Origin of the sequence: Chryseobacterium sp. S90, from assembly GCF_047444895.1 — a bacterium.
In the GTDB taxonomy this organism is placed as follows: Bacteria; Bacteroidota; Bacteroidia; order Flavobacteriales; family Weeksellaceae; genus Chryseobacterium.
In genome coordinates this window covers 173,014-222,379 of sequence record NZ_JBLGCX010000008.1, presented here as the reverse complement: position 1 = coordinate 222,379, position 49,366 = coordinate 173,014, and the positions used below count along the sequence as shown (strand labels likewise).

General features: G+C 32.5%; 42 protein-coding genes, 1 tRNA gene and 1 other RNA gene (1 of these 44 cut by a window edge). 20 read left to right on the top strand and 24 right to left on the bottom strand.

The annotated features are described in order from the left end of the window. Positions 1–95: 95 nt before the first annotated feature. The 4 genes from ACLMCG_RS19845 to rpsU all read right to left on the bottom strand — a co-directional run bounded on the left by ACLMCG_RS19845 (position 96) and on the right by rpsU (position 1,729). Positions 96–169 (bottom strand) — tRNA-Thr (locus tag ACLMCG_RS19845). A 109-nt stretch (positions 170–278) separates the two neighbouring features. Next, positions 279–569 (bottom strand): HPF/RaiA family ribosome-associated protein, encoded by a 291-nt coding sequence (locus tag ACLMCG_RS19840; protein ID WP_047386085.1) that lies wholly within the window; start codon positions 567–569, stop codon positions 279–281. Continuing rightward, positions 566–1,453, bottom strand: coding sequence for a tyrosine-type recombinase/integrase (locus ACLMCG_RS19835; protein WP_413960897.1), 888 nt, complete (start codon positions 1,451–1,453; stop codon positions 566–568). The genes ACLMCG_RS19840 and ACLMCG_RS19835 overlap by 4 nt, the downstream gene beginning before the upstream one ends. Before the next feature lie 78 nt (positions 1,454–1,531). Beyond that, positions 1,532–1,729, bottom strand: a complete 198-nt coding sequence (gene rpsU / locus ACLMCG_RS19830; RefSeq protein ID WP_047379266.1) for a 30S ribosomal protein S21 — start codon at positions 1,727–1,729, stop codon at positions 1,532–1,534. A gap of 270 nt (positions 1,730–1,999) precedes the next feature. On the opposite strand from rpsU, the gene ssrA reads away from it, so the two are divergent. The 3 genes from ssrA (at position 2,000) to ACLMCG_RS19815 (ending at position 4,101) form a co-directional block, all read left to right on the top strand. Then, positions 2,000–2,398: a transfer-messenger RNA gene (ssrA, locus tag ACLMCG_RS19825) on the top strand. Between the two features lie 231 nt (positions 2,399–2,629). Beyond that, on the top strand, positions 2,630–3,181 hold the full coding sequence (locus tag ACLMCG_RS19820) for a DUF6932 family protein (RefSeq protein ID WP_413960780.1): 552 nt from the start codon (positions 2,630–2,632) through the stop codon (positions 3,179–3,181). Then, the gene (locus tag ACLMCG_RS19815) at positions 3,181–4,101 is read left to right on the top strand and encodes a hypothetical protein (RefSeq protein ID WP_413960781.1); all 921 of its coding nucleotides are present in this window, start codon (positions 3,181–3,183) and stop codon (positions 4,099–4,101) included. The genes ACLMCG_RS19820 and ACLMCG_RS19815 overlap by 1 nt, the downstream gene beginning before the upstream one ends. Before the next feature lie 21 nt (positions 4,102–4,122). On the opposite strand, the gene ACLMCG_RS19810 is transcribed toward ACLMCG_RS19815, so the two are convergent. The 7 genes from ACLMCG_RS19810 to ACLMCG_RS19780 all read right to left on the bottom strand — a co-directional run bounded on the left by ACLMCG_RS19810 (position 4,123) and on the right by ACLMCG_RS19780 (position 16,580). Then, complete coding sequence (locus ACLMCG_RS19810; RefSeq protein WP_413960782.1) at positions 4,123–4,578, bottom strand: hypothetical protein; 456 nt, start codon at positions 4,576–4,578, stop codon at positions 4,123–4,125. 607 nt (positions 4,579–5,185) lie between these two features. Continuing rightward, positions 5,186–7,111, bottom strand: coding sequence for a DUF262 domain-containing protein (locus ACLMCG_RS19805; RefSeq protein ID WP_413960783.1), 1,926 nt, complete (start codon positions 7,109–7,111; stop codon positions 5,186–5,188). Positions 7,112–7,126: 15 nt separating this feature from the next. Beyond that, a complete protein-coding gene (locus ACLMCG_RS19800; RefSeq protein ID WP_413960784.1) occupies positions 7,127–7,675 on the bottom strand; it encodes a helix-turn-helix domain-containing protein in 549 nt (182 codons plus the stop codon). Positions 7,676–7,692: 17 nt separating this feature from the next. Continuing rightward, entirely contained in the window at positions 7,693–10,689 is a 2,997-nt protein-coding gene (locus tag ACLMCG_RS19795; RefSeq protein WP_413960785.1) for a DEAD/DEAH box helicase family protein, read from the bottom strand. Between the two features lie 8 nt (positions 10,690–10,697). Continuing rightward, positions 10,698–12,671, bottom strand: coding sequence for a site-specific DNA-methyltransferase (locus ACLMCG_RS19790; protein WP_394674041.1), 1,974 nt, complete (start codon positions 12,669–12,671; stop codon positions 10,698–10,700). Further along, positions 12,658–13,422, bottom strand: a complete 765-nt coding sequence (locus ACLMCG_RS19785; protein ID WP_394674040.1) for a DUF4391 domain-containing protein — start codon at positions 13,420–13,422, stop codon at positions 12,658–12,660. Before ACLMCG_RS19785 ends, ACLMCG_RS19790 begins: the two co-directional genes overlap by 14 nt. A 29-nt stretch (positions 13,423–13,451) precedes the next feature. Then, positions 13,452–16,580: a helicase-related protein gene (locus tag ACLMCG_RS19780; protein ID WP_413960786.1), complete on the bottom strand. Its 3,129-nt coding sequence runs from the start codon at positions 16,578–16,580 to the stop codon at positions 13,452–13,454. 199 nt (positions 16,581–16,779) lie between these two features. Between ACLMCG_RS19780 and ACLMCG_RS19775 the strand changes: the two genes are divergently transcribed. Continuing rightward, positions 16,780–18,069, top strand: a complete 1,290-nt coding sequence (locus tag ACLMCG_RS19775; protein WP_413960787.1) for a tyrosine-type recombinase/integrase — start codon at positions 16,780–16,782, stop codon at positions 18,067–18,069. Between the two features lie 11 nt (positions 18,070–18,080). Here the strand turns inward: ACLMCG_RS19775 and ACLMCG_RS19770 are convergent, their stop codons facing one another. The 3 genes from ACLMCG_RS19770 to ACLMCG_RS19760 form a co-directional block, all read right to left on the bottom strand. After that, positions 18,081–18,356, bottom strand: coding sequence for a helix-turn-helix transcriptional regulator (locus ACLMCG_RS19770; protein WP_394674037.1), 276 nt, complete (start codon positions 18,354–18,356; stop codon positions 18,081–18,083). A gap of 127 nt (positions 18,357–18,483) precedes the next feature. After that, on the bottom strand, positions 18,484–20,220 hold the full coding sequence (locus tag ACLMCG_RS19765; RefSeq protein WP_413960788.1) for a DNA methyltransferase: 1,737 nt from the start codon (positions 20,218–20,220) through the stop codon (positions 18,484–18,486). A gap of 75 nt (positions 20,221–20,295) precedes the next feature. Next, a complete protein-coding gene (locus tag ACLMCG_RS19760; RefSeq protein WP_413960789.1) occupies positions 20,296–21,381 on the bottom strand; it encodes a hypothetical protein in 1,086 nt (361 codons plus the stop codon). Positions 21,382–21,546: 165 nt separating this feature from the next. Here ACLMCG_RS19760 and ACLMCG_RS19755 point away from each other — a divergent pair, with 165 nt between their 5' ends. The 4 genes from ACLMCG_RS19755 (at position 21,547) to ACLMCG_RS19740 (ending at position 26,860) form a co-directional block, all read left to right on the top strand. Next, complete coding sequence (locus tag ACLMCG_RS19755) at positions 21,547–23,904, top strand: hypothetical protein (protein WP_413960790.1); 2,358 nt, start codon at positions 21,547–21,549, stop codon at positions 23,902–23,904. A 482-nt stretch (positions 23,905–24,386) separates the two neighbouring features. After that, positions 24,387–25,001, top strand: a complete 615-nt coding sequence (locus ACLMCG_RS19750) for a recombinase family protein (protein WP_413960791.1) — start codon at positions 24,387–24,389, stop codon at positions 24,999–25,001. Positions 25,002–25,627: 626 nt separating this feature from the next. Then, positions 25,628–26,089 carry a hypothetical protein gene (locus tag ACLMCG_RS19745; RefSeq protein ID WP_413960792.1) on the top strand — a complete coding sequence of 154 codons (462 nt, stop codon included), beginning with the start codon at positions 25,628–25,630 and terminating at the stop codon, positions 26,087–26,089. 18 nt (positions 26,090–26,107) lie between these two features. Next, positions 26,108–26,860 carry a hypothetical protein gene (locus tag ACLMCG_RS19740; RefSeq protein WP_413960793.1) on the top strand — a complete coding sequence of 251 codons (753 nt, stop codon included), beginning with the start codon at positions 26,108–26,110 and terminating at the stop codon, positions 26,858–26,860. 410 nt (positions 26,861–27,270) lie between these two features. Here the strand turns inward: ACLMCG_RS19740 and ACLMCG_RS19735 are convergent, their stop codons facing one another. The 4 genes from ACLMCG_RS19735 to ACLMCG_RS19720 are packed head-to-tail and all read right to left on the bottom strand — an operon-like array spanning position 27,271 to position 30,213. Further along, the gene (locus ACLMCG_RS19735) at positions 27,271–28,452 is read right to left on the bottom strand and encodes an adenylosuccinate synthetase (protein ID WP_413960794.1); all 1,182 of its coding nucleotides are present in this window, start codon (positions 28,450–28,452) and stop codon (positions 27,271–27,273) included. Continuing rightward, the gene (locus ACLMCG_RS19730; protein ID WP_413960795.1) at positions 28,446–29,621 is read right to left on the bottom strand and encodes a PfkB family carbohydrate kinase; all 1,176 of its coding nucleotides are present in this window, start codon (positions 29,619–29,621) and stop codon (positions 28,446–28,448) included. Before ACLMCG_RS19730 ends, ACLMCG_RS19735 begins: the two co-directional genes overlap by 7 nt. Beyond that, the gene (locus ACLMCG_RS19725; RefSeq protein WP_413960796.1) at positions 29,618–29,983 is read right to left on the bottom strand and encodes a hypothetical protein; all 366 of its coding nucleotides are present in this window, start codon (positions 29,981–29,983) and stop codon (positions 29,618–29,620) included. The genes ACLMCG_RS19730 and ACLMCG_RS19725 overlap by 4 nt, the downstream gene beginning before the upstream one ends. A gap of 23 nt (positions 29,984–30,006) precedes the next feature. Next, a complete protein-coding gene (locus tag ACLMCG_RS19720) occupies positions 30,007–30,213 on the bottom strand; it encodes a hypothetical protein (RefSeq protein ID WP_332385701.1) in 207 nt (68 codons plus the stop codon). A gap of 354 nt (positions 30,214–30,567) precedes the next feature. Between ACLMCG_RS19720 and ACLMCG_RS19715 the strand changes: the two genes are divergently transcribed. From ACLMCG_RS19715 to pyk, 8 genes are all read left to right on the top strand, one after another. Continuing rightward, entirely contained in the window at positions 30,568–31,467 is a 900-nt protein-coding gene (locus ACLMCG_RS19715) for a ParB/RepB/Spo0J family partition protein (protein WP_413960797.1), read from the top strand. Next, the gene (locus ACLMCG_RS19710) at positions 31,464–32,483 is read left to right on the top strand and encodes a recombinase family protein (protein ID WP_413960798.1); all 1,020 of its coding nucleotides are present in this window, start codon (positions 31,464–31,466) and stop codon (positions 32,481–32,483) included. Before ACLMCG_RS19715 ends, ACLMCG_RS19710 begins: the two co-directional genes overlap by 4 nt. 14 nt (positions 32,484–32,497) lie before the next feature. Beyond that, positions 32,498–32,869, top strand: a complete 372-nt coding sequence (locus ACLMCG_RS19705; protein WP_413960799.1) for a hypothetical protein — start codon at positions 32,498–32,500, stop codon at positions 32,867–32,869. Positions 32,870–33,467: 598 nt separating this feature from the next. Continuing rightward, the gene (locus tag ACLMCG_RS19700) at positions 33,468–33,707 is read left to right on the top strand and encodes an acyl carrier protein (protein ID WP_002976354.1); all 240 of its coding nucleotides are present in this window, start codon (positions 33,468–33,470) and stop codon (positions 33,705–33,707) included. 34 nt (positions 33,708–33,741) lie between these two features. Continuing rightward, the gene (fabF, locus tag ACLMCG_RS19695; protein ID WP_047425151.1) at positions 33,742–34,986 is read left to right on the top strand and encodes a beta-ketoacyl-ACP synthase II; all 1,245 of its coding nucleotides are present in this window, start codon (positions 33,742–33,744) and stop codon (positions 34,984–34,986) included. A 9-nt stretch (positions 34,987–34,995) separates the two neighbouring features. Then, positions 34,996–35,760: a ribonuclease III gene (gene rnc, locus ACLMCG_RS19690; RefSeq protein WP_223599707.1), complete on the top strand. Its 765-nt coding sequence runs from the start codon at positions 34,996–34,998 to the stop codon at positions 35,758–35,760. Continuing rightward, positions 35,738–36,211 carry an IPExxxVDY family protein gene (locus tag ACLMCG_RS19685; protein ID WP_413960800.1) on the top strand — a complete coding sequence of 158 codons (474 nt, stop codon included), beginning with the start codon at positions 35,738–35,740 and terminating at the stop codon, positions 36,209–36,211. The genes rnc and ACLMCG_RS19685 overlap by 23 nt, the downstream gene beginning before the upstream one ends. Further along, positions 36,204–37,649, top strand: a complete 1,446-nt coding sequence (gene pyk, locus ACLMCG_RS19680) for a pyruvate kinase (protein WP_223599705.1) — start codon at positions 36,204–36,206, stop codon at positions 37,647–37,649. Before ACLMCG_RS19685 ends, pyk begins: the two co-directional genes overlap by 8 nt. 205 nt (positions 37,650–37,854) lie before the next feature. On the opposite strand, the gene ACLMCG_RS19675 is transcribed toward pyk, so the two are convergent. The 3 genes from ACLMCG_RS19675 to hutI form a co-directional block, all read right to left on the bottom strand. Continuing rightward, entirely contained in the window at positions 37,855–39,147 is a 1,293-nt protein-coding gene (locus ACLMCG_RS19675; protein ID WP_413960801.1) for an aldehyde dehydrogenase family protein, read from the bottom strand. 138 nt (positions 39,148–39,285) lie between these two features. Further along, a complete protein-coding gene (gene hutG / locus ACLMCG_RS19670) occupies positions 39,286–40,206 on the bottom strand; it encodes a formimidoylglutamase (protein WP_413960898.1) in 921 nt (306 codons plus the stop codon). A 356-nt stretch (positions 40,207–40,562) separates the two neighbouring features. Then, positions 40,563–41,786: an imidazolonepropionase gene (gene hutI, locus ACLMCG_RS19665; protein WP_413960802.1), complete on the bottom strand. Its 1,224-nt coding sequence runs from the start codon at positions 41,784–41,786 to the stop codon at positions 40,563–40,565. 259 nt (positions 41,787–42,045) lie between these two features. Here hutI and ruvB point away from each other — a divergent pair, with 259 nt between their 5' ends. From ruvB to coaE, 4 genes are read left to right on the top strand one after another with little or no spacing between them, the layout of a single operon-like run. Beyond that, a complete protein-coding gene (gene ruvB / locus ACLMCG_RS19660) occupies positions 42,046–43,068 on the top strand; it encodes a Holliday junction branch migration DNA helicase RuvB (protein ID WP_110008252.1) in 1,023 nt (340 codons plus the stop codon). 57 nt (positions 43,069–43,125) lie between these two features. Continuing rightward, positions 43,126–43,737: an FMN-binding negative transcriptional regulator gene (locus ACLMCG_RS19655; RefSeq protein WP_413960803.1), complete on the top strand. Its 612-nt coding sequence runs from the start codon at positions 43,126–43,128 to the stop codon at positions 43,735–43,737. A 13-nt stretch (positions 43,738–43,750) separates the two neighbouring features. Beyond that, positions 43,751–44,617: an MBL fold metallo-hydrolase gene (locus ACLMCG_RS19650; protein ID WP_413960804.1), complete on the top strand. Its 867-nt coding sequence runs from the start codon at positions 43,751–43,753 to the stop codon at positions 44,615–44,617. A gap of 9 nt (positions 44,618–44,626) precedes the next feature. Beyond that, on the top strand, positions 44,627–45,256 hold the full coding sequence (gene coaE, locus ACLMCG_RS19645; RefSeq protein ID WP_413960805.1) for a dephospho-CoA kinase: 630 nt from the start codon (positions 44,627–44,629) through the stop codon (positions 45,254–45,256). A gap of 65 nt (positions 45,257–45,321) precedes the next feature. Here coaE and ACLMCG_RS19640 read toward each other — a convergent pair whose 3' ends face one another. The 3 genes from ACLMCG_RS19640 to ACLMCG_RS19630 all read right to left on the bottom strand — a co-directional run. Continuing rightward, positions 45,322–47,751, bottom strand: coding sequence for a fibronectin type III domain-containing protein (locus tag ACLMCG_RS19640; protein ID WP_413960806.1), 2,430 nt, complete (start codon positions 47,749–47,751; stop codon positions 45,322–45,324). Between the two features lie 10 nt (positions 47,752–47,761). Further along, positions 47,762–48,055, bottom strand: a complete 294-nt coding sequence (locus ACLMCG_RS19635) for a hypothetical protein (RefSeq protein WP_413960807.1) — start codon at positions 48,053–48,055, stop codon at positions 47,762–47,764. A gap of 241 nt (positions 48,056–48,296) precedes the next feature. Then, on the bottom strand, positions 48,297–49,366 hold the end of the coding sequence (locus ACLMCG_RS19630; RefSeq protein WP_413960808.1) for a GEVED domain-containing protein. 3,361 nt of this gene lie beyond the right edge of the window; 1,070 of the gene's 4,431 nt are visible here — the last part of the coding sequence; its start codon lies off the right edge, out of view; the stop codon is at positions 48,297–48,299.

Genomic DNA, 49,366 nt, shown 5'->3' with positions numbered 1-49,366 from the left:
AGAGCAGGATTCGAACCTACGAAGCCGAAGCAACTGAGTTACAGTCAGTCCCATTTAGCCACTCTGGAATCTCCCCAAAAAGTTTATATTTTATGAGCCTCCAGAGGGATTCGAACCCACGACCCCGAGATTACAAATCACGTGCTCTGGCCAACTGAGCTATGGAGGCAAATATAAAAAAGAATTCAAAAGATCGCTGTTCCTTTTTTGCGAGTGCAAATATAGAACGGATTTTTTGAATTCTCAAATTTTTTATGAACTTTTTTTAACTTTTTTTCCTACGCCATTTCTTTTTTCTTGATTAATAGCTTTTTAGCAGTATCAACGCAAAGGTCCAGACTTTCTTCAAAACTTGCAGATGTCTTTTTTACTACAATATCATCTCCCGGAACCGCTAGAATAAGTTCAGTTGTTTTGTTCACTTTATCAGCGTTATTTTCTACTTTCAAAAATACCTTACACTCCTGAATCTTGTCATAAAAGGTATCTAATTTACTTACTTTTTTGTCAATGTGTGACTCTAGTGGTTCGTGTGGAGTTAAACCAATTGATTGTACTGAAATCTTCATAATTCTTCTTTTTTTGAAGCTCGAGGGTGAGCCTGATTAAACACTTTTTTCAATTGTTCAATATTAGCATTCGTATAGACTTGAGTACTGGCAAGACTGGAATGCCCTAATATTTTTTTCACTTTGGAGATCTCCGCCCCATTATCCAAAACGTGAGTAGCAAAGCTATGCCGAAGGATGTGAGGACTTTTTTTTTCTTTCGTTGTTATAAGACTAAGGTACTTATTAACTACCACATAAACAAATTTTTCGTTGAGTTTTTTCCCCTTCTTATTTACAAAAAAATATGATTTAAATTCTGTCTGTGGATTTCTTATTTCCAGATAACTTTTAAGGAGTCCAGACAGTTCATTGGAAACAGGAATTACCCTTTCTTTATTTCCTTTTCCTATTACTTTTAATTCATTTTCATATAAGTTAACATTCTCAAATATCAGGCCACAAAGTTCCGCTTTACGCATGCCTGTCTGATAAAGAACTTCCATGATGCACCTTTCAAGCACATCATGCAGCTGTTCGAAAATTCTATCATTAAGATCTACCATCTCTTCTTTAGACATAGGAATCTGTTTTTCAGCATAAAACTTCAGGGAAGAAATCCCTTCAGTGGGAGAAACATTGATTTCGCCTATTTTTAAAAGAAAAAGATAAAAACTACGGAGAGAAGATAATTTTCTGTTGATACTTCTTTTGGAAATATTGTTTTCGCTGAGTTCAACAATAAAATTTCTGATGATTTTTTTGTCTGCTTTAGCCAGATTGTCGGAAGACTCCGTTCGGAGAAAGAAATGGGAGAAGTCTTCAAGGTCTTTTTTGTAGCTTGTAACAGTATGAGGAGAGTACCTTTTTTCGAATTGTAAGTATTCTAAAAACTTTTCCAGCATCATGGGTATAAAAATAAAAATTCACTTCTCAAATATAAGAATTTAAGAAGTGAATTAATATATGGTTAAGAAAAAATCTTAAGCCTGCTCTTCTTTGCTAAGCGCTCTTTGTTTGTAAGCAGCTTTCAACCTTGATTGTCTCAAAGTTACAGAAGGCTTGATAAACGCTTGTCTAGATCTCAATTGACGAACTGTACCTGTTTTATCAAATTTTCTCTTGTATTTTTTTAAAGCTCTGTCGATGGATTCACCATCTTTTACTGGAATTATTAACATATTTTACATCTCATTTTGGATTGCAAAACTAGACAATTTTTCTTACATCACAAAATATATTACCATAAAGAATTACTCTTTTATCTGAATATTGCTAATAAACCTAGTGTTATAGGCACTTAACACATACTAATATTTTTATCCACAATGACTAAAAAATCAATCCATAACAACTTCAAATTATTCATTTTACTAACTACTTTCATTAAAAGACACCCATATTAATGAAATGTAAACAAAAAGCATTACCTTTGCGTTCACTTTATTCATGGGGTTGACTGGTTTCGACAGCAAGACCAATGGGTAAGTAAGCATGCAGAGAACCGTGGCGCGATCTCTATAATCCCTTGCTACAAAATTTTAACTGGCAACGAAGAGTTCGCTCTTGCAGCTTAATATCGAAGTATAGTAGATCAAGCGTTTTCCTGAAGATAGTAAGGAAGCAAGATATCTCACAAATGCTCTGTTCTGCGGCGTTTGATCCTGAGATATAGGAATGCGGGAATAAGATTTTAGAAGCTTCGGCTAAAATTCGAAAACTTTAGAAGATAAACTGGAAGTTGGGTGTCTATCCTCTGCTTTCAGTCGAAAACCAATGGTAGAATAAGCATGTAGAAAGCTTATGTATTGCTTGTTTGGACGAGGGTTCGAATCCCTCCAACTCCACCGGAATGAAAGGTTATGAAACCTTTTGACAATTAAAAACCCTTTATATCAATGATATAAAGGGTTTTTTAATGATCCTTTTTGTTACATAATATCTCATTAGATATTATGTTGGTGGTAACAATGGTGGTAACAAGAATAAATCTTATATAATGTCATAAATATTTTCCTCATCATTATCCAGTTTATGTATTATATGTATATTTGATAAAACAAATAACCTTTAAATTAGTTATGCCGATTCCTGATTTTGATCACAATCACGTCATACCACCACACTTAGGAGATCCGTCAAATAGAAGTGATGTTTCTCCTTTTGAGTGTACAACATTTGAATTATGTCAAAAATTTAGTACATCAAAAGAAAGAATTGAGATTTTACAAAAATTTTTGGATTTTCGAAAAAGGACTGTTAATAGTGGTATAAAAGTGGGTTTCCAATGGTTAGATGGAAGTTTTTTAGAGAATATTGAAGAATCTGAGGGCAGGAATCCGAATGACTTAGATGTTGTCACCTTTTATGGTGGACTAACAATGAATGATCAATTTATGGCAAAGACGTTTTTTCCAGAATTCTTCAGCCCTAAAATGGCAAGAGAGAAATTCTCAGTAGATCATTATGCTATTGACTTTAATTTTGATCCTGACGTTACTATAGATCAAACAAGATATTGGTTACAGCTATTCACTCACAAGAGGAATGGAATTTGGAAGGGAATGTTGAAAATCCCTTTAAATACCGTGAAAGATGATGAAAATGCGTTAAACTACCTAAAGTCACTCTGATGAGTTTACACAATAGAATTCAATATTTAAATACGCAACTAATAGATTTAAATCGACTGTTAGAAAAAGTTGGTGATCATCCATTAATGGCAGAAGGACTTAAAGAAAGAATTGAAATGATAGAGAATGAACTTAAATCGATTCCATTAGAATCATTTGAACCATCTCTTCAATTTCTGTTCAGTGGTGATGCGGTCTTAGGTTCACAAGGTATAAAATCAACTTTTTTAAGTAAGATCATGCCTCCACTCGAAGGTTTAGTAAAAACCCAATTAGCATTTAACAAATATGGAAAAGTTGGAAGGCGTGGAAGAGCAAGAAAAAGTTCCAATGCCGAATTATTCTTAACTGCCTTACCAAAAGGATCTTTCGGGATTGAACTATCACGATTAGATTTTGATGAGGAAGACTTGTATGATATAGTTGACACTTCTGATGCAATGAAAGATGTTATTACCCTGATTGCAAATACTACCGGGAGTGACCAATTATTTGAGAGTACAATCGAAACAACTCCAAAAAGAAACCTAAATAATCTGAAAAGGTTTTTACAGGAGGTTTCAAATGAAAGATCTATTTTAAAAATGGATAGTGGTAATTTACATATTGAATTATCAAAGGAAAAAATAGATAAGGCAGCTAGTAGAGTATCATTTGCACTAAAAGAAGATAATGAAATTTTTATTACTGGTATTTTTCGTGGAGTGTTATTAGATTCAAATAGATTCGATATTCTTGATGATGAGGGGCAACAAATTTCAGGATCAATAAGTCATGATCTTGATGAAGAACAATTGATCGAATATGACAAAAAATTTTTGAATCAATATTGTAAAATTCATTTGATAGTTTATAAGACAAAATTTAAAACATTGAGTGAACGTACAGACTATGAACTATTAGAAATCACAGAGATTTAGATCAATCCGAGAATATTTGAGTTAATCTCTTTTATTATATGTTGGATAATTCAAATGAACATCACGGTATTTGCAGACTGTTCTTCTGGAAATTTCATACCCTCTTTCATTCAAAATTTCACACAATTTAATATCTGTGTAGCGATGTTTTGGATCTTCATTAACTATTAAATCAAGCATTATACTCGAAATTTCGAATGCTGAATTACCGTCCACACCACCGGAATGAAACAATAATTTTAAGTCAATATATTTGTCAAGTACCATAACCTTTACTAACTTACAAATACGTGATATAACAGATTTATCGATATCTGTAAGATCAGAAATATTTTGCAAGGTCATTTGACGAAGATCTTTTTCATTATGTGTGTACAGATATTCTTTTTGCCATTTTAAGATTTCACTAATAGTTTTTTCAATATACTTGTCACCAATATTGATCTCCTCTTGTTTATAGTACTTAATATCTTTCATATTTATGTCTACAATATGTTAAAAAAATGAAGATTAAAAATTCTTTTTTAGTTTTCCAAATATTAATGTTCTATCAAGTTCTGTTTTTTAAACCCTTCCAATATTGGTCTAATTCAGCCTTTTTTGATCTAAATCCATAATCTTCAATTTGTGTGATCTTATATAAGCTCAAACCTAATTTTTCAGAAAACTCTTTTTTGGGACAACTTCTAAATTCTTTTAGTTTTAAACCCTCTTTAAAAGACTTATATTTATCACCGAACATTGTTTCTGATACTGTTACTTCTTGAAGAAAAATAGTCTCAAAATAATCCCTCTTTTTTTTCTTACATCATCAGACTTATTGATAATATTCCCACCACAAACAAATAATGTTCTACCGAATATTCAGAATCTATATTTGTCATTTTTGTTTTTTTTAAGATGTAAAACCTGATTATAAAAGCCATCAATAGTATGCAACTTTCATCCTGTTATAGTACAGACAATTGTGTGTACATTCCGTACACACAAATTCCACGGGTACAAAAGGTTATAACGCGTTTTAAAATTTAAAAACAATTTACATTAAGAATATAGAGTGGATTTTTAATTTAATTACTAGCCATTAGACTTCACCAGATATAATAGGTGTCATTGTAATATTGGTAGCAACATTAATTATGTCATTATTATAGTACAGACAATGGTTTATTTCGTCATCGCTTAAATTTAGTCCATCTACCTTTTCCATTAAAAAGTTTAGTAATTTATGTCCTCTTACATATATTTCTTTTTTTGACCAGTGAAATTCTTTTGAAATTTCAATCTCGTTGTATGATCCAGTTTTATAACGGTTTTTTTTAACGTCCCATCCATAGTTTTTTAATGATGAATTCTTACCATTTTTCAAGATTGTTAGATTTCCTAAAGAATTTATAACTACTTTTTGGGATAAAAACCTTTCATTATCGCCAACAAAATGATTTACAATCTCATCAAGTTCCGTTGACCAATGACTTTCATAATCTCTAGGGATTACATGTTCTACTGATGTTGATTCATAATCACTCAAAGAAACCTTATCATTACTCTCTTTAAATTCTGTTTTTAATTTCTCATCATACTCGAACAAAAAATATTTTAAGTTGCCCCATCTATGAAATCCTACTGCACCTCTTACATAAGTAAATAAAGATTTAAAACCATTGATCATGTCTTCATTATTAATTTTCTTAAGCAAATATTCGTTCATTTCTAACTCAATATCAAAAATAGATTTAGAGATATCTTTACTTGTATATAAATTTCTTGCCCATGTAGAAGTATTCCTTTCATCCATAACCCAGAGTCCTGGAACTCTATTTCTGAACATAATTTTTTCTAATACAATTAGCATATTTTGTTGGATGGAAGGATCGTTTATCTTATTGAAAATTGCACTTAGAAAGATCTTAACATCCTTGCTACTATTCATAATTAAGATTTTCTGAACCATAATGTTTTTTGAAAAGTTGACATTATACCATATGGGTGCTGTATCAGATAAATTATGAATATATTGACTAATCTTACTAAATGTAACCGGTGATTCTTTCTTTTCTGTCTCATCTTCGTTAAATTTTTCAGATTTATTACAAAACATTTCGAAGATTTTTTCTTCTGCTAATTTTTCAGAGAAAACAGATTCTTTTGGTTTGCGATATAGTGAAAGGTGCGCTGACAAAAACTCATCTTCATCAAGAAAATGATCAGGATTTTGAGCGAGTGAATTATAAATCTTTCCCCATGCTGTGTTTATACTTGTCCTTAGAATAGTTTTATCAGAATCACTTTGAACGAGTTTTTCATTAAGAAAAATTAATCTATTTTTTAATTTCTCTAGAACGGTTAATGGTTTACCTCGATTATTCATTGTTTCGAAGACTGCTTGTACATCTAAGTCTTTTTCTATTTTTCTAATATCAAAAACAAGACATGTAGTCAATTTTTTGAAAATTAATCTTCGGTCATCTTCTGTTAGATTTTCTAACCTTTCACGGAAAAAAGCTTTAGCATAACTCAAATTTTTAGAGTAAAGATTCGTTTGCGCTGTTGGTATCAAAATATTTTGATCTTCGAAAATAACTCTATATAAAAATTGATAATTTTTATCCGTTTCCTGATAGCCAAAACGTTCAACTCTACTATTTCCGGTCTCACTTTTGACATGTAGAAAAGTATCAACTAAAAGTTCTTTAGTTTTATTTGAATACCCTGTCTCATATCTTAAGAGTTCGAATAGTAATATACTAATTGTGGTTAATCTCTGTTGTCCATCAACAACAAAAAAGAAATCATCATCAATCCATCTTTCATGTTCGATTGATTTTGTTTTTTCTAAAAAAATTGTTCCTGTATAATGTTTTTTTAATTCACCATTTATCTCTTGAATTTCGTCCAGATCATCCCATAATTCAGTAAGTTGCTTATCTGTCCATGAATATCCACGTTGATAATCAGGAATTCTGAAAAAACCCAAATTAAAAACTTTATATAAATTTATTGCCTGCATTGTTTATCAACTTTTTTATTTCACATTTAAATTTAAACTCATTTTTAATCCGTCAACTACATATTGATTTACTTCCGATATCTTGGATAAAAACCCAAAATCTTCAATTTGGGTGATTTTTTGTTTACTTAAACCTGATATTTTAGAAAACTCCGATTTTGAAATATTTTTATACTGCCTCAATTCTTTTAATCTTAAACCAAATTTGAAAGTTTCATATTCATGATCAAACATTGACTGATCAAGATTTAATTCAGTTAAAAATTGATCCTTTAAAACATTCCATTTTTCTCTCATACTATCATCTGGAACACTTAAAAGATTTCCATCAGCGAGATAAGCATACAGTAAATTATAATTTTTGTAATATGAAGTACGTATAACTTTGTCAAATGCAATATGTTGATAGTTGGGATATACCCCAAAGTTTGTATTATAATCGAAATCATCAAAAATTGTAAGTTCTGCTTCAATCATAAATAACATTCTCTTTTGTTTATTATGATCCAAATTTTTGAGATAATCTATAAATTCATTTATTGAGAATTCTGAATTTAAATTCATATAAATTAACTATTTTATTATACTTGATTATAAACATCATCCATCGTATGTGCAACAATCATCCTGCTACCAATTGCCTTGAAATGTTCCTTCCCACATTTAATTTTTCCGGTCTCAATTGGTTTTAATCCTTCGTCAAAAATTGTCCCTTTAGATTCTGTTACAAAATACAGTTTATCTCCGTCACCTTTGCTGTACAAAATTGCCCAATCCGGATTGTAATTACCTAATGGTGTTGGGATTTTGAACCAACCCGGTAACTTGGTGTATAAACTTACATTTTCACTACCTTCAAATTCTCTAGCGAGATTTAATTCAACCTCCGAATCACATAAAGTATAATCAAATGCTGATTTGGAAGCTTCAAGCATATATTTACTTAGATAACCAATTGCATCCGTTTTTTCCAATTCTTTTTGCTCGTAATAATCGTGATCTCCAATTTTTTGGTATTTGATACCGTCAACAATAAATAATCTTTTTTGAATATTGATAACATCAATACACTTTTCGATAAAAGCTTGTGGATTGGTCTTAAAATATTTTAACACTCTTGCTTCTAATCTCTTTAGGATAAGTACAATTGTTTTTCTTGTAAGATCAGTTTCATTTTGAAGATACGTTATAATGTCTGGTAAATTTCTTACTTCGACCTCCAAATTTTCAACATAAGTTTTCAATTCACCATCTGTCTCAATACCACCTTTTCCAACAGCTAGTTTGCCTTTTACAAATTCTATTTTTGCCTGTTGATTTAAAACATTGTTGTTGATCGTCTTAATACAGTTCTCAATTAATTTTTCAGAATCAAATTCTACCTGATATACTGTTTTGTACTTTATCGTGTCCCATAGTTTTTTGAAGTCTTCCGATAAAAAAACTTCTTTGTTAATTTTAATTTCTCTTTTATCGTTATTATCTTTTATTTCTAAAGAACCTGCAACCTGTTTTAAAATGTTATAAATCTGTTTTGAGACCGTTTCACTAAATTCCTGACCTAAGTCAACAGTTTCCTCTTTTAAGTGGATTTTTAAGGTATCCTGAATCTTACCTTTTTTGTCAATATATCCTAATTCAATAAAAGTTTGATAAATTTGAGAAGATGTTTCCTGTCCCAAATAAACTGGTTCATCGTTTTCGTCAACGGAAGTCACTACCGTATTAAAAGATTCAATAGCAAGATGACCAAATGTTATTCCGGTATCTTCGGTTAGTTCCTTTTGATATCCTTCCACAAAATCTTTAAAACTTTCGTTGACAACCGTTGTTAAAACGTTTACGTTTTCATCATAAACACGATTTCCGGTTTGGTCAACAGAAATTCTCAGTCCACGACCTATTTCCTGCCTTCTTCTTATTTCTGAGGCACCCATTTCTTTTAGTAAACAAATTTGAAAAACGTTTGGATTATCCCAACCTTCTCGTAATGCAGTGTGTGAGAAGATAAAACGTACAGGCGAGTCAAAGCTGAGTAGTTTTTCTTTTTCTGTCATAATCAGATGATAAGTGTCTTCATCTGCTTTTACAGAACCGGAAGTATCTTTAAAGGCTTCAAATTTATCTTTTGAGTTGGATTTTTTAGATCTTTTATCAGTGGAAAAATATCCTTTGTGAACATCAGAAACATTCACTTCTAAATCTTGTACTTCTTTAAAAAGAGACAGTTTATATTTAGGTGACTGAATGATTCTATTATATTCTTCTTCAAAAATTTGAGCATATTCACCATTTAATTTATTACCTTCTTCATCATATTCTCGATATCTTGCGACCTTATCAATGAAAAATAAACTCAGAACTTTTATTCCTTTAGGGTTAAATTTTACTTCCTTGTCGAGATGTTCCTGTATGGTTTTAGCAATCAATTTTCTCTTGATATCAGTATCATTTACACCACCTAATGTTTGACCAGATTGTAAAAACTGACCATTAGAAAATTCAATAAACTCAGGATCTGTACTGATTTCACTCACATTAAATCCGGTATATTGATCTAACTTGGTAATTTGATACAAGTCATCACCTAACTTCACTTCTTTAGGTGATCTTGTTACTTTTCCGTTTTTTCCTTTGATATCAAGATTCAGTTTAACTTTAAACCCATTTTTATTGGATATGCTTAAGACCTGTATGAAAGCCCCGTCGCTCACTTCATCTTTTGTAGTAACTGATGCTACTTCAATCTTTTTGACTTTTCCATCATTATAAGCATCAATAGCATCAAATTTATAAAGGAGATTTATTTTTTCTTTATGAGTAGCCGAAAACCTATAAATAGCTATTGGATTCAAATTCTTAACAGATTGTATCTGTAACTTTGAACTCATTGTACTTTGAGGTTCATCTACAATAACAATTGGGTTGGTATCTTGAAGTAGACTTATTGGTTTTGCACCTAACTTATCATTATATTCCAACATTATACGTTTAGAACCTTTTGCGGTATCTACATCTTGAGAAAACGCCTGAACGTTGATCACCATTATTCTGATCTGGTCTGATGTTGCGAAGTCTCTTACTTGACTTAGATTGGAACTGTCATAAATAAAATATTTATACGGTGTATTTTCAAATACTTTCTTAAAATGATCATCTGTCAATTCCAAAGATTTATTAATCCCCTCGCGAATAGAAACAGACGGTACGACAATAATGAACTTTTTAAAACCGTATTTACGGTTCATTTCCATTATTGATCGGGTAAAAACGTAAGTTTTTCCGGTACCGGTTTCCATCTCAATTGAGAACTGAAGATCATTTCTGTCAATTTTATTGGGATCAGAAATTCGTAAACCATTTTTCATTTGAATGGTTTGAACGTTTTCCACGATTTGTTTTGGTAAAAGATTTATTTTGTTAGCGTAACCCAAATCCGCTTCGTAATCAATGGTTTGATCTTTTGGAGCTAAAACAGTAAAATTAGATTGTAGTTTTTCCTGTCCTCTAAATACATCAACAACAGCTTCTATGGCATCTTGCTGATAACTAAGGTTACCTTCAAATTGTATTTTCATAGAAACAATTAAATAGATTTCACATTTTCAATACCCACCTGTCTCAAAGTTTGCACCGTATTGGTTTTATCGGCATCATTGGCAAAACCGGAATCTTTAAAGATAACAGATGGATTGGAATCCGAAGATTCTTTGTGCCATTCACCAATGGTTGTGGCTACATCTGTTTTGATCTGATCACTTAAACAAATATACATTGATCCAAAACCGATATTGTAGATTTTACAGTCTCCAACCACTTTTTCTTCGATTGGTAATGTCAGTTCTAAACCGTATTTTAAAAGAATCTCAAACAACACATCTTCTTCTGTTCTATTGGATTTAATATGGTCTCCATTATTTTCTGCGAACATATCTAATTGCCCTTCAAATTCATCAACCGATGTATCCCAAGCCAGAATATTAGAAGAATCTAATTTAAACACACGGAAACCTGCATCTAAATTTTCAATTCTGTCATTATTTTTATTTTCCTGTTTCACTAATTCACCTGCTCTTCGAATACGTTCCTTAGTTATTTCTGCGATAGTTTTATATCCCTCTTTATAGGCTTCTGACTTCTCATCAGTTGGTTCAGGCAATTGTACGGAAATACACTTTCTACTACCTCCATCTTCTGCGTTAAGTGCCATTACTGCGTGTGCAGTAGATCCAGAACCAGAAAAAAAGTCTAAAACAATATCTTCTTTTAGAACATGATATCTTATTATAGAAGATATAATATTTTCATCTTTTGGATTCTCAAATATTTTACTTCCAAACATTTTCATTAATCTTTTGGTCGATGCCCTACCATCTTGATAGAAAATACTGTAAGGAACCTGATATTCGCGATCTTTTAAATAAGCTTTTAGAGTTGGAACTGATTGTTCATCTATACCAAATTTTACTAATCCGTTATTAATAAATTCTTGCATTCTTTCTGGGCTTGAAAATAACCATCCTCTAGAAGGTATTTTAACAGGTTTATTTGTAATAGGATGTAAAACATCATATTTTGGCCCACCACCACCAGGCCATGAAATATTATCAGCATAGAATACACCCTTTTCGTCGATCTGACTATAATGAGATTGCTTATAGATCGGATTTGATTGATCCATATTTTTGTACCATAATTTGAGTAATTTTGTAGCTTCTTCAAAATTATTTTCACTACTAATTACTAATTCTTTAACTTTTGAGTATATTTTATCTAAGCCTTCTTTTTTTTCTCTCCAAAAGATTTTCTTTTCTTTTATTAAATTTAGATTTTTGAAATAACATAAAATGTATTCGTGGCTGATTGAAATATATTTTGAATCATTCTTTCTTCCACCTGCCCAAACAATATTTGAAACAAAGTTTTCTTCTCCAAAAATCTCATCACACAATTTCTTTAAATTTGATTGTTCATTATCATCAATAGAAATAAAAATAACGCCATCATCAGTCATCAGATTTCTTGCTAATTTGAGACGAGGGTACATCATGTTAAGCCAATTGCTATGATAACGACCGTCGCTATCTGTATTGGTACTTAGTTTTTTGCCTTCTTCATCTTTTTGTCCTGATAATTCAAGATAATTATTTAGATTATCTTTATAATTGTCTTTATACACAAAATCCTTCCCTGTATTATATGGAGGATCAATATAGATCATCTTGATTTTGTTGCTGTATGATTTCTGTAACAATTTAAGAACTTCCAAGTTATCACCTTCAATAAAAATATTTCCGGTAGAATCCCAGTCTTTACTTTCCTCTCTTGATGGTCGCAAAGTTCCGGTAGAGACTTTATTGGCTTCTCTTTGAGCTTCGGTTTTACCTGCCCAAGTCATTTGGTAAAATTCTTTATCTTTTTGGATGTATTCTCCAACCAATGCCTGTAATTCTTCAACCACCAATTTTCCTTCACTAAAAGCTGTAGGAAAGATTTCTTTTAATCTTTCAATATTCTGCTGAACAATATTTTCTGAGGTCAATTCATTAATCTTTTCCATGTTCTATCTTAACTTTTAGTTCGTTTATTTTTTGTTTGAGGTCGTGAATTTCGGAATTTATCCTGACTTTTTCACTCATTTGAGTGACCGATTTCAGTTGTTTTTGTTGGGAGTTAATTTCTGTTTGATAGTTTTCTACAGATTCATTGATAATTAGTAATTCTTCTGTCATTTCATACGTCCTAATTTTGAACTCTTTAGTCAAATCAATAAGGTTATAATTTTTAATGACTTTTAGATAGTACTCGTAAAATGATTTAAGATTGATGGTATTTGCATTAGCAAAGGATAAGGCTTCAAGAAAACCTGTTTGTTCATCGTTGATCAAAACGGAAAACAATTCATCTGAGATAACTCTTAACCTTTGGTCATTTTTATTAATGGTTTTGGTCGATAAGCTAATGTGAGAAAGTGATTCATCTTCAGATTGTAAAATTACAAGACAATGATGAGGAATCAGTTTGTGGATTAGTCGGGCAACTGGTTTGTAATTTTTTTCATAAACATCTGTTCGTAAACTGACAGTAATAAAATAGACTTCAACAAAAGATTGAGAGTCATCAATAGACTCAGGAATATTGGCGTTCCCTTTACTCACAATTCCAAAAATCCGGATACTTTGAACGTCTGATCCATCCAAAAGTTTTGCTTCACTGATGGTTATTCCATCCTGTTCTTTTAGGGAAACTTTTGTAATGGGAATATTGAGGGTACAATTGTCGGGTAACTTAAAAATTTCTTTCCAATTCATTAATGTGATATGTGTTATTAATTTTTTATTTAGTTTACAATAAGATAACTTATGACTTCGTATTCTGATTTTTTGCCTGATTTTCCGATTAACGAACCGTTTGGATTGAAGATTGAGTTAAGTTCCATTGTTTTTTCTTCCCCAGATAAATGATTTTTTACAATGTCTAAAAGTTCCACGTATTGATTCATGTGTTTACCTGATTTTGATTTAATATTAAACTGCTTCAACAATTCTTCTTTTACAGATAATTTTCCAAATGATAGTTTTTTAAATATATCTAAGGCTCGTTTTCCCATTCTCATCGGTACTTTAACTTCACCGTCATAAGTAATGTAGACCAACGAATACGGATGTAATAAATTAGATTTTAGTTTATCCTCAAAATTATTTTCATCTAAATCTTTAAGACAAAATAAAACTCCGGCAGGATGATCAACCAGATTATTTTCCACCAAAGAGAAAATCCCACTGGCAAATAATTCGTACTGTTTTAATTCCTCTTCTTTTATACGGTCAGCATCTATTTTAAAGTCATTAAAAGTAAGATCGGAAATGGAGATTCCACCTTCAAGGTCTTCCAAATCAACCACCGAATCTTTCATTTTTTCTAACTGTTTTCTTCGGTACTCCAATTCTTTATTTTGCCCGTCACGGTCATCTATCACGTTATCATCTCCGGTAGCTGAAATGTCGAGAATCTGCATTCGACCTTTTACACGTTGAATCAAATCTATGTATTGATCTAATTCAATGTCAGGATAAAAATTGACTAACTGTATTTGATCGTTTTTAGAACCAATCCTGTCAATACGACCAAATCTCTGAATAATACGAACCGGATTCCAATGAATATCGTAATTGATCAGGTAATCACAATCCTGTAAGTTTTGTCCTTCTGAAATACAATCAGTGCAAAATAACAGATCAATTTCACCTTTTTGATCAGGAAAAATACTATCACGAGTCTTAGAGACCGGAGAGAAGTTGATCAGGATGTTCTGTAGATTTGTTTTGCACCCTTCAAGATTAGTTCTGTTGGCATCACTACCGGAAACCAAGGCAGATTTTAGTCCATATTGAGTCTCAAATTCTTCTGCACAGTTTTCGTAAAGGTATTTTACCGTGTCGGCAAATGCAGAAAAGATGATTACCTTTTTATTGTTGGGATTGATTGGGGTTTGAATTTTATCAGAAATAATATCTTTTAAATCTTTAAGTTTTTGGTCTCTCCTAACCGTTATAACTCTGCACTTGAAGTACAAATCTTGTAATATTTCAAAATCTGATTCAAGAAACTCTCTGAACTTTACCAAATCCATATCCTGTAGTAGAACTTTTACTTTACCACCGATAAAAAGATCATTGAGCTGTTCATCATCAAAATCGAAATCTCGAACGTCCATTTCCTCAACAAACTCTCTATGATTTGCAATCTTTTCGAGAAGTATTTCAATATGTTTCAAAAGTTTTTCAACTGTCAAACAGAATGAAAAGATTGATGACTCCAATCTCTTTAAAAGATTAACCCTCATCAGGGTAATAATACTTTCCTCACGGTCTAATTGACTGAAAACTGCACCTGTTTTTGTTTTCGTATCGTATTTTTCAGCATAAGCTTCTTGCAAATGTTCGAAAACGAAATACATCGGTGAATAAAACTTTAAGTTTAATGATTGTAGATAATCATTAATATCAGTAATGGAAAACTCTTTATTATCTGTATCGAAGTCGCTGAATTGGGAAATTGGTTTTAGTCTTGTTGGAAACTTCCCAATATCCGCAACATCATAATATTTCTCAATATGTTTTCTTGATCTTGAAATGGTAAAAATATCCAAAAGTTTGAAGTAGTCACCATCCAATCTGTTGATAAGATCTTCTCTTGTAGGATTTGCTTGTTTCATCCAAGTGTTAAACTTTCTTTGTGCTTGTGTCAAAGTAAGATCAATACTTGAAATTCCTTCATTTATTAATGCTTGGTCATTCGTCTCCGTGATGAAAGCCAATTGGTTTCTAAGGTCATTTAATCTTGTATTTACCGGTGTTGCAGAAAGTAATAATACCTTGGTTCTAACACCGGATTTTATTACATCTCTCATCAATTTTTCATAACGAGAAACCGTTCCTTTTGAAGGATTGTTATTTCTAAAGTTGTGTGATTCATCTATTACAATAAGATCATAATTTTCCCAATGAACCGTTTCAAGATTTACATCTCCAGACATTCCTTTTTCACGACTTAAATCGGTGTGGTTCAGAACATCAAAGTTGAGTCGGTCTTGTACTAAAATATTTCTTCGGTCATTAAGACGGTAAGTAACCCAGTTATCTCTTAATTTTTTGGGTGCTAGAACAAGAACCCTATCGTTTCTAAGTTCGTAGTATTTGATGATTGCTAGGGCTTCGAAAGTTTTACCTAAACCAACAGAATCAGCAATAATACATCCGTTAAATTTTTCAATTTTATCTATTGCACCTAAGACTGCATCTTTCTGAAAATTAAAAAGTTTATTCCAAACAACAGAATTTTTGAATCCGGTCTTCATTAATCTTTCCTCATTGATATCCTCCGTGGTTTTTCCGGCAAAGATTTTAGAAATTGAATATTTATAATTTACTTCCGCAGATTTTAAGACATCCGCTTGTTGATATAAGTTAATTAGTTCTTTTTTACAATCTGTACCGCCATTCCATAAATTTTCAAATGCTTTTCCGAAAGAATTTGAAGAATCTTCAAGACCGAAAATCATATAAGGTTTCCCATCTTTAACGAGTCCAAGTGTAGTTTCGTTAAAATTATTTGGTGCAAATTGGAATGATTTATCATCAACAATGATAAAACTATTGCCTCCGGTGATTCCCTTTTTAACAAAAACAAACTTCTCGACAAAATCTAAAACTTGACGAAGGCGGTAGTAAGTTTGAAGTTTTGCATTGGTTTCATTTTCAGACAAATCTTTAACAAAGGATGGTTTTTGGTGATCAAAATCTGTTTTCTGAATGAGTAACTCAACAGACTTACAGTTTTGGAATGGCTCTAATAAATCAAAAATTGCATTGAAACTAAAATTGTTTACACATATTTTGACGGTAGAATTTGGTCTAATATTGTATATTAATTCGTTGAAAAATAATATATCTTGGTTGTTGATCACTTCTGATTATAGTTTTAAAGTTTTGACCTGTTTTCTAATACTAGAAATGGTGAATTTATCATTAGTACAGGACATAATTTCAAATATACGAACAGTTATTATTTTGTGATTGTTTTTTTCTTGAAAAAACTCCACTTTTCAATATGTATTGCTAGGCAATGCGAATTTTACGCTGTATCTTAGCCTAAATCAGCATATTATGGGTATAACATTATTATTAAGAAAGAAGATAGGAGAGGCAACAATCTATGTGAGATATAAACCAAGTAGAGATTTTGATTTCTTTTGGGGGAGTCCTTTTTCAATCGATGCAGAGAGGTGGGACAGCAAAAATGGAATGTATAATCAATCTTTCAAAAAGAAAAGTCCAAAAGATGAATCCCAAAAAATATTGAATAAAAATATCGATGAGTTTAATATTAAACTGAATGAGTTAAAAAATAGTCTGAACAGTTTTCTTCTCATGAACAACTACAATGTGACGAAATCACAGATTAAGAATTTTTTAGATTCGACGTACGGTAAAAATAAAAAGAAATCTGAGAAAAAAGTTGTGAACTCAACTTTATATATGTCCCAGCTAATTGAGGAGTATATAACGGAAAGAAGCGTTTTCGCTTTAGGAAAACACAAAGAGTTAACATCTGCTTCCATTAAAAAATTCAGAGTAATCAAGAATAAATTATTTAAGATTAACTCAAAACTTACAGTTTCACATATTGATGATAATTTTAGAAATACTTTTACAGACTGGTGTACAAAAAACCGGTATGCACCGATGACGATAGTAAAAGAACTGAAGATCATTAAAACGTTTATCAAGTTTGCTAAATCGAAAAAATATAAAACAAGTGATGAAGTTCCCAATTGGACATTCTATATAGAACCAAAAAATTATAAAGATCCTATATTAAGTTTAGAGGAAATTCATAAAATCAAAGTTCTTGATTTGGAATTAGATTACCTTGATAATGCTAGAGATTGGTTGGTTATAGGGTGTTATATGGGATTGAGGGTTTCAGATTTACTAAGATTGAAAAAAACTGATATAATTGATCATCATTATATCTCCTTGGTACAAAAGAAGACAAATGATCCTGTTACTGCAATACTTTTGGATCCGGTAAAAACGATTTTAAACAAAAGATTGGGTGAGTTCCCTAGACAGATATCTGATCAAAGATTTAATGAATACATAAAACTTGTCTGTCAATTAGCAGGAATTAAAGATTTAATTTTTGGTGGAAAAATGATTGATAAAAGAAAAGTATTTGACCATTACGAAAAGTGGGAACTGATAACATCTCATATTTGTAGAAGGTCTTATATTACCAACTTTAGATCGGTGTTAGGTGACGAAGGTGTTATGGTTAATACAGGTCATAAAACCACTTCCATGGTAGAACATTATGACCAAAATACAATGTTAGAGAAGGCGAAAAAAATCAGATTAAAACTGTCTGATAATCTAGAATTAATTAAGATCTAAAAAAAAGAACCTCAAATGAGGTTCTTTTTTGTAATAGGTAATTCCGATTCTTTAAAATAAACTCTATTTCCGATATAGTGAGGTTTTAAGATTTCAGATTTTATCCATCTATTTAAAGTTGATATGTGAATTTTAAATTGTTCGCAAACTTCTTTTCTCGTTAAAAGTCTATCATCATTTTTATGAGTGGTCTTTCCAATAATGATTTTGATTTCAGAAAAAATAGTGTTTTTAATGTCTTCAATTAGTTCCTCTTTAGTGAAGTTTTGTAAAAATATTTGGTTCATAATTTTATTAGATTTAAAATCCGGTAAAATATGGCACTAAAAATCCTATTCATCTCAATAATGAATTTGAATTTACAAGAAAATATGTGGAATAATTTACCGGATAGGTATGAGATTAATAATTAATTTAAGCAACATTTCGAATGTCATTATCTTCAGATAAAAAGTCATTTTTTAAAGATAAATATTCATTTTTATCGTACTCAGAAGTACCTCTTTCAAGGGTTTCGCATATTTTAGCGATATTTTTATCGTAAAGTTCACTGATGATAACTTTTCGATTTAACATGAGTGCCAGCCTACCTGTAGTTCCGGTTCCCCCAAAACAATCCCAGATAACCCCATCCTCAGGAAAGAATGACAGTATGAATGGTAGGGGGAATAAAGATGGAAACGATCCGAAAAACCCATTTTGTAAACCTTCATTTTGTGATCTTTCTTTTGATATGTTTAACTTTAAAATTTGTTCGATATCGTTATCACAAAGGAAATTCCTCATTGTTTTATAGGGGTTAGAAATGTGATAGGATTTCTTAGTATTCACTCCTTTTTTGCCTTGCTCAGAACATCCTCTTTTTACGGTTGCTGATTTTGTAGGATCAAATATTCTTAATTGTTCGTAATAATATTCCGGTGATTTCGCAAAAATGAGAATGGATTCATAAGAATTGGTAAACCTGGAAGTTCGGTTACTTTGAGGTTTTGGATTTGATTTTTCCCAAATCATTTGATCAATGAACAAAAATCCTGCGTTTTGCATCTCTAAGATTAATAAAGCTACGACTCCAACACAAACTGAATCTTTGTAGGTATCATCAAGATTAATAATGATAACTCCATCTTCGGTCATATTTTCCGCACCAATTTTCATTACATCAACTATATTTTTTACGAAATCTTCACGCTTCTTCTCTCTGCCAATCTCAAGCTCATATCCTAAATCTAATTGTTCAGGCACAATTCCGTTTTCCGCATAGTTAATAATATTAAAGTAAGGGATGGATGTAAAGATACCATTAATCAATGTTCCTTCTGGAAACTGAGTATCTAAACTGTTCCCCGGAAGAATTAAATATCGATCTGAAGAATACTTGTGATTAAAAGTAACATTCGTTGTTCCTTTGTTTATTTTTGTTTTGTACTGACGAATCAAAGACTCTGCTTTTCTTTGATCGTAATTTTTACTCAAAAATCCTGAAATTATTTTAGCTTTTTTCTCATCTTTAAGAGTATAATTTAGGGTTTTATTTTCTAATATCTTAATTGCTTTATTAGCTCTATCAAAAGATATTTCCTTACCACATAATCTTTTTGAAAGTTGTAAACAATTTTTAGGATTTTTTTCATCTAAGGTTAAAGTTTTCTTTACTGTAATTACATTGTTTCTACCCCATCCTCGACCCAGAGTTTCAGTTATAAATCCATATTTACGATTACAATTTACTATACCCTCTTCCACATCAGTATTTCTTAAATAATGCCTTAGTAACCGGATTAGGTCATCAACCGTTGGAACGGATTTAATATTGTGTTCAATAATCCAATCTTTCAATTCGTCACTTGATTCCGGGAATTTTTCAAGTATGATACAATCAACTTCGTTTAAATTTAAATCTTGCAATGCCAAAAATCGTAAAACACCATCAACGATAATATATTTATCTTCAAACTTTAAAACGGTGATCGGGCTGCAATACCTTGACTTTTCAATCTGTCTTTTAAGGTTTTTGATAAATTCTCTTTTTTCTTTTCTGTTGAAAAATTGATCCCATTCTTTTGGAATTTCAAGTTGAGATAATTCAAGTCTTGTAACTTTGTTTGACAATGGTAAAATTGCATCGGATTTTAAAACTGTGCTGTTCATAAGTATTAATTTATTTGTTAATTTTAATACTTCAAAGATCCGACTAACCGATTTTTTTTTTGAAAAACTGTCGCGCTACACTTTTATTTTATATTGCTGTAATGAAGGGTCGAGTTCAACCTGTGAGTCCTCTAACTCAAGCCAATAATGGTGACCATGCTCCTTACTTTTCTTACTTTTATAAAGAAATTTTTCGTACAAACTTTCGATTGCTAAAGAATTCTGAATGTACTTTTTTATCCTTGTATGATATGTACTCATGCTATCTACATATCCTATCATGTGAAATTTATTTTTATATTCTCCGGTTACTCTAAAAAGGGCGGTAAATTTATCTTGAATCTCTTTTTTTTCCAAAAAATCATTATGTCCAATCTTTAAATTATGGTTGATTAGATAAAACAGGTAGATGTGAGATAATGTTTTAGCATTACCAAAATTAATCTTGTTTTTTCCGATACTAATTTGACCATATTTATCAACCGAAATTGTTTCCGTGAAATTTAAACTTAAATCATAGTTGTCTGTTATTCGATTTCTAATTATTGTTAGGGTACTTTTGATTTGATTAAGGGTTGATTCGTCATTTCCTCTTTCAATAAATCTTTCCTGACAATTTTTACATATATAACCGGACATTATTTTAGCGTAAATTTCAGATCTATTTCTACCGTAGTCGTTTATGCATCCCTTAGAATTGAAATGTATTTCTTCCATCAATTCAGTTGATCCTAAATTTAGCTGTGATAAAGATTGGAATATATTTTCGATAATTTGGTGAGCAATTGCAAGATATGATCTATCTTCTGTAATCTCTTCCCAATCGTTAGAGTTGATTGCGATATTTTTAAAAACAAATGCACTATACCATGACTCTTTTCCTTCTAATGTAATTGCCTTGGGTTTTTCGATGTTTTTTGATGTAATTAAAACACCGTAATCTTCATAAACATTATTTTCCCCTTTTAATTTATTACAAATTTCTGAGATAGATTCAAGTGTAAGAGATTTACTTTTTTTATATAAATCATAGTAATCTGTTGATGACTTGTACGATAAAATTTTGAATTTTAATGAACCCTTACTTTTGTTGAACATATCAACAATTACAGAGATATCTTCTCTAAGGTGGTCGTCTAATGTGAATAGGTAAATAGTCATTTACTTTTTTTTGAAAAATAGCCAGAATATTAAACTTATGCAAGTCCAATAAAGTGCTAAAAACTGCTAAAGTTTATTCTTTTTTTTGGTTTTTCATTTTTTTGCGGTTATATTTTTACTGAGGACGGCTATCCGAAATCATAAACTTTCCAAATAAGTAAAAAGATGGAAGTTGAAAATTATAAATATTCAATAAGTCCTTTGGCCTGGACTTCTAAACCGCCAAAAAGAAAGTTTGGTCACATCACCAACTCGATAAAATCTACAGAATCAACGATCAAAAAATTTTCTGAATTAGTATCGCCACCACTGTCCCAATGCTGGTCCGGTGGAATATTTGAAGGAGAAGTTAATAACAAAAACTGGAGGGAACAGGCTATTATAGGTCTTGATTTCGATTCCGGTAAACAAACCTTGGAAGAAGTATATGATATACTGGATAATTACAATATTAAACCTAACCTGTATTATCCTACATTTTCAGATAGACCGGAACATCCGAAATTCAGAGTAGTTATTTTTCTGGATGAACCCATAACCAATAAAAAGAAATACAAACTTATTATGGATTCACTGAATCTGATACTGGATCTAGATAAAAAATGTAAGGATCTATCAAGAAGGTTCCTTGGTGGCAAGAATGCTGTTATCACCAGTATAATTCCAATCAACTTAGAGAAACTCATGGCCAGTATCCAAAAAATTAGTTTAGATAATTATGTTGAATCCAGTGATTTTTCTTCAGAATTTTCGGAATCACTATTAGATATAAATAGTAATAACGATTTTTTTTCTATAAAATCTACTTCAATAGCGGGGGAAGTGAGAATAGATTGGGACAATGATTTCGGCAAAATAAAAATCATGGATGAATTCAGAAATGGGTTTTGGTTAACACATGAGCAGTTATTCGGTCTTGCACTTAACATGAAATACATCAGTGGTGGTCTTCTCAGAATGAAAGAAGTGATGCTGAAGTATAATAATGAAGGTAAGACAGAATATACTGAAAACAATTATCAGATGATTGAGTATGTGCGAAAAATGAACTACTTTCCAATGCCGGTAAACAAATTTTCTCCTTTCCCAGAGGATAATCTCATTGAAGATATTCCGACTTTTTTTAAAAAGAAAGAAAAGATTAAGGTTATTGAAAAAGAGGAAAAGTTGAGTATAAAAGATGTTGAAAAAGAGTTTGAAAAACAATTTAGAGATGCACTATCGTCACCGGATCTTGATACGGTATATTTATTTTCTGTTCCAACTGGTATAGGAAAAACCCAGATGTTGACAAATGTCGAAAGATCAATCATTGCACTGCCAACTAATGATTTGAAGAATGAGGTTCACAACCGAATGGTAATTCCAAAAACAAAATCACCGGATTCTATTATTTTCGAAGATCAATCGGTTCATTCTTTGGTTCAGTTATATTATAAAATAGGATTACCACAGAAGGCTGCACATATTATCAGATCAATTGAAAAATATACTGATAATTTAGACGATATTACAACAGCAATGGAATATCTTTCTCAATTAGAAGACTGTTATGATGAAAACCAATCCGTAATCACTACTCATAAAAGATTTCTCAATTCACAGGATTTACCTCATAATACGGTAATCTTTGATGAAGATCCTTTGGATAGTCTAATGGAAATTAAAGAGACTTCAATCAAGGATATTGCTTATATGGAATTTCTTAATCCCTTGGTTAGAAGTTTTGCTGAGTATCTAAAAGGGCTCGAGAACGGAATTTATGAAACGCCTGTAATGTTTGATGTTGAAGACCTGATCACAGACTGTAAGTCATTCTCGGGATTTGATTCCAATATTTTTGAGTTCTTTATGAGTAAATATTTCTTCATTAACAGGAAGAATGGAAAAATTAATTACATTTCAAGAAAAGATTTACCATCCGATAAAAAGGTTATTATCATGTCTGCAACGGTTCCGGTTGAAATATATAAAAGACTCTATCCCAACAGAAATTTTAAGGTTTTCGACCACAGAAATGTTGAACAGATAGGAAAGGTTGTGCAACATACGGAAAGATCATGTTCACGAATATCACTTGAGAAATTTAAAGAAGAGATTTCTGAAAAAGTAACAGGATTACCGGTTATCACTTTTAAAAAATTTAAACACTCTTTTGATTCATCCTGTCAGGATATGCACTTCTTTAACTGCTCCGGTTCGGATTTGCTGAAAGGTAAGGATATAGCGGTAGTTGGTACACCTCATGGTAGTATTATTCAGTATTTTCTTATGGCAAGAATGATGGGAATTGAATTTGAAATCAAAGATGGAATGATGAACAACAGAACTGTGAGACACCGGGGATTTGAATTTACCTTTTACTGTTTTGAAAATGAAAATTTGAGGGATATACAATTTTATATCATCGAATCAAATTTAGTTCAGGCAGTTGGCAGAGCAAGAACATTGCGAGAGGACTGTACTGTATCTGTCTATTCTATTTTTCCATTGTACATTACCACAGAATTTGATCCGGCCTGATAAATAGGTTTCCAAATTCTGGAACAAAAAATGGAAAAATTTTTATTTTTTATTTTGGAGTCTGTGTTTATATCAAAGTTTTTTTGATTAAATATAAGAGAGTTCCAAACTCGGAATAAAAATTGGCAAAAATATTTTTTCACGATATCATCCCCTATATTTTAATGAAAGTTAAAGGGAGACGGGACGGAGGGAGGATTTAAGGTAGGGGGGGCAATGGGGATTATGATAGATTATAAATATTTGAAAGGTGTTGGTAAGCACCTTTCTTTTTTTTATCGAAGTATTTTGTTTGCACAAAATTATTCTTACTGTAGTGCGATCTGAAACTTCAGGCTAGAGGAATTTTATTTTGCTCTGATCCTGCGTTTAGATAAATTTCAATATAAATCGACACGATCTCAAGTGCTAAATAGTGCTAAAAGCGTAGGCTGAGAGGCACTTTCGCCGTAAATTTAATCTGACATTTAAAATACAACGTTATGAGGGTTAAATATAATAGAGTTTCTACATTAATTCAAACAGGAAACAGATTTGAGGCAGATACTGAAAAATACGATATAGTACTATTGGACAAAATTTCAGGATCCGTAAGTTTTAAAGATCGCCCCAAATCTAAAGAACTAATAAAAATGATCCAAGAAGGAGTAGGGATATCCGAAATCGTAGTAGAAGAATTTTCTCGTTTAGGAAGAAATACCGGTGATGTTATTCAAACTCTTGAATGGTTGGAGGAAAAGGAAATTAATGTAGTAGTGAGAAACATTGGTCTTCACTCTCGTACCAATGGAAAGAAAAATCCCGTTTGGAAAATGATATCATCAATTATGTCTTCTCTTTATGAAATGGAACTCGAAAATATTCTTGAACGTACTTCAGTAGGACGTATGGTATACGTTCAGAACGGAGGTGTTCTTGGTAGACCCGTTGGTACTAATGAAGGGGATTTAGTGTTCATTAATAAACCCAATAACAAAAAAATATTGGAGTATCTTCGAAAAAAAAGAACTGTTCGTGAAATTTCTAAAATACTTAGTGTTTCAACTAGTACTGTTATGAAAGTAAAGAAAATAGCTACAAAATTGGAGATGATTTAACGTGCAAAAATTATAAGACGCTACCCGTCATTGATGTATTATAATTTTTTGAAAAAAAACTAGCAATTGCTTGTTAAATGGGACGGTATTTTTCGGTGCAAAATAATATTGTTTTTTGTAATACAATTCAATAACCACTGTTACACGTTGCCAGATAAAGATTTTGATTTTCCAATTTAAATTTTAATCTTTTATGATTTACGGCAAAAATGTACCTTAAAGGTACAGAAAAGTACATATAAAGTCTTAATAACTTAACATAAAGTACACTTTAACCTACTTAATTTTAAGTTTTGTAGATTCTGTTACAATATTTATATAAATAAATTTTCACCTTAATGATAGACTAATTATATTTGCTGTTGATAGGATTATTTAATCCTTAAAAAAGACATTTCGAACACATAGAATGCTTGTCTAACGACATTCCTCAAGAAAATCTGGTAAATTTTATAGGAGGGAATATGTTAGCAACTTCCATGTCATATCTATATGGCATGGGGTCGCTACATTTCTACTCCACGGTTTACCAGAACCCTCTTGATAGAATTTGCTAGTAGTCCTCATGCTTTCTTTATTTAATTAACAACTCTTTTTCAGGACTGAAAGGAAATAAAACTTTAATTATGAAAAAAGTTTATTTATCTCTATTAACTGTAATCTTATTAGGTTCATGTTCAAACAATGATTCTGAGACCACAGAAGAAAACAAAAATCAATCACAACAATTTGTCGGTAAATGGCACCGCTACAAAACGGTAATTCTCAACGGTAAAACCGACACTCCCCTAAGTTCTTACGATCATGCTAAATGTGAAATAGAAGCAATACATGAGTTTACAAAAAACAGTAAATACTTATTGACAAATTATGTTTTAAATTCTTCCACTCAACAATGTCAACAAATAGGGAGTATAGAAACATATCCATATTCATATACGACCACTACTAATATTTTAGATATAGATGGTGAACGTTATTATATTAAGCATGTTGACTCAAAAGAGTTAATTCTTCAAGATTATGATTATTATGATCAAAATGGTGACGGGACAAAAGATAAGAGATTGAATTATTATAAGAAATAATTGAGAAATAACTAAACCATGAGTTACATAAATTATTTAAAAGATTTCGATTTTGATATCCTTTATAAAACATCTTTTCTATTGCCTTTTATAAGTATAATAGTTGTCTTAAAGATTTTATCACTTTTACTTTTTTCTATTGGAAAATCTGAAGATGATGAGAATAAGGTTACGATATTTTCAAATATATTTTTTTATCTAATCATATCTTTTTTTATTCTTACAATCTATGATAATGAAGATCGAAAAGGTATGCAAAATTTTCGGTTCTCTAATTTTGGAAACGTGCATAATGATAAAGATTTATTTGTAGAAAATGAAGTTGAAAAAAGTAATGATTTCGAAAATAATTTTTCAACCAATTCCACTCCCAATAATGAGACATCAAATATTCCAACTCAAGAAGAACTTTTACGATTGGAGAAAGATCCGGAATATCTTCGAACGTTTGAACAGTTAGTAAATGATCTTAACAACATAAAAGACCTGAGTGAAGTTACCTCGTTTGAGGTTTGTGGACATGAAAACGGAAAATGTAAATGGTGCGGAAATATTTTTTCTCAAGAAAAATTACTTAAACCTACCTATTTGGCTATGGGCGAAGTGGCGGGTCTAAGAATGACAATCATGGAAAGTGGATGGAATACACCTGAAATTTATAATTACATAAAAGACTATAAGAAAGGTATCAAGTTTCAATGTATTACCGAAAAGAAAGAATTTTGCTCCTTAAAATGTGAAAAAGAATTTAAAAATAACAGAGGATATTAAAATTAAAAACGAACTTATGAAAATACTATCAATTATAGGAATCTTAGTAAGTATTTTAGGTATAATCCTATGTTTTGGAATTATTGACAATTATGTTGAATACGGTAGTAAACTTATTGACTATTTAAATTTAAACCACAAAGAAATTAAACACGAAGTTTTCTCAATGACATCTATATTAGATTCCGGTAGAATCATCTGTTTTGTGCTAATGGGAATTTTTGTATTCCATATTTTTATATGTATTAAAGTCTATCGTTCTGAAACCCTGTAAGATTTCCATTCCTAGAATATTAAATAAAAAAAATAAAACCTGAAATAATTTTCAGGTTCTATTTTTTATCCAAATTTATTCCTTGGCAGTCCAATTTCGTGTTCCTGAGGATATGGTTTGCTAAGAGTCACAATATCTACTGAAAAATGTTTTCCGAAAATTTACTTTTACTGTAAAATACATTTTTAAAATCTATACCAAGAAAATTAGAAATATTCCTATAATGTGCTACTTCTAATCCGCCATCAATATAAATTTTAATATTGTCAGAAATCATATGGTCAATACAAGTAATCAATAGATTTTTATTAAGTTCTTTTGAATATTGTTTGTCACAGTTGAGTGCATAAATTAAATCATTAATGTCAAGGAAATTAGATCTCATTTTTCCTTGGTAAAGATTATCAACATTAGTTTCTTCTAAATTATTTATCAAATGAAAATCTGGATTATTTTCTTTAAAAGAACCGTTTCCATGTCTTGTTTGATATACCCGGGTTACATAAAAAATTTCCACATCAATATTTAGCTTAGATTTTTGAATCATAGCAATCGCATTTTGCGAAGTAGTATTACTTTTAGTAATATGTGGTTTTGTTCCAAAATTTTGATCTATTAAAATACCTTGTGATCCCTCAAAAATAAATGTATCCCACTTTTCAAATATTTCACTATCACAATTAACAATATGTATATTACCTTTTTTTAATAATTTTTTTAAAAATAATATCTGTTCAAGAAAAAAAAGATCTTCAACATGGTGATCAAATTGATCAAAATCAAATGATGTTTCAATATTAACAAGTCTCTTATAGTAATTATGAATTTCTTGAAGTTTTGAAATTAGAAATTCTTCATTTTTAAATAAATCTGAAATTGTAAATGATATAACTTTATTTCTTTCTACGGTTGTGCCGAATCCTACACCGCAACTTCCTTTTCTCTTATCATCTCTTTGGGTTAGCTCCGAAGTACGATTAAATAATACGTCATAATGAGTTGTAATTGGAGAATTACAATTAACGTAAAATTTAAAATCAGTATTTATTTCATTAATTTCTTCAAGAAAATAGGTAGGTGCAAAAGTACATTTCTCTGACCAATATGTTGGTAAACCTCTAAATGTTCCAGATCCTAAATTTGAAAACACATGACTTTTACCCGTCTTACTATCAACAACACAATGACCTGCTTGGTGACCACCGTTAAATCTAATTATTATAGAATTTGGATATTTGGTTGCAAGAAAATCCGTTGCAATTCCTTTTCCTTCATCTCCATATCCTAACCCGACCACAATAAAAGCTTTTTTTACCATGAGACTTTATATATTGCCGTTGATAAGTCATATGTGATTTCACAATCAGTTCCTTCAAACATGAATAAGTCATTTTCTTTATAATTTTCACAAAACAAAATGACTTTTTTACCTAATGCTTTTGCATAGCCAACCTCAAAAAGTGTTCCCGCATCATTTCCTGAAATAACTGCTAAAACTGCATCACAGTTGTTTAAATTGTCAATATCTTTTTTTGCTATTTTTTGAAAATCTTCTTTAAAAGCTGGTACACCTGCGTTATGAAATGGCGAGAAAATATCAACATCAAACCCATTTAATATTGAATAAATCTCATTAATTAGAAATCTTTCTGAAATTGTAAAAAATGGCCCGGCCAAATAGATTTTTTTTCTCTTTTCCGGGACTATAGCTTTGAACTCCCTTGGATGTGTTGTAAGTGGTATATTTTTAGAATTACAATAGTCTGCTGTATATTTAGAAGCGAACATGGCCGCATCATCAGGAGAAAGTTTTTCAATCATCCACTTCCAAGCAAAAACCGCAGAAAATATATCTCCACTACCTATTGGCCACACCGATTCTGTTTCAAAAACGGGAATAACGTTCGATTTATCTTCAAAAAAAACTGTAGCACCATTTGACCCATTTTTAATAACAACAACTTCTGCTTCTTCATTTTCTAATAAAAATTTTCCAACTTCATTTATATCATTACTAATATTATTACTTAATATCATAGCCTCGCTTTTATTTAGTATCAAAGCTAGATGCTGTGCTTTTGAATTAGTTTTTCTAAATCCTATGTGATTTTGAGGATCATAGACTACATACTCTCCGTCTACAGAACAATCCGACTCAATCATTCCATAATAAAGAATATGCTTTGCTTCTACTTTTGGTATGATGAAATTTTTGGCAGGTAAATTATAAGGTATTGGTTTTGCTAACGGATGATAATAATCGAATATAATTGATTTTTCATGTACCTGTAAATATTGATTAATTTTGTAAGCTAAAACCTTATAATCAAAAAGTTCTTTAAAATCGGCACCAACTGATGAATGATAATTAATTTCAAATCCTTTGTCACTTAATGCAATAGCGCCCCTTAAACCGGATCCAAAAAGATCTTCGTACTTTGGATCATGACATATTTCGTAATATGTTCCACCAACGATATCAATCATAGTATAGTTTGTAAATATTGTATCCTTACTTTACATTTCTCCTCATTTCCATCTAACTCAATAATTGTAGCTTTATATCTGTAGCCTTTTTTTATACAATTTCGCAATTGTAGTACCTGTGGAGAATCAACTATTCCACATAGGATACCCTTTGATAAAACATTCACTAATTGCATTTCCTGATCTAAATCGATCTGTAAAATATCTCCTACATTCAGTTTAAATATGTGACTTTGAATCTTTTTAAGATATACGTCAAATAATATATTTAAACATTCATCATCGCCACCTGTAGAACCTGCTCCTTGTGCACCTGCTAATTGTCTGCTGTAATTTTGGCTTCCGCCACCACCTCCTTTCATGGTTTTTAGTTTTTTAGTTAATATTATGTATGAATTTCTTTTATTAATGGCATCAGATTATTAACCCAATTCTTTCCATTTTTATTTGTCCAACGAGCAAGACCACTCTCGCAATTATTTTCTAAATAAATAAGAATTGCACCATCACATTTAAATCTTTTAACAAACTCTTTTAGAACTTGTTCATCTGACAATTGATCTAATTTTGATGATAAACTTTTTGTTTCCATAGAATATATTATATAATTTAAATATATAATTTTTTACAATTCAGAAAAAATAATTTATTGCTCAAAAATAATATTGAAATGATTATTTACATTACGGTTTTCCATAATAACTTAAGATTTAACGAATTATATACAGTTTTTCATACTCAAAATTTATAATCTTATAAAATTAATAATAAGAAATTACTAAGAAGTAGGTATAAATACGGAATTCTCTAACAAGATTTATAGATGACATTTTTAATATTAATTAAACTTAATTTCTATTTACTAATTATAAAAGAATAAATTTTTAATTTCACATTATCAAATACTTACAATGTAATAATTAATTTAACGTCTTAGATTTTCTCTATGTCTGATAATAAAAATTTTTTGGAATCTTTCAAACCCTATCCTAGTAAATATGCAGATCTCCTCCTGATTTATATTCAAGCTGATCACACTCAGCCCAGAAAAAATTTTGGTATCACATCCGCAGACCATAGTAGATTGCTAAAATCAATTTCCACATACGGAATTGAAGATCCTATCAAAGTTTCTGAAATTGAAACCGATAGATATTTAATAATAGATGGACACAGACGTTTTTCATGTGCAAAAGAACTTAAACTTGATACCGTTCCTTGTAGAATTTATCCTAAAATGGATGCTGGTGAATTGGAAGCCCGTCGATATGAAATGCAGAATAATAGAAGGAATTGGAGACCTATAGAGAAGGCAAATGCAATACACAAAATAAATCAAGAGTACAAAAATATTAGTAAAAAGGAAATAGCTACATTAATTGGAATTACTCAAAAAAACTTATTCCATTATACTGAATTACGAGATATGAGAATGGAATATATTGAGTTAATGGCATCGCATGATATGAAAGAGTATCAGATGGTAGTGTTTATGCAATTACTCCCAAAACTAAGAAAAATAAAAGGTTATGAAATTGATGATATCGTCAAAATTATTTTTAAAAAAGTAAACGATGGACTAATGTATAGAAGAACTGATTTCATCTCTTTAACAAAAATTTTTTCAACTGCATCGCTTCATGAAGAGGAAATTCACCTGTTTTTAACAGAGGCAAATATGGCTGTTGAAGAGTTATTAGAAAGAACACAATTATCCGGTGTTTCTGTCCAAATAAAAAATTTGATCAAAGAGTTAAGTATAAAAAAGAATTTGAATATAAAACTGACAGATAAAGAAAAGTGTCTTTTTGAAGATTTATATAAACTTATGGAAATTTATGTATGATTTTCGATAGATCTCTTCAGAAACGAAAGACTGCAATTGCATATTACAGACATTCTGCGGAAGATAAGCAAGAAAACTCAATCAAAATTCAGCAAGGACATGTATATGACTTTGCGAACAAATTTAAAATAGATATAATTCACGAAGAACTTGATGAAGGTAAGAGTGGATTATTAGCAAATAGACCCGGTTTTGAACGTTTATTTAGTGAGTGGATCGAAAACCCAAAAGCACCGAATTTTAATTATGTATTAGTTTATGATGTATCTCGATGGGGAAGATTTCAAGATCCCGATCAATCAGGATACTATGAATATCTTTGTACAAAACACGGAAAAGAAGTAATTTATGTATCTCGGGGTTTCACTGAACCTACCAATCAATTAATTTCAAGTCTTGAAACATCCATTCAAAGGTATATGGCTGCCGAGTACAGTAGACAATTGAGTGAAAAAGTTTTTCATGGCTGTGTTAAAATCTCGCAACAAGGATATTCGTCCGGAGGAGCTCCGCCTTATGGAATGACAAGACAGTTATTAGATGTAAATAAGAGCCCTGTTCGAATTTTAAGAAAAGGAGAATATAAGCAAATAGCAAATGAAAGAGTAATCTTTGTCCCTTCTTGTGATAGTTCATCAGATACTGTTAAACTAATATTTCAAATGTATGTCCATGAAAAAAAATCAATTTTTCAAATAGTTGACTTGATTACTGCAAACACTTTATGTACAGCCAATGGAGAGAAATGGAATCGTGCAAAAGTGATAAGAATACTTACGAACGAAATTTACATTGGAACGAGAATTTATAACAAGACTTGGGGTAGATTAAAACAACGCATTCATAAAAATCCTCGATCTTTATGGATTGTAAAGCCCAATGCATTTGAGGCACTAATTAAAAGTGACGATTTTGAAATTGCTCAAGAAAGGTTGTATTGGAATTTACCTCATAATTGGCGGAAAGGGATAAATTGTATCAGAAGAATAAAAATATCACCAAGAATGATATTATAAATTGGCTTGTTAACATGGGAGTAGACGATATGGATTCCTTAAAAATATTTGGAGAACTTCCAATTATTTACGGTGTTAAAAGCCAGATAAACAATACAAATAATTTATGTTTTGTAATCACCGAAAATCACCGAAAATTTGACAAGATTCTGGCAATTGGAATTGATGAAAACGGAGATTTATCGGGACAAAATTATTTTTTATTGGATGTTTCTGATTTTACGAGTTCAAATTATATCACTTTTAATGATAATAGCACCTTAATTTTAGAAAGAAAAATTGAACCGGAAAGTATTGAACACATAATAAAAGATTTTATTGTTAAATTCACACAGTTAGAAAATTATATAAGAGGGAAATACTCATCATTACTTAAATCCTTATAAATTCTATTCGTGGTAGCAACAGTGGTAGCAACGTTTAAATTTAAACATAACATGTTCATAATACGAGATAATTTGATATCCTCCAACTCCACAAAAAACCGCTTAGTTCATCTGAGCGGTTTTTATTTTCAAACGCCTTTATATCATTATCATCCCTTCTTCTTTCTAATTTTAGATTTACTTATCATTTTTCAAACCAAATATAGACCTATACAATATAGATAGTATACTTGAAAGAAAAGAATATTCTAAATTCCTCAAGACCTTAGATTTCAAAATCAATTTTCTTTTACTCCTAAATTAAAGAAAGATATATTAGTAGAGAAAAAAAGAACAAGTTGATTTCACAAAATTTAAATTCACAAAATGGAATACACAATGGAGATCTAAGAGTCATATATATTAAGTTTTTTTTAGATCTTCAGGATTACTTTCATATTTACACACAAGCACCAAATATAACCTCCTGAAAACTAAAAGACTAAAGCGAGACAATTTAAAATGAAAGCTTCTAGTCCACAAAAAAGGCTAAAAAAATGTTTTATCGTAAAGAATTTTATATATTTGCACCATCTAACAATTAAAAAAATAATTTACTATGTCAGACATTGCATCAAGAGTAAAAGCTATCATCGCTGATAAGCTTGACGTTGAAGAAACAGAAGTAACTCCTGAAGCTAGCTTCACTAACGATTTAGGAGCTGATTCACTAGATACAGTTGAGTTAATCATGGAATTTGAAAAAGAATTTAACATTCAGATCCCTGATGACCAAGCTGAAAAAATTACTACTGTAGGACACGCTATCGCTTACATCGAAGAAGTAGTAAATAAATAATATTCTTCAACAAAAAAGAAATTAAACAAAGTTTATGGAATTAAAAAGAGTAGTTGTAACAGGATTTGGAGCAATAACGCCAATAGGAAATAATGCAAAAGAATACTGGGAAAATCTTGTGAAAGGTGAGAGCGGTGCCGCTCCGATTACTCTTTTTGATGCCACAAACTTTAAAACAAAGTTCGCTTGCGAAGTCAAAGGTTTCGATCCATTACAGCATTTCGATAAGAAAGAGTCTAAAAAAATGGACCGAAATACCCAACTGGGACTTGTTGCTGCAAAAGAAGCAGTAGCACATTCCAGAATTATTGAAGACAATGTAGACAAAAACAGAGTTGGAGTAATTTGGGGTTCCGGAATCGGAGGTTTAGAGACTTTTGAAACTGAAGTGTTAGGGTGGGCCAATACGGAAATTCCGAGATTCAACCCTTTCTTTATTCCAAAAATGATTGCGGATATCACTCCAGGACATATCTCTATTGAGTACGGTTTCCATGGACCAAACTACACAACTGTATCTGCATGTGCATCTTCAGCAAACGCTATAATTGATTCCAAAATGCTGATCCAGTTAGGAAAAGCAGACGTGATTGTGTGTGGAGGCTCTGAAGCAGCCGTTACAGCAAGTGGTGTCGGTGGATTTAATGCAATGATGGCACTTTCTACAAGAAATGATGATCCTAAAACAGCTTCAAGACCTTTCGACAAAGACAGAGATGGATTTGTATTAGGAGAAGGTGCAGGATGTATTATTCTTGAGGAATATGAGCACGCTGTAAAACGTGGTGCTACAATTTATGCAGAATTATTAGGAGGAGGTTTAAGTGCTGATGCACATCACATGACCGCTCCTCACCCTGAAGGCCTTGGTGCTTATCTGGTAATGAAGAGTTGCCTGGAAGATGCAGGTTTAACTGCTGATGAAGTAGATCATATCAATATGCATGGTACTTCTACTCCATTAGGAGACATCGCAGAATCCAATGCAATCTCAAGATTATTAGGCGAGCACGCTTATGACATTCAGATTAATTCTACAAAATCAATGACAGGCCACCTTCTTGGTGCTGCAGGTGTTATTGAAGCTATCGCTGCATTGGGAACTATTATTCATGGTACTGTTCCTCCTACCATCAACCATTTTACTGATGATGAAAATATTGACAGCAGACTAAACTTTACGTTTAACACAGCTGTGAAGAAAGATGTAAAAGTAGCCATGAGCAATACTTTTGGATTTGGCGGGCATAACGCTTGCGTTCTATTTAAGAAAATCTAAATTCAATGAATGGAGTTACAGAAATACTTTTCTAAATTCCTTCTCAAAAAAAGAAAAAGACAATTAACGGAGAGAGAGTATTTTCTCAGTACCGAGCTTAAAAAAGTTTTAGGTACAGAGGTACAGAATATAGCTCTTTACCGCGAAGCTTTTTCTTTAAAAAATTCTTCTAAAAATCAAGACAGCAACTACGAAAGACTTGAATTTTTGGGAGATTCTGTTTTGGGTACAATTATTTCTTGTCATTTGTTCCAGACCTATCCCCAAGCTAACGAGGGCTATCTGACACAGATGAAATCTAAGATTGTTAATAGGAAAAACCTCAATAAATTAGGCGAAGACCTAAAGCTTACCAACCTTTTGCAAAAGCAAAACAGTTCTTCTGCTTTGGGCGAGAATATCTCCGGAAATTTATTCGAAGCTCTAATTGGTGCCGTTTATTTAGACTTCCATTATGATACCTGTAAAAGGATTATTTTGGAAAAATTGCTGACCCCTTCTGAAATCAACAAGCTTGAAAACAAGATTGTAAGCTACAAAGGTCTCCTTCTAGAATGGAGCCAAAAGAAGAAGGTCAACATAAAGTACGAAACCTGCGAAGAAATACAAGCTAATAAATCTGTGGTATTCCGATGTCACGTTTGGCTGGGTGAAGGAAAAATTGCTAATGCAGCGGAAACTTCCAAGAAAAAAGCAGAGGAAAAGGCAGCACAAAGGGCATTTTATATTTTAAATAAAAAAGAAAATATACTTGGAAATTCAAAAACTTTATGATCTTGATGATATAGAATTTGAAGATATTGCCATAGGATTGGTAAGATTAGCAAAAGATATACCTGCTCATGAGTTTTTTTACAAAATAAATCATGCCAACAACCTCAGTTTTTCAAGAAAAAAAGATCTTGTCTTTCATGGAGGGTATTATGATTATTTTTTTCCAAGATTTGAGGCCTACCACAAGTTTTCTAAGACCTGTTTTACCTTTATTTCCAATAAATCTTCTGAAAGTAAGCAAAAAAAAGTTCAGACAGAACTCTTTACAGAAGAAGAAAACATTAAATTTTTATTAAATAATCAGGTAGATGTGGAATATATTCTACATAGTTCGGAACAGTTTCCTGATTTTTCCGTAATTTTGCTCCCTGAAAATCTTGTGTTTCCAATTCAAGATTATACACTGAGTTCTGATGAAGAACTTTATCAAATTATCCAGTATTATGAATAAGTATTTAAAGAAGACAAAAATTATCGCAACACTAGGACCTGCTTCATCATCGAAGGAGGTAATGTTAGATTTAATGAGAGCGGGTGTTGATATTTTCAGAATAAATTTTTCCCATGCAGATTACGACTTAGTTCGAAAAAATATTGAAATAATTAGAGAGCTAAACAGCGAGTATGGTTATTCAGTGGGAATCCTGGGAGACCTTCAGGGACCTAAGCTGAGAGTAGGAGTTGTAAAAGAAGGATCTTATCTGAATCCTGGCGATATTCTTACCTTCACTAACGAAAAAATGGAGGGAGATTCCACTAAGGTATACATGACTTATCAACAGTTTCCACAGGATGTAAAAGTAGGGGAAAGAATCCTTATTGATGATGGGAAACTGATGTTGGAGGTTATCGAAACCAATGAAAAGGATACTGTAAAAGCAAAAACTATTCAAGGAGGTCCGTTAAGCTCTAAAAAAGGTGTTAATCTACCTAATACAAATGTTTCTCTTCCAGCTTTGACAGAAAAGGATATTCAGGATGCTAACTTCATGCTTGACATGGAAGTTGACTGGATTGCCTTATCGTTTGTTCGTCATGCTCAGGATATTATTGACTTGAAGGAGCTTATCAAAGCACATCCGAATGGTAAATTCAAGACTCCTATTATTGCGAAGATTGAAAAACCTGAAGGGGTAAAAAATATTGAAGAAATCCTTGTTGAATGTGACGGATTAATGGTTGCCCGTGGAGACCTTGGAGTAGAAGTTCCAATGGAAGAAGTTCCGGCAATCCAGAAAAATCTGGTAGAAAAAGCAAGATTCTATTCTAAGCCGGTAATCATCGCCACCCAAATGATGGAAACGATGATCAACAGCTTAACGCCAACAAGAGCGGAAGTAAATGACGTAGCGAACTCTGTATTGGATGGAGCTGATGCTGTCATGCTTTCGGGAGAAACTTCTGTAGGTAGATATCCGGTACAGGTGGTAGAAAACATGGCTAAAATTGTAAAAAATATCGAAACCACTCATTTCTATCAACACAAAAATGAGCCTATCGAAAAAGATTATAACTGTATTGATGAGAGATTCATTACAAACAGGGTTTGTCTTGCAGCGGTAAGAATCGCTAAAACAACAAACGTTTCTGCTATTGTAACGCTTACTCACTCTGGATACACAGCTTTCCAGCTTGCAGCACACAGACCAAACTCACATATCATCGTCTATAGCGGTAACAGAAGAGTTATTACTATGCTGAACCTTCTTTGGGGTGTTCACGCCTATTATTATGATATGAAGAAATCTACGGATGAAACAATCATTCAGGTAAATATGCTGACACACAACTACGGTTATATTGAAACCGGAGACTTTGTAATCAATATCAATGCAACTCCATCATATGAAGGTGGAAAAACAAATACGCTGAGATTGACGACAGTATAAGCAATAAGCAATAAGCAATAAGCAATAAGCAATAAGCAATAAGCAATAAGCAAAATTACTTTTTGTAAAAGCATAAAAAATTCCCGGAAATTAATTTCCGGGAATTTTTATTTTTATGTGTGGTAATTTGTCATTCTGAACAAAACGGGAGTGAAGTGAAGAATCTGTGAGATTCCTCGGTTCCTCGGAATGACATTTTACTCTTCTAATTACCTACAATCGTCTTTGCAGTTACAAATTCTTTTAAAGCCAGTAAAGACAACTCTGTTCCATATCCTGAAGCTTTTGATCCTCCGAACGGGAAACGCGGATCAGAACTTGTCATTCTGTTGATATTGACTGTTCCGGATTCAAGGTTTTCAATGAAGAATAGCTGACGGTCTTTATTTTTAGTCCATACAGAATTGGAAAGTCCGAAAGGAATATCATTGGCCATTTGTAAGGCTTCCTCATCATTTTTTGCAATCATAATCATACCAAGAGGACCAAAAAGCTCTTCTTTTAAGATCGGATTTCCTTCCTGAACTCTTATTAAACCTGGTTTAAATTCATTATCTGAAATTCTTTCCAGAGGAATGATAATTTCTGCGCCATTTTCCAATGCCCTGTTGAATTGAGCTTCCAGCTCATCAGCCAGGTCAGGTCTTGCCATTCCAGCCAGTTTGGTTTCTTTATCTAAAGGATCTCCAATTTCGTATTTTTTATATTCTTCAATGAATATAGGAAGAAACTCATTTTCGATCTTTTCGTCAATGATAAATCTTTTAGCCGCAGTACAGGTTTGTCCACAGTTTTGAAGCCTTGATTTTACTCCAGCTTTTGCGGCGGCTTCAAGATCCGCATCATCAAAAATGATAAATGCATCACTTCCGCCTAATTCAAGTAAAGATTTTTTGATATTTAACCCTGCTATTGATGCGACCTCACCTCCAGCTTTTCCACTTCCTGTAAGGCTTACACCTCTTACAGCATCATGTTCAAGGATTTCCTTTACTGCTTTATGTCCCACTTCAAGATTCTGGAAAATTCCTTCCGGAAAACCTGCCTCTAAAAGAACTTCTTCAATGGCATTTCCGCTTCCGAAGCAAATTGAAGCATGTTTCAAAACGATTGTATTTCCGGCTAAAATTGCTGGAGTAGCAAATCTCAATACCTGCCAGAAAGGAAAATTCCATGGCATTACTCCTAAAATCACCCCTTTCGGAGCGTAATGAACTTCGGAATAAGTAAATTCAGATTCTACTTTTTCAGGTTTTAAAATATTATCCGCAGCGGCATAATAATTCATCATTAAAGCACACTTTTCCACTTCAGCTATTGATTCTGAAATGGGCTTATTCATTTCTGTTGTAATTATTTTACCAAATTTCTCTGAATTATTCTTTAAAATTTCTGCTGCTTTTGCAATTAACTTCTGCCTTTCCTCAAACGGCACTTTTCTCCACACTGAAAACGCTTTATCTGCTTTAATAAGCTTGCTTTCAATTAATTGTTCCATAATATAAATCTGTTTTAAATTCAGCTAATGAATTTATGAGCGCTTTTTATTTTAAAAGCACGGTGAAATTAGCAAATTCCATTCCTTAAAGGGTCAATAAAATAATGATTTTCTCTATCAGAAGAATATAACTTTATCTTAAATCATTAGCCATTCATTCACAAGACACGCTGCCAGTCTTGCTGTCCGGTCCTGGATATCAAAAGAAGGATTAACTTCTGCAACATCCATTGCAACCAATTTTTTATTTTTTAAGATATGTCTGTAAAAATGCATAAACGTAGGATCCGCAAAGATTCCATTGTACGCTGCAGCCGAAACTCCGGGAGCGATTGATGCATTAAAGACGTCCATACAAATTGTTAGATAGGCATAATCTACAATATCCAATAGATCATCAATACGCTGATAGATGGATGGAAGGTTTTCAAAAAACAATTCATCTGCCAGGATATATTTCATTCCGTACTGATGAGCGGTATCAAAAAGCTTCAGTGTATTGGAGTTTCTCTGAATTCCAATATGCAGCGAGTTGATAGGACCTTCCTGAGCAATCTGCCAGAATCCGGTACCAGAGCTCGCGCCTACTCCTTTTTCCGGCTGTCTGTTATCAAAATGGGCATCAAGATTAATAATCCCTATTTTTTGCTCCGGAAAAGCTGTTTTGACTCCTAAATAATGAGCGTAAGTAACTTCATGGCCTCCACCCAACACAAGGGATTTTCCGCCTTTTAAAAGTACTTTTGAAACATTTTTGGCAAGATTGTTCTGTGTATTTTCCAGATTACCATCGTCACAGGTAATATTCCCAAAATCCAACATTGAAAAGTCAGGAAGAATTACCGGAAAATTGGACATATTTTTTCTGATCACATCAGAAGCATCTTTAGCTCCCTGACGGCCTTTATTTCGTCTTACGCCTTCATCTACAGCAAAACCATGCAGAACGAAGTCATCCGTTGCGATATTATCGTAATTACGTTCTTCTTTTACTCTTTGAAATATTCTGTGATGGAGAAGTTCTTCTCCGTCCAATCTGCCTTGCCAAATATTACTCATCATTAATAATTTCAATTTGTATGTTGTTTCCTTAAAGTTCAATCAAATTAAACTATCTTTAATTGTTATCTTCAGTTTTTATTGTTTACTCTTTCTAATCAAAGAAACGTATATACTTTTCATAATTTGAAAAACACAAAATACGATCATGAAAAAGAAATAAAAAGATAAGAGTACTATCAATAGAAAAGCTATAAAAAGAAATCCGGTATAAAATATTTCTAAAAAATGCTTTTCCCCTTCGATCAAGGTTCTATAATTCCAAAGAGCCTGCAAGAAAGTAATCACATTTAAAGATACTATGAATAGTACCAGATAAATTATCAAATTTTTAATAGCTTTCAAAATAGCAAATTTTATATTGAATTCCCATCAATATAAACAAGTTCAGCCTTTAAGCTTCCTTGATTATACAGCACATTCTGGAAATTATTGGTTTTGAAAGTAACAAAATCTGCTTTTTTCCCTGTTTCCAGTTGTCCTCTATCTTCCAGATTAAGGGCGTAAGCTGCGCGGAAAGTCATTCCTGCTAACACCTCAGCAGTTGTCAGTTTCTGGAAAGTAGCTAAGATAGACGCCTGAGTAATTAAATTTCCCATCGGCGCTGATCCTGGATTCCAGTCACTTGCAATGGCAACAATTGCTCCTGCATTTAATAGTTTTCTTGCAGGAGTAAATTTTTCTCCCAGCCCTAAACTTGCTCCTGGAAGCGCTGTTGCTACGGTATCAGACTTAGCCAAAAATTCGATGTCGTCATCAATAGTTGCTTCTAAATGGTCTGCAGATTTAGCCCCCACTTCTACTGCAATCCTTGAGCTTCCTGGTGTAAACTGATCTGCATGAACGGTAATCTCAAAACCTAATTCTTTTGCTTTAAGTAAGAATTCTTTGCTCTCTTCAGGTTGGAATGCAGACTTTTCAATAAAAATATCTACTCTGTTTGCTAATCCCTCTTCTTTTACTTTTGGTAAAATTTCGGTAATAATATACTCAAGATATTCAGGATTGCTTCCTTCAAAATCTCTGGGCTTTAAGTGGGCTGAAAGACAGGTAGGAACCAAAGTAGCTTTAGTTTTATTCTGTGCTTTTTTAATAATTCTAAGCATCTTCAGCTCGTTTTCTACATCAAGACCGTAGCCACTCTTTACTTCAATGGTTGTGATTCCTAAATCAATCAAAAAGTTGATTCTTTCCACTAAAGTTTTCAGCAAGTCTTCTTCTGATGCATTTCTTGTATGCTGCACTGAACTCCAGATTCCACCACCACTTTCTGCGATTTCCAGATAGGTTTTCCCTGCATTACGCATCGCAAAATCATTGGCTCGGTTTCCTCCGAAACAGATATGGGTATGTGAATCTACAAAGGCAGGAAGAACAATATGCTCTCCCTCGATGCTCTCGATTTCTATGGTAGGATTTTCTGTTTTTAATGTTTCAAAATTTCCAACTTTCTGAATGATATTCTGATCTACTACAATTCCTCCGTCTACAATAATTTCAAGTTGTTCATCGGAAATTTTTCCTCTTAATGGTAAGTTAGCAAGCGTTACCACCTGCTTAAATGGTCCTATTAATTTCATTAGTTTAAAGTTAATGCTAATGTCCAGATTGAAGCTGATTTATTTATTATCAATACTTGCCTTCTAAACAATCAAAATTTCAATAATTTTTATCAATAATTTTTCCTCTCAAAAATACTTAAAATATCCCAATTATTTAAATCTTAGCGGTTCTCATTTTTAACCTTAGCCTAAACTCAGTGTCAATCTTAACCTTTTCTCAATCTGCCCTTCAACCTTAGTCTAAATTTGCTATCTTTGAGGTAAATGAAATGAATTAATGCCAGATTTTTTACATCCAGATAAGGAAAACTACTCAAACGAGGAGCTGATGCAGGAAGAACAGATCCGTCCCCAGAGCTTTAAAGATTTTGCGGGGCAGAGAAAAACGCTGGAGAACCTTGAAGTTTTTGTTACTGCTGCGAAACGACGTGGCGGAGCACTAGATCATGTTCTATTACATGGTCCGCCGGGACTTGGTAAAACCACTTTAGCCAATATTATTGCCAATGAACTTGGCGTCAACTGTAAGATTACTTCTGGGCCTGTATTAGACAAACCTGGAAGTTTAGCCGGTTTGTTGACCAATCTGGAAGAAAATGATGTTCTTTTCATTGACGAAATTCACCGTCTTTCTCCTGTTGTAGAGGAATATCTGTATTCTGCAATGGAAGATTATAAGATTGACATTATGCTGGAAACAGGTCCTAATGCCAGAAGTGTGCAGATTGGGCTGAATCCTTTTACCTTAGTAGGAGCCACAACAAGAAGTGGAATGCTTACGAAACCTATGCTTGCCCGATTCGGGATTCAAAGCAGACTGGAATATTATTCTATTGAACTTTTGTCAACTATTATTCAGAGAAGTGCAAGAGTCTTAGGAGTTGTTATTTATGAAGATGCAGCGATAGAAATTGCAAGAAGAAGCCGTGGAACCCCAAGAATTGCCAATGCATTATTGAGAAGAGTACGTGATTTCGCAGAGATTAAAGGGAATGGTGAAATTGAGATCAAGATTACAAAATATGCCCTGGACTCTCTAAATGTGGATGAATTCGGATTGGATGAAATGGATAATAAGATCATGCGTGTTATGATTGAAAACTTTAAAGGAAAACCAGTTGGTATTTCCGCTTTGGCCACATCTATTGCTGAAAATCCTGAAACACTGGAAGAAGTTTATGAGCCATTTTTGATCCAGGAAGGATTTATTATCAGAACTCCGAGAGGAAGAGAAGTTACTGACAAAGCTTACAAACATTTGAATATTACAAGACCTAAAAATCCGGGAGAGCTTTTCTAAGTTCAAAGTTTTGAGTTTAAAGTTCAAGATTTAAGGTTAATGAGAGTTTATTAATTTATGTTTATACCCAAATTATACAGAAGCGAAGATTACAATTTGATGAGAGAAATCATCAAAGAAAATTCTTTTGCTTTACTGATTTCTTCTGTTGACAAAATCCGGGCAACTCATGCTATGATGATGCTAAATGAAGATGATCCTGAAAATGCTTATATTGAAACTCATATTTCGAGAGCTAATCCACAGGCGAAAACCTTAAAAAACGGAGATGAAGTACTTTGCGATTTTTTAGGGGCACATACTTACATATCCAGCAGCTGGTACGATCATATTAATGTGTCTACCTGGAATTATGAGGCGGTACAGATCTACGGAAAGATTGAACTGATGAATCATGATGAGCTTTATGCTCATTTGGACAAATTGACTTCAAAATATGAAAAATTTCAGCAATGTCCAATGATGGTGAAGGATATGGGAAAAGAATTTGTGGAAAAGGAAATGAAGGGAGCTTTTGGTATTAAAATAATCCCTGACGAAATATTTATCAAACAAAAACTTTCTCAGAACAGAAAACAAGCCGATTATGACAACATTATCAACCATCTTGAGAATTCTGATGATAACGCAAGAAAAATTGCGGAGAAAATGAAAGTAATAAAGAAATAATCAAAATATACATATGAAGTTATATCCAATACAATGTGGAAAATTTAAACTGGACGGCGGTGCTATGTTCGGAGTCGTCCCGAAGAGTCTGTGGGAAAAAACAAACCCGGCAGACGAAAAAAACCTAATCGAACTGGGAACACGTTCCCTGCTTATTGAAGACGGAAAAAAACTAATCCTGGTAGACTGCGGTCTTGGTAACAAACAGGATGATAAGTTTTTCGGACATTATTCTCTTTGGGGAGATGATACTCTTGATAAAAATCTAAAGAAATACGGTTTTATAAAAGAAGATATTACAGATGTATTCCTTACTCACCTTCACTTCGATCACTGTGGTGGTGCTATAGAATGGAATGATGACAGAACCGGATACAGACCAGCTTTCAAAAATGCCCATTTCTGGACTAATGAAAATCACTGGCAATGGGCAACAGAACCTAATGCAAGAGAGAAAGCCAGTTTCCTGAAAGAAAACATTATGCCAATACAGGAAAGCGACCAACTTAATTTTTTACCTCTTCCTACTACCGGAAATTACGGCTTTGCTCCGGACCTAAAGATGGATGTCATCTTTGTAGACGGACATACGGAAAAGCAGATGCTTCCTGTAATTCAGTATCAGGAAAAAACAGTTGTTTTTGCGGCAGATCTTATTCCAACAGCAGGACATATCAACCCTGTTTATGTGATGGGATATGATACCAGACCTCTTTTAACAATGGAAGAAAAAGGAAAATTCCTTAAGCAGTGTGTAGACAACGAATATTTATTGTTCTTTGAACATGATGCTCATAATGAGCTGGCAAGTCTTAAAATGACCGATAAAGGGGTAAGACTTGATGAAACGTTTAGCTTTAATGATGTTTTTGGATATTAATTTTAAATCATGGAAGAATTACATTCAGAAACACAACAGGCTGAACCGGAACCAGCACCCAAGATCATAGGTTTAACAGGCGGAATCGGTTCTGGAAAGACTACAGTAGCACACTTTATAGAGGAATTCGGTTTTCCGGTTTACTATTCCGATGACAGAGCAAAGACAATCGTCAATGAGAGTGATGATCTGAAAATAAAGATCAAAGAACTTCTTGGCGATGAATCTTATGATGAACAAGGATTATATGACAGAAAATTTGTTGCCGGTAAAGTTTTTAACAATAGTGATTTGCTTCAGCAATTGAATGAAATCATACACCCGGCTGTACGAATTGATTTTGAAAACTGGGTAAAGAAGCAAAGCAAATATCTGGTCTTCAAAGAAACTGCATTATTGTTTGAACTAAAACTCAACAGGCAATGTTATAAATCTCTTTTGGTAACCGCTGAGGATAACATCAGAGCTAAAAGAGTAATGGACAGAGATAATAAAACCTACCGTGAGGTAGAGGCTGTCATGGAAAAACAGATGCCTGAAAGGGATAAAATTAAAATGGCAGATTGTATCATCTACAACAATACCAATCTGGAAGAATTAAAAGAACAAACCGAAAAAGTAATCTTTGCTATTGAATAGAAATATTCCTGAATTATTTTCTCGATTAAAAATAAAAAAGCCCTCAGAAAAATGAGGGCTTTTTGTTATTCCTTTATAAATTTCTTTTGTATGGTATTTCCACCATCTTCAATAGAGATAACATACACACTGTTGATTAATTTACTCATATCAATCTTATTATTTAATATTATTCCACCAGATATAAATTGACCGGAAGCGTTGTACAACTTATAATTAGCTTTTTTACTAATGTTCTTTACATATAACAGAGTTCTTACTGGATTAGGATAAATAAAAACCCCATTCTGGTCAAGTAAATTAAGCACTTGCTTTTTCTGAATGACTACTTTATAGTCTTCCACTTCTCCATTTTTAAAATCTGTACAGTTTACCGGGATACCATCTCTTGACATAGCGACTCTCATTACAACATACTTATAGTCTGCCATACTTACAAAAGCATCTGCAGGTACATTGAATTTCCCTGAAACAGAGCTGTCTGAATTGGGCGAAGAGGCTAATATTCTTTCGTTGATATCAAATTCTCCATTTCTGTTGAAGTCAATCCAAACGGCTATTCCTTCGTTATAAGTGTTTCCTGTCCATTTCTTCTCAATAATGATCTCATTATCTGTTGAACCCTGAATCAATTCGATGAAAGTTTTCTGGACTCCTGTGTAATCTGTATACGTTGATGCCCCCGATTCATTTTCCATTGTTTTCGTACCGCTAGGTTTCACTGTGACTTTGGAAATATGCTCACCCGTAGAATTTTCTCCTTTCATCTTGCAGTAGATTACTGTAGGTGTTGTGAAATAGTACAGAGGAGTATAATTTCCCGGGATCCCATTACAGATATTCACTACCTGCATTTCATATTTTGTTAATTCTGTAAGACCTGTCAATACCATATTATTAACCAATGATGGTACTTCTGTCCAGCTCGGAATACCTACTTTTCTATATCTAAGAACATAAGTTGCCCCAGGGAATGGATCCCACTGGATTGACGCTGATGTCGGTAACAATTGAGTAATTGTCAAGCCCGAAGGTGGAGTTTCGCATATTCTTTCTGTTGTGAATACTTTAGGATTCGAATATGGATTTGTGACTGTATTTCCAATACATTGACTGGCAATTTGTACTTCATATGTTTTATTAGCGCCTAAACCTGTCAGAGTAAAAGTATTGGTTGACGGTACAGGCAAAGTTACCGGATTCCATGCTGTTGTTCCTACTTCTCTCCATCTCATTATATAGGTAGAACTTGTTGAAACAGGTGACCATTCAATCAGTGCAGACGTTGACGTAATATTACTGACTATTACATTTGGAGGAGAAGGATCACATCTTGTCAAAAACTCAGTATGTGAATAAGTTCCCGTTGTTCCATTACATACTACTGCAATCTCAACTTCATATAATGTGGCAGATAATAAATTGGTTAAATTGAAAATATTCATTGTAGCCGGAGGTAACGCCATAGGTACGTTTGCTACAGTCCAACCAGTAGAACCTACAGGTCTGTATCTTATCTGAAAAGCATCTGCATCATTACTTTGCGGCCAGCTGACGGAAGCAGAATTATAAGTAATGTTACTCAATGTGACTACAGGGGATGCCATATTGCAAGATGGAGTGGTAAAACTTCCCCCGGAAACCCATGGACTTTTATCTGCTGGACTACATACTGAGCGAACCCACCAATAATAAGTGGTATTTTGTGATAATTGGGATAAATTCACAGAAACAAGACTGCTTGTACCTGTGGGATTAGTTCCTGAATTAGGCTGAACATTAGTTGTGTTATAGTAATACTCGTATCCATTCGCTGGAGCTAAAGAAGGAGCAGTCCAGCTTAATACAGCAGTACTTGGTGTAACAGATGACACTGGTATCGGAGTAGGAATAAAACAATTTCCCAATGATATATTGTCTACAGCAGCCGGAGGCTGGCTACCCCCGTTATTATTATTTACCCACTCAAATACCAACCGCATATTTGTACCTGCAAAACTGCTTAAATTCAGATTTGAATTGATGTATGTCTTCCACGTTGCCTGTATGTTGAAATCACTTCCTACTTTAATTCTTCCGGCACCAGGTGCAATATTTGTTCCCGCTGCAGGAGTGAAGGATGTAGGAACAAGCCATACTCTGAGATAATCCTGAGAACCTTCTCCTGATGCTCTCCAATCAAATGATAAAATAGTTGTATTGGTTCCCGCAGGAATAGCAATATCTACATAAGCATGAACGATACTGGCCCCAGCAACATTATAAGTGTTTGCACCTCCGTTTGTATTTGAAATATAAATAGCATTTGGAGGATTTCCTGCTGCACTACCATAAAACCATTTATTTGCCTGGGCAGCATTGACAAAGGTAAAACCACCATTACCCGCACTAAAGTCCTGTTTGTATGGAAAAGTTGCTGTGGTACAAGAGTCCAATATAAGAACAGCAATCATAATACATAGAAAATTCAGTAAAAAAGAATGTTTTTTTCTCATTTTTTCAGTTTTAATATTCTTTAATAACTTCTAGTGTATGATTCTCCCTATCTATCCGGCCGGGTTCAAAAGAAATCCTATTGTAGACAAGTTTATTTAATTTATTGTCACAATAATCCAATTCCCTAACTGTACATATTAATTGTTTTTTATCGAGTGCTTTCGCTCTCAACTGGGATTTTACTAATGAATTATCAAATGAATCATCTATTATTATTTTTCCGCCATATACTGAAAAGGTCCATTGTATATAAACAATTACGAACAAGAAAATAAAAAATAATGAAATAAAAATTTTCTTCATAGTTGGTTGTTTTTTATATTAATATCACAAATTTAATTAATTTATTATCAATAAAAAATACAAATAATCAATTGAATAAAAATATCGCAATAAAAGATTAAAATAATTAAAAATATAAACAGTTTAACAATGTTTAAATGAAAAAAAATCAAAATACAGTGATTAATCAATAAATATTAAGAGTAATAAAAAAAATAAGCCTCCATTCCTGGAGGCTTATTCTATTTGAAATTTAATTTATTTATTCTTTGATAAATTTCTTCTGAACAGTTTTACCGTTATCATCAATATCAATTACATAAACTCCATTAATCAATCTGCTTACGTTGATTTGGTTGTTAAGTAAGATACCATCTCCGATTACCTGTCCGGCAGCATTGTAGATTTTATATTTGGCTCTCTTGCTGATATTTTTCACAAACAGTATTGAACTTACAGGGTTAGGATAAATCATGATACCTGTCTGATCAATTGGATTAGCAACGATTGGTTTAGAGATTCTTACTGTGTAATCCTCTACTTCTCCATTCTTGAAGCTTGTACAGTTTACAGGAATACCATCTCTTTCCATTGCTACTCTCATTACAACATATTTGTAATCTGTCATACTTACAAACGCATCTGCCGGTACATTGAATTTACCAGAGATAGGGCTGTCCGTATTTGGTGGAGAGCTTAATACTCTTTCATTGATATCAAATTCACCATTTCTGTTGAAGTCGATCCAAACTGCGATTCCTTCGTTATAAGTATTTCCAGTCCACTTCTTCTCAATGATGATCTCATTGTCAGTTGATCCCTGGATCATTTCGATGAACGTTTTAGGAACTCCTGTATAATCTGTATACGTTGATGCCCCTGATTCATTCTCCATTGTTTTCTTACCGGTAGGCTTCACAGTAACTTTAGAAATATGCTCACCAGTAGAACTTCCTGAATGCATCTGACAGTAAATTACTGTAGGAGTTGTGAAGTAATATGGAGGAGTATAATTTCCTGGTGTACCATTACAGATATTTACAACCTGCATTTCGTATTTAGTTAATTCTGTAAGACCTGTTAATACAAGGTTGTTAACCAATGATGGTACTTCTGTCCAGCTTGGAATACCTACTTTTCTATATCTAAGAACATATGTTGCTCCTGGGAAAGGATCCCACTGGATTGCAGCCGATGTAGGAAGCAATTGAGTGATTGTTAATCCCGGAGGTGGAATTTCACAGATTCTTTCTGTTGTAAATACTTTAGGGTTAGAATATGGATTCAGAGTTGTTTCTCCGTTACACATATTAGCAATCTGCACTTCATAAG

What these genes read in the sequence shown, in the direction of transcription:
- ACLMCG_RS19840 (WP_047386085.1), bottom strand. Translation starts at nt 569, where the DNA reads ATGAAGATTTCAGTACAATCAATTGGTTTAACTCCACACGAACCACTA.
- ACLMCG_RS19835 (WP_413960897.1), bottom strand. Translation starts at nt 1,453, where the DNA reads ATGCTGGAAAAGTTTTTAGAATACTTACAATTCGAAAAAAGGTACTCT.
- rpsU (WP_047379266.1), bottom strand. Translation starts at nt 1,729, where the DNA reads ATGTTAATAATTCCAGTAAAAGATGGTGAATCCATCGACAGAGCTTTA.
- ACLMCG_RS19820 (WP_413960780.1), top strand. Translation starts at nt 2,630, where the DNA reads ATGCCGATTCCTGATTTTGATCACAATCACGTCATACCACCACACTTA.
- ACLMCG_RS19815 (WP_413960781.1), top strand. Translation starts at nt 3,181, where the DNA reads ATGAGTTTACACAATAGAATTCAATATTTAAATACGCAACTAATAGAT.
- ACLMCG_RS19810 (WP_413960782.1), bottom strand. Translation starts at nt 4,578, where the DNA reads ATGAAAGATATTAAGTACTATAAACAAGAGGAGATCAATATTGGTGAC.
- ACLMCG_RS19805 (WP_413960783.1), bottom strand. Translation starts at nt 7,111, where the DNA reads ATGCAGGCAATAAATTTATATAAAGTTTTTAATTTGGGTTTTTTCAGA.
- ACLMCG_RS19800 (WP_413960784.1), bottom strand. Translation starts at nt 7,675, where the DNA reads ATGAATTTAAATTCAGAATTCTCAATAAATGAATTTATAGATTATCTC.
- ACLMCG_RS19795 (WP_413960785.1), bottom strand. Translation starts at nt 10,689, where the DNA reads ATGAAAATACAATTTGAAGGTAACCTTAGTTATCAGCAAGATGCCATA.
- ACLMCG_RS19790 (WP_394674041.1), bottom strand. Translation starts at nt 12,671, where the DNA reads ATGGAAAAGATTAATGAATTGACCTCAGAAAATATTGTTCAGCAGAAT.
- ACLMCG_RS19785 (WP_394674040.1), bottom strand. Translation starts at nt 13,422, where the DNA reads ATGAATTGGAAAGAAATTTTTAAGTTACCCGACAATTGTACCCTCAAT.
- ACLMCG_RS19775 (WP_413960787.1), top strand. Translation starts at nt 16,780, where the DNA reads ATGGGTATAACATTATTATTAAGAAAGAAGATAGGAGAGGCAACAATC.
- ACLMCG_RS19770 (WP_394674037.1), bottom strand. Translation starts at nt 18,356, where the DNA reads ATGAACCAAATATTTTTACAAAACTTCACTAAAGAGGAACTAATTGAA.
- ACLMCG_RS19765 (WP_413960788.1), bottom strand. Translation starts at nt 20,220, where the DNA reads ATGAACAGCACAGTTTTAAAATCCGATGCAATTTTACCATTGTCAAAC.
- ACLMCG_RS19760 (WP_413960789.1), bottom strand. Translation starts at nt 21,381, where the DNA reads ATGACTATTTACCTATTCACATTAGACGACCACCTTAGAGAAGATATC.
- ACLMCG_RS19755 (WP_413960790.1), top strand. Translation starts at nt 21,547, where the DNA reads ATGGAAGTTGAAAATTATAAATATTCAATAAGTCCTTTGGCCTGGACT.
- ACLMCG_RS19750 (WP_413960791.1), top strand. Translation starts at nt 24,387, where the DNA reads ATGAGGGTTAAATATAATAGAGTTTCTACATTAATTCAAACAGGAAAC.
- ACLMCG_RS19745 (WP_413960792.1), top strand. Translation starts at nt 25,628, where the DNA reads ATGAAAAAAGTTTATTTATCTCTATTAACTGTAATCTTATTAGGTTCA.
- ACLMCG_RS19740 (WP_413960793.1), top strand. Translation starts at nt 26,108, where the DNA reads ATGAGTTACATAAATTATTTAAAAGATTTCGATTTTGATATCCTTTAT.
- ACLMCG_RS19735 (WP_413960794.1), bottom strand. Translation starts at nt 28,452, where the DNA reads ATGGTAAAAAAAGCTTTTATTGTGGTCGGGTTAGGATATGGAGATGAA.
- ACLMCG_RS19730 (WP_413960795.1), bottom strand. Translation starts at nt 29,621, where the DNA reads ATGATTGATATCGTTGGTGGAACATATTACGAAATATGTCATGATCCA.
- ACLMCG_RS19725 (WP_413960796.1), bottom strand. Translation starts at nt 29,983, where the DNA reads ATGAAAGGAGGTGGTGGCGGAAGCCAAAATTACAGCAGACAATTAGCA.
- ACLMCG_RS19720 (WP_332385701.1), bottom strand. Translation starts at nt 30,213, where the DNA reads ATGGAAACAAAAAGTTTATCATCAAAATTAGATCAATTGTCAGATGAA.
- ACLMCG_RS19715 (WP_413960797.1), top strand. Translation starts at nt 30,568, where the DNA reads ATGTCTGATAATAAAAATTTTTTGGAATCTTTCAAACCCTATCCTAGT.
- ACLMCG_RS19710 (WP_413960798.1), top strand. Translation starts at nt 31,464, where the DNA reads ATGATTTTCGATAGATCTCTTCAGAAACGAAAGACTGCAATTGCATAT.
- ACLMCG_RS19705 (WP_413960799.1), top strand. Translation starts at nt 32,498, where the DNA reads ATGGGAGTAGACGATATGGATTCCTTAAAAATATTTGGAGAACTTCCA.
- ACLMCG_RS19700 (WP_002976354.1), top strand. Translation starts at nt 33,468, where the DNA reads ATGTCAGACATTGCATCAAGAGTAAAAGCTATCATCGCTGATAAGCTT.
- fabF (WP_047425151.1), top strand. Translation starts at nt 33,742, where the DNA reads ATGGAATTAAAAAGAGTAGTTGTAACAGGATTTGGAGCAATAACGCCA.
- rnc (WP_223599707.1), top strand. Translation starts at nt 34,996, where the DNA reads ATGGAGTTACAGAAATACTTTTCTAAATTCCTTCTCAAAAAAAGAAAA.
- pyk (WP_223599705.1), top strand. Translation starts at nt 36,204, where the DNA reads ATGAATAAGTATTTAAAGAAGACAAAAATTATCGCAACACTAGGACCT.
- ACLMCG_RS19675 (WP_413960801.1), bottom strand. Translation starts at nt 39,147, where the DNA reads ATGGAACAATTAATTGAAAGCAAGCTTATTAAAGCAGATAAAGCGTTT.
- hutG (WP_413960898.1), bottom strand. Translation starts at nt 40,206, where the DNA reads ATGAGTAATATTTGGCAAGGCAGATTGGACGGAGAAGAACTTCTCCAT.
- hutI (WP_413960802.1), bottom strand. Translation starts at nt 41,786, where the DNA reads ATGAAATTAATAGGACCATTTAAGCAGGTGGTAACGCTTGCTAACTTA.
- ruvB (WP_110008252.1), top strand. Translation starts at nt 42,046, where the DNA reads ATGCCAGATTTTTTACATCCAGATAAGGAAAACTACTCAAACGAGGAG.
- ACLMCG_RS19655 (WP_413960803.1), top strand. Translation starts at nt 43,126, where the DNA reads ATGTTTATACCCAAATTATACAGAAGCGAAGATTACAATTTGATGAGA.
- ACLMCG_RS19650 (WP_413960804.1), top strand. Translation starts at nt 43,751, where the DNA reads ATGAAGTTATATCCAATACAATGTGGAAAATTTAAACTGGACGGCGGT.
- coaE (WP_413960805.1), top strand. Translation starts at nt 44,627, where the DNA reads ATGGAAGAATTACATTCAGAAACACAACAGGCTGAACCGGAACCAGCA.
- ACLMCG_RS19640 (WP_413960806.1), bottom strand. Translation starts at nt 47,751, where the DNA reads ATGAGAAAAAAACATTCTTTTTTACTGAATTTTCTATGTATTATGATT.
- ACLMCG_RS19635 (WP_413960807.1), bottom strand. Translation starts at nt 48,055, where the DNA reads ATGAAGAAAATTTTTATTTCATTATTTTTTATTTTCTTGTTCGTAATT.